At 35.1% G+C, this 57671-nt stretch carries 49 protein-coding genes and 1 pseudogene (1 of these 50 cut by a window edge); 39 read left to right on the forward strand and 11 right to left on the reverse strand.

What is annotated here, in order from left to right:
* A protein-coding gene (locus BN1242_RS06600) for a LacI family DNA-binding transcriptional regulator (RefSeq protein ID WP_062353090.1) crosses the window boundary here: on the reverse strand, nucleotides 1–940 show its 5' portion. 71 nt of this gene lie to the left of the window's left edge; 940 of the gene's 1011 nt are visible here — the first part of the coding sequence; it begins with the start codon at nucleotides 938–940; its stop codon lies beyond the left edge, outside the window.
* 306 nt (nucleotides 941–1246) lie between these two features.
* On the opposite strand from BN1242_RS06600, the gene BN1242_RS06605 reads away from it, so the two are divergent.
* The 14 genes from BN1242_RS06605 to BN1242_RS06670 all read left to right on the forward strand — a co-directional run bounded on the left by BN1242_RS06605 (nucleotide 1247) and on the right by BN1242_RS06670 (nucleotide 17440).
* Nucleotides 1247–2530 carry an ABC transporter substrate-binding protein gene (locus BN1242_RS06605; RefSeq protein WP_062353092.1) on the forward strand — a complete coding sequence of 428 codons (1284 nt, stop codon included), beginning with the start codon at nucleotides 1247–1249 and terminating at the stop codon, nucleotides 2528–2530.
* Nucleotides 2531–2599: 69 nt separating this feature from the next.
* Nucleotides 2600–3484 carry a carbohydrate ABC transporter permease gene (locus BN1242_RS06610; RefSeq protein WP_062353095.1) on the forward strand — a complete coding sequence of 295 codons (885 nt, stop codon included), beginning with the start codon at nucleotides 2600–2602 and terminating at the stop codon, nucleotides 3482–3484.
* Complete coding sequence (locus BN1242_RS06615) at nucleotides 3484–4308, forward strand: carbohydrate ABC transporter permease (protein ID WP_062353098.1); 825 nt, start codon at nucleotides 3484–3486, stop codon at nucleotides 4306–4308. Before BN1242_RS06610 ends, BN1242_RS06615 begins: the two co-directional genes overlap by 1 nt.
* Entirely contained in the window at nucleotides 4309–5988 is a 1680-nt protein-coding gene (locus BN1242_RS06620) for a glycoside hydrolase family 13 protein (RefSeq protein WP_062353102.1), read from the forward strand.
* Between the two features lie 41 nt (nucleotides 5989–6029).
* Nucleotides 6030–8162 carry a Sip1-related alpha-galactosidase gene (locus BN1242_RS06625; RefSeq protein ID WP_062353105.1) on the forward strand — a complete coding sequence of 711 codons (2133 nt, stop codon included), beginning with the start codon at nucleotides 6030–6032 and terminating at the stop codon, nucleotides 8160–8162.
* Between the two features lie 16 nt (nucleotides 8163–8178).
* Nucleotides 8179–9678, forward strand: a complete 1500-nt coding sequence (locus BN1242_RS06630) for a glycoside hydrolase family 32 protein (RefSeq protein WP_062353108.1) — start codon at nucleotides 8179–8181, stop codon at nucleotides 9676–9678.
* A gap of 37 nt (nucleotides 9679–9715) precedes the next feature.
* Complete coding sequence (locus tag BN1242_RS06635; RefSeq protein ID WP_062353111.1) at nucleotides 9716–10672, forward strand: carbohydrate kinase family protein; 957 nt, start codon at nucleotides 9716–9718, stop codon at nucleotides 10670–10672.
* 12 nt (nucleotides 10673–10684) lie between these two features.
* Complete coding sequence (gtfA, locus tag BN1242_RS06640; RefSeq protein WP_062353115.1) at nucleotides 10685–12154, forward strand: sucrose phosphorylase; 1470 nt, start codon at nucleotides 10685–10687, stop codon at nucleotides 12152–12154.
* Between the two features lie 192 nt (nucleotides 12155–12346).
* Nucleotides 12347–12886, forward strand: a complete 540-nt coding sequence (locus BN1242_RS06645) for an RNA polymerase sigma factor (protein WP_062353118.1) — start codon at nucleotides 12347–12349, stop codon at nucleotides 12884–12886.
* On the forward strand, nucleotides 12876–13820 hold the full coding sequence (locus tag BN1242_RS06650; RefSeq protein WP_062353121.1) for a hypothetical protein: 945 nt from the start codon (nucleotides 12876–12878) through the stop codon (nucleotides 13818–13820). Before BN1242_RS06645 ends, BN1242_RS06650 begins: the two co-directional genes overlap by 11 nt.
* A 67-nt stretch (nucleotides 13821–13887) precedes the next feature.
* A complete protein-coding gene (locus BN1242_RS06655; RefSeq protein ID WP_062353124.1) occupies nucleotides 13888–14451 on the forward strand; it encodes an FAD-dependent oxidoreductase in 564 nt (187 codons plus the stop codon).
* Between the two features lie 387 nt (nucleotides 14452–14838).
* On the forward strand, nucleotides 14839–15525 hold the full coding sequence (locus BN1242_RS06660) for a Crp/Fnr family transcriptional regulator (RefSeq protein WP_062353127.1): 687 nt from the start codon (nucleotides 14839–14841) through the stop codon (nucleotides 15523–15525).
* A 501-nt stretch (nucleotides 15526–16026) separates the two neighbouring features.
* Nucleotides 16027–16542 carry a CBO0543 family protein gene (locus tag BN1242_RS06665; protein WP_062353130.1) on the forward strand — a complete coding sequence of 172 codons (516 nt, stop codon included), beginning with the start codon at nucleotides 16027–16029 and terminating at the stop codon, nucleotides 16540–16542.
* A gap of 409 nt (nucleotides 16543–16951) precedes the next feature.
* Nucleotides 16952–17440 (forward strand): GNAT family N-acetyltransferase, encoded by a 489-nt coding sequence (locus tag BN1242_RS06670; protein WP_203226044.1) that lies wholly within the window; start codon nucleotides 16952–16954, stop codon nucleotides 17438–17440.
* 167 nt (nucleotides 17441–17607) lie between these two features.
* Here the strand turns inward: BN1242_RS06670 and adhE are convergent, their stop codons facing one another.
* Nucleotides 17608–20214, reverse strand: coding sequence for a bifunctional acetaldehyde-CoA/alcohol dehydrogenase (adhE, locus tag BN1242_RS06675; RefSeq protein ID WP_062353132.1), 2607 nt, complete (start codon nucleotides 20212–20214; stop codon nucleotides 17608–17610).
* 454 nt (nucleotides 20215–20668) lie between these two features.
* On the opposite strand from adhE, the gene cyoE reads away from it, so the two are divergent.
* Entirely contained in the window at nucleotides 20669–21628 is a 960-nt protein-coding gene (cyoE, locus tag BN1242_RS06680) for a heme o synthase (RefSeq protein WP_420806008.1), read from the forward strand.
* A 204-nt stretch (nucleotides 21629–21832) separates the two neighbouring features.
* On the opposite strand, the gene BN1242_RS06685 is transcribed toward cyoE, so the two are convergent.
* Nucleotides 21833–22690, reverse strand: a complete 858-nt coding sequence (locus BN1242_RS06685) for a TetR/AcrR family transcriptional regulator (protein WP_062353135.1) — start codon at nucleotides 22688–22690, stop codon at nucleotides 21833–21835.
* Between the two features lie 172 nt (nucleotides 22691–22862).
* On the opposite strand from BN1242_RS06685, the gene BN1242_RS06690 reads away from it, so the two are divergent.
* The 10 genes from BN1242_RS06690 to hemG all read left to right on the forward strand — a co-directional run bounded on the left by BN1242_RS06690 (nucleotide 22863) and on the right by hemG (nucleotide 36026).
* Nucleotides 22863–24362, forward strand: a complete 1500-nt coding sequence (locus BN1242_RS06690) for an MDR family MFS transporter (protein ID WP_062353138.1) — start codon at nucleotides 22863–22865, stop codon at nucleotides 24360–24362.
* A gap of 145 nt (nucleotides 24363–24507) precedes the next feature.
* Nucleotides 24508–24735, forward strand: a complete 228-nt coding sequence (locus BN1242_RS06695) for a DUF2187 family protein (RefSeq protein ID WP_420806009.1) — start codon at nucleotides 24508–24510, stop codon at nucleotides 24733–24735.
* Nucleotides 24736–24882: 147 nt separating this feature from the next.
* Entirely contained in the window at nucleotides 24883–25791 is a 909-nt protein-coding gene (locus BN1242_RS06700; RefSeq protein WP_062353154.1) for a Gfo/Idh/MocA family protein, read from the forward strand.
* 56 nt (nucleotides 25792–25847) lie between these two features.
* Entirely contained in the window at nucleotides 25848–26732 is an 885-nt protein-coding gene (locus BN1242_RS06705) for a DMT family transporter (protein ID WP_062353157.1), read from the forward strand.
* 395 nt (nucleotides 26733–27127) lie between these two features.
* Nucleotides 27128–28519, forward strand: a complete 1392-nt coding sequence (locus BN1242_RS06710; RefSeq protein WP_062353160.1) for a cytochrome ubiquinol oxidase subunit I — start codon at nucleotides 27128–27130, stop codon at nucleotides 28517–28519.
* The gene (gene cydB / locus BN1242_RS06715; RefSeq protein ID WP_077216130.1) at nucleotides 28519–29532 is read left to right on the forward strand and encodes a cytochrome d ubiquinol oxidase subunit II; all 1014 of its coding nucleotides are present in this window, start codon (nucleotides 28519–28521) and stop codon (nucleotides 29530–29532) included. Before BN1242_RS06710 ends, cydB begins: the two co-directional genes overlap by 1 nt.
* A gap of 134 nt (nucleotides 29533–29666) precedes the next feature.
* Nucleotides 29667–31424 (forward strand): thiol reductant ABC exporter subunit CydD, encoded by a 1758-nt coding sequence (cydD, locus tag BN1242_RS06720; protein ID WP_062353166.1) that lies wholly within the window; start codon nucleotides 29667–29669, stop codon nucleotides 31422–31424.
* On the forward strand, nucleotides 31411–33138 hold the full coding sequence (gene cydC / locus BN1242_RS06725) for a thiol reductant ABC exporter subunit CydC (RefSeq protein ID WP_062353169.1): 1728 nt from the start codon (nucleotides 31411–31413) through the stop codon (nucleotides 33136–33138). The genes cydD and cydC overlap by 14 nt, the downstream gene beginning before the upstream one ends.
* A 254-nt stretch (nucleotides 33139–33392) precedes the next feature.
* A complete protein-coding gene (locus BN1242_RS06730; RefSeq protein ID WP_062353293.1) occupies nucleotides 33393–34379 on the forward strand; it encodes a diaminopimelate dehydrogenase in 987 nt (328 codons plus the stop codon).
* Nucleotides 34380–34634: 255 nt separating this feature from the next.
* Nucleotides 34635–36026 carry a protoporphyrinogen oxidase gene (gene hemG / locus BN1242_RS06735; RefSeq protein ID WP_062353173.1) on the forward strand — a complete coding sequence of 464 codons (1392 nt, stop codon included), beginning with the start codon at nucleotides 34635–34637 and terminating at the stop codon, nucleotides 36024–36026.
* A gap of 71 nt (nucleotides 36027–36097) precedes the next feature.
* Here the strand turns inward: hemG and BN1242_RS06740 are convergent, their stop codons facing one another.
* Nucleotides 36098–36910 carry a DUF368 domain-containing protein gene (locus BN1242_RS06740; RefSeq protein ID WP_062353296.1) on the reverse strand — a complete coding sequence of 271 codons (813 nt, stop codon included), beginning with the start codon at nucleotides 36908–36910 and terminating at the stop codon, nucleotides 36098–36100.
* Nucleotides 36911–37438: 528 nt separating this feature from the next.
* Here BN1242_RS06740 and BN1242_RS06745 point away from each other — a divergent pair.
* From BN1242_RS06745 to BN1242_RS13925, 3 genes and pseudogenes are all read left to right on the forward strand, one after another.
* Complete coding sequence (locus tag BN1242_RS06745) at nucleotides 37439–41491, forward strand: 5'-nucleotidase C-terminal domain-containing protein (RefSeq protein WP_062353176.1); 4053 nt, start codon at nucleotides 37439–37441, stop codon at nucleotides 41489–41491.
* Between the two features lie 191 nt (nucleotides 41492–41682).
* Nucleotides 41683–42435: pseudogene (locus tag BN1242_RS13920) on the forward strand (MCP four helix bundle domain-containing protein); the annotation flags it as partial.
* Nucleotides 42430–43377: a methyl-accepting chemotaxis protein gene (locus BN1242_RS13925; RefSeq protein WP_420806013.1), complete on the forward strand. Its 948-nt coding sequence runs from the start codon at nucleotides 42430–42432 to the stop codon at nucleotides 43375–43377. The pseudogene BN1242_RS13920 and the gene BN1242_RS13925, both read left to right, overlap by 6 nt.
* 70 nt (nucleotides 43378–43447) lie before the next feature.
* Here BN1242_RS13925 and BN1242_RS06755 read toward each other — a convergent pair whose 3' ends face one another.
* On the reverse strand, nucleotides 43448–44665 hold the full coding sequence (locus BN1242_RS06755) for an MFS transporter (protein WP_062353182.1): 1218 nt from the start codon (nucleotides 44663–44665) through the stop codon (nucleotides 43448–43450).
* 292 nt (nucleotides 44666–44957) lie between these two features.
* Here BN1242_RS06755 and BN1242_RS06760 point away from each other — a divergent pair, with 292 nt between their 5' ends.
* Nucleotides 44958–46283: a hemolysin family protein gene (locus tag BN1242_RS06760; RefSeq protein WP_071435474.1), complete on the forward strand. Its 1326-nt coding sequence runs from the start codon at nucleotides 44958–44960 to the stop codon at nucleotides 46281–46283.
* A gap of 52 nt (nucleotides 46284–46335) precedes the next feature.
* Here the strand turns inward: BN1242_RS06760 and BN1242_RS06765 are convergent, their stop codons facing one another.
* Nucleotides 46336–46515 (reverse strand): YfhD family protein, encoded by a 180-nt coding sequence (locus BN1242_RS06765; RefSeq protein WP_062353184.1) that lies wholly within the window; start codon nucleotides 46513–46515, stop codon nucleotides 46336–46338.
* Nucleotides 46516–46627: 112 nt separating this feature from the next.
* Nucleotides 46628–46744, reverse strand: coding sequence for a YfhE family protein (locus tag BN1242_RS13180; RefSeq protein ID WP_072136174.1), 117 nt, complete (start codon nucleotides 46742–46744; stop codon nucleotides 46628–46630).
* 131 nt (nucleotides 46745–46875) lie between these two features.
* Between BN1242_RS13180 and recX the strand changes: the two genes are divergently transcribed.
* Together recX and BN1242_RS06775 are read left to right on the forward strand one after the other, a co-directional pair.
* A complete protein-coding gene (gene recX / locus BN1242_RS06770; RefSeq protein ID WP_062353187.1) occupies nucleotides 46876–47691 on the forward strand; it encodes a recombination regulator RecX in 816 nt (271 codons plus the stop codon).
* A gap of 23 nt (nucleotides 47692–47714) precedes the next feature.
* Nucleotides 47715–48032 carry a YfhH family protein gene (locus tag BN1242_RS06775; protein WP_062353190.1) on the forward strand — a complete coding sequence of 106 codons (318 nt, stop codon included), beginning with the start codon at nucleotides 47715–47717 and terminating at the stop codon, nucleotides 48030–48032.
* Nucleotides 48033–48126: 94 nt separating this feature from the next.
* On the opposite strand, the gene BN1242_RS06780 is transcribed toward BN1242_RS06775, so the two are convergent.
* Nucleotides 48127–48285, reverse strand: coding sequence for a small, acid-soluble spore protein K (locus BN1242_RS06780; protein WP_062353193.1), 159 nt, complete (start codon nucleotides 48283–48285; stop codon nucleotides 48127–48129).
* Nucleotides 48286–48374: 89 nt separating this feature from the next.
* The gene (locus tag BN1242_RS06785; protein ID WP_062353198.1) at nucleotides 48375–49355 is read right to left on the reverse strand and encodes a metal-dependent hydrolase; all 981 of its coding nucleotides are present in this window, start codon (nucleotides 49353–49355) and stop codon (nucleotides 48375–48377) included.
* Between the two features lie 163 nt (nucleotides 49356–49518).
* Between BN1242_RS06785 and mutY the strand changes: the two genes are divergently transcribed.
* The 4 genes from mutY (at nucleotide 49519) to ntdP (ending at nucleotide 52601) form a co-directional block, all read left to right on the forward strand.
* Nucleotides 49519–50649, forward strand: a complete 1131-nt coding sequence (gene mutY / locus BN1242_RS06790; protein WP_062353200.1) for an A/G-specific adenine glycosylase — start codon at nucleotides 49519–49521, stop codon at nucleotides 50647–50649.
* A complete protein-coding gene (fabL, locus tag BN1242_RS06795) occupies nucleotides 50639–51388 on the forward strand; it encodes an enoyl-[acyl-carrier-protein] reductase FabL (RefSeq protein ID WP_062353202.1) in 750 nt (249 codons plus the stop codon). The genes mutY and fabL overlap by 11 nt, the downstream gene beginning before the upstream one ends.
* Nucleotides 51389–51549: 161 nt before the next feature.
* Entirely contained in the window at nucleotides 51550–51729 is a 180-nt protein-coding gene (locus BN1242_RS06800) for a gamma-type small acid-soluble spore protein (RefSeq protein ID WP_062353207.1), read from the forward strand.
* A gap of 338 nt (nucleotides 51730–52067) precedes the next feature.
* A complete protein-coding gene (gene ntdP / locus BN1242_RS06805; protein ID WP_062353210.1) occupies nucleotides 52068–52601 on the forward strand; it encodes a nucleoside tri-diphosphate phosphatase in 534 nt (177 codons plus the stop codon).
* 174 nt (nucleotides 52602–52775) lie between these two features.
* Here the strand turns inward: ntdP and BN1242_RS06810 are convergent, their stop codons facing one another.
* Both BN1242_RS06810 and BN1242_RS06815 read right to left on the reverse strand, forming a co-directional pair.
* Nucleotides 52776–53834 carry an FUSC family protein gene (locus tag BN1242_RS06810; protein ID WP_062353213.1) on the reverse strand — a complete coding sequence of 353 codons (1059 nt, stop codon included), beginning with the start codon at nucleotides 53832–53834 and terminating at the stop codon, nucleotides 52776–52778.
* A gap of 131 nt (nucleotides 53835–53965) precedes the next feature.
* Complete coding sequence (locus BN1242_RS06815) at nucleotides 53966–54379, reverse strand: ion channel (RefSeq protein WP_062353217.1); 414 nt, start codon at nucleotides 54377–54379, stop codon at nucleotides 53966–53968.
* 183 nt (nucleotides 54380–54562) lie between these two features.
* Between BN1242_RS06815 and bcp the strand changes: the two genes are divergently transcribed.
* From bcp to perR, 4 genes are all read left to right on the forward strand, one after another.
* Nucleotides 54563–55024, forward strand: coding sequence for a thioredoxin-dependent thiol peroxidase (gene bcp / locus BN1242_RS06820; protein ID WP_420806010.1), 462 nt, complete (start codon nucleotides 54563–54565; stop codon nucleotides 55022–55024).
* A gap of 318 nt (nucleotides 55025–55342) precedes the next feature.
* Nucleotides 55343–56293 (forward strand): D-2-hydroxyacid dehydrogenase, encoded by a 951-nt coding sequence (locus BN1242_RS06825; protein ID WP_062353222.1) that lies wholly within the window; start codon nucleotides 55343–55345, stop codon nucleotides 56291–56293.
* Nucleotide 56294: 1 nt separating this feature from the next.
* Nucleotides 56295–56840, forward strand: coding sequence for a cob(I)yrinic acid a,c-diamide adenosyltransferase (locus BN1242_RS06830; protein ID WP_062353226.1), 546 nt, complete (start codon nucleotides 56295–56297; stop codon nucleotides 56838–56840).
* Between the two features lie 318 nt (nucleotides 56841–57158).
* Complete coding sequence (gene perR / locus BN1242_RS06835; protein ID WP_062353229.1) at nucleotides 57159–57596, forward strand: peroxide-responsive transcriptional repressor PerR; 438 nt, start codon at nucleotides 57159–57161, stop codon at nucleotides 57594–57596.
* The last annotated feature ends 75 nt before the right edge of the window (nucleotides 57597–57671 follow it).

The following is a 57671-nucleotide window of genomic DNA, read 5'->3' on the forward strand; positions in this document are numbered from 1 at the left end:
TCGCTTCAGGGTTTCTTTCCTCGATTAAGTCTATAAGTGTGTTCACTAACTCGATCGCGATTCTTTCAATCGGTTGCGCAATAGTTGTTAATTTAGGGGTTTGTAGCATTTGAGTAAAACTATGGTAGTCGTAACCGACAATTTGCAATTGTTCTGGAACTTTTATACCATTTTTTTGCGCGTAAATATACAGTGCATATGCCACTATATCATTACTACAGAAAACCCCATCAATATCATGTAACAATGGTGCGACTTCTTTTTCGATAAAATCATAAAAATAATCAAACGTTAATTTGTTCAGCTCCCCTTCTTTCACTTGATAAGATACTCCGTGCTTCATACTTGTAAGGATAAAGGCATCACCTCTTCGATTAGGCAATGAATCGAATTCTAATGGTCCGGATATATGAAGTAAATTTTTGCATCCCCGACTAATTAAGTGCTTCGTGGCTATTTCCCCTCCGCTAAAATTATCCGAAGATACATAAGGAAGATTGTTTGACAAAATCCGGTCAAAGGAAACGATTGGTAAATTGGCTTTTTTATAGTCTTCCACTTCTAACGTGTGACTGCACATAATAATTCCATCTACACGGTTCTGCCTAAGCAGACTTAAATAGTTTCCTTCCTTTTCTGCATCCCCTAGCGAATTACATAATAATAATTTGTAATCACGTTCATTTGTGAATAGTTCAATATACTTAATTAAGTCGGAAAAAAATGGATGATTTGAGTCAGGAACTATAATTCCAATCAAAAACGATTGGTTTTGTTGCAACGCGCGTGCGATTTGATTCGGTTGATAATCAAGTTCATCCATAGCTTTATATACTTTTTCGCGTGTTTCTTCACTTATATATCCTCTATTGTTAAATACCCGGGATACTGTCGTAACGGAAACACCAGCTCTTTTAGCAACGTCTTTAATACTAGCCATAGCCAATCTCCTTTAATTTTTTGTATATCTTTTTAACTTTAGTTTAATATAACTATTGTAATTAATAAACAACGAAGTTTATGTCAATCGTTACCACAAAACAATTAAAAAAATCATGAGTAAAAGTGAAAAAAATGAATTATTCTTTATTATTATAGCTTGTTTTCATAAAATTAGCCGCTTTAAATATGAATATAAAGCGAATCTATGAAAAATAACAGAAAAAATATATGAAAACGATTGACATATAACTTGCAAAGGTTTACAATTCAATTAAAGCAAGAATAAAAAGAAAGAGGGATATATATGAAAAAATGGATTATTCTATTGTTAAGTATTGTGTTAACGTTTTCCTTAGCGGCTTGTAATCAGTCAGACAATGGAGGATCAGGGTCGAAGGATAAGACAAAAATCTCCGTGTTAATAGGTAAACCAGAGGTAATAGGTCAGTTTGAAGACATGGTAAAAGAATTTAACAGCAAACATGATATTGAAGTAACGGTGATTCCATTAGCAGGACAAAATTCGTATGAAAAAATGACTTCTTTATATGCATCGAATAATGCTCCTACTATTATGATGATGGCTTCTGAATTTGAAGAGTTTCATGATAAATTATTGGACTTATCGGATCAAGAATGGATTGATCATGCGCAACCTGGAACTTTAGAATTTATGGAATTGGATGGAAAGTACTATGGTATGCCAACAACAGTTGAGGCATTTGGATTTATTTATAACAAACAAGTGTTAGATGAAGCGGTTGGTGGTAGCTTTGATCCAGCAACGATTAAAACAAGAAATGATTTAAAAGACTTATTTGACAAAGTAGTAGCGCTTAAAGGGAAAAATGCGATTCATATTTCTCCAATGGATTGGTCATTAGGAGCCCATTTTACGAATATTCCGTTTGCTACCCAATCTAATGACAGAGATGCACGTCATCAGTTTTTACAAGATGCAAAGGATGGAAAGGTTGACTTTGCAGCTAACGAAAAATTCAACGGTTGGTTAGATACATTTGATTTAATGAAAGAATATAACTCTGATAAAGCAGCACCATTAGCTCCACAATACGATGCAGGTCCTTTATCTCTTGCAGCAGGTGATGTAGGCTTATGGTTCATGGGTAACTGGGCATATCCAAACATAAAAGAAATTGATGCAGATGGCGAATACGGTTTCTTACCAGTTCCAATTAGTAATAATCCGGATGACTATGGTAATAGTGAAATTTCTGTAGGTGTTCCATCTTATTGGGTCGTTGATAAATCCCAATCATCAGAGGCACAACAAAAAGCTGCCCTTGAATTTTTAGACTGGATGGTATTCGGGGAAGGACAAGAAGCGTATATTAAAGAACTGAACTTTATTCCAGTATTTGACAATATCGAAACAGAGCCAGGTGATTCTGTATCCCGTTCTGTTATGGATTATATGGAAGCAGGAAAAACATTAGAATGGGTTAACACTTATTATCCTGCAGACGCATGGCCAGCTATGGCAGCACCAATGCAAAAATACTTGGATAATAAAATCGAAAGAGATGAATTGTTTAAAGACTTTGCAAAATATTGGGAAAGTAAATAAGTTTCATTGGTGGGGGTAATCGTCATGATTATCCCCAATCTTAAATTATAAGGTTTTGGAGGCATTAACATGTATAACGAAAAAGGGTTTGTAGAAAAATTTAAAGTCGTTGCAATGTTTGCATTGATACCTCTTTTTGCGTTTTTTGTTGTCATCATCGTACCTTTTATTATTGGTATAATCATGACTTTTACGAATTCTACTGGTTCGACACTATCACTGCAATTTACAGGATTTGATAATTATATAAGTGCATTTAAGGATACTAATTTTTGGCATTCACTAGGATTTACTTTTAAATATACAATATTTTCTATCATTTTAACGAATGTTATAGCATTCGGTTTAGCGTTGTTAGTTACTAGTGGACTAAAAGGACAAAACCTCTTTCGTTTAGGTTTTTTCACACCTAATTTAATTGGTGGTATTATCCTTGGATTTATTTGGCAATTTATTTTTTCCAGAGTTTTTATCCAAATGGGACAATCGCTTAATTTGGAAATATTTTCATCTTCCTGGTTGGCAGATCCTGATAAGGCATTTTGGTCTCTTGTTATAGTTGGAGTATGGCAATCATCTGGTTATATGATGTTAATATACATCTCTGGATTAATGGGGATTGAAAGGTCACTGCTTGAATCAGCTACAGTAGAAGGGGCTTCAGCATGGCAACAATTATTAAAAATTAAAATACCTCTCATGATACCATCTTTTACAATTTCATTATTTTTGACATTACAAAGAAGCTTCATGGTTTATGATACGAACCTTTCGTTAACTCGTGGAGGTCCATATCGAGCAACCGAATTAATTTCAATGCATGTTTATAATGAAGCATTTTTATACCAAAATTTCGGACCTGGTCAAGCTAAAGCGTTAATTCTATTTATTGTTGTAGCTGCGATTGCTATTACTCAAGTCGGGATTATGAAGAAATTGGAGGTAGAGTCATAATGGGTAGAAAGAAAATAAGAAATATGATTCTATTTTTAGTTGGACTCGTTTTATCTGTAATATATTTATTTCCGTTTGCATTAGTTATTATCAACTCATTCAAAGAACGAATTGCTATAGTAAAAGACCCACTTGGATTGCCGGAAAAATGGAGTTTCGAAAACTATATAGATGCATTTGAAACGATGAAGTTTGGTACCGCATTTATGAATTCATTAATTATTACGGTCCTCTCCGTTACTTTAATCATTGTCTTTGGGGCGATGTTAGCGTACTTTTTAGTTCGCTGGAAATGGAAAATGAATAAATTTATTTTAATGCTACTAGTTGCTTCGATGATTATTCCCTTTCAAGCAGTTATGATTCCGTTCGTACAAGTGTACGGAAACTTAAATATGCTCAATAGTAAATGGACCCTTGCCTTTTTCTATTTAGGATTTGGAATTAGTCTTGCAACATTTATGTATCACGGTTTTATCAAAAGTATTCCTGTCGAATTGGAAGAGGCAGCAAAAATAGATGGGGCTTCAAGATTTCAAGTATTTACTCGCATTGTATTTCCAATGTTAGCACCGATTACAACAACAATAGCTATTTTAGATGTGCTATGGATTTGGAATGACTTTTTATTACCGTCATTAGTTCTTATATCTGAAGAACAGCGGACAATACCGTTATCAACCTTCTATTTCTTTGGAAAATATACATCTAACTATGGTTCTGCGATGGCGGCTTTAGTGTTAGCGATTATACCAGTATTAATCTTTTACTTAGCTGCACAAAAACAAATTATTCGTGGTGTTATGGAAGGAAGTATTAAGTAGATGAAAGAAAAGTGGTGGAAAAAATCAGTTGTCTATCAAGTCTATCCGAAAAGTTTTTATGATAGTAACAATGATGGAATTGGTGATTTGCGCGGGGTTATAGAAAAGTTAGATTACTTAGCTGACCTTGGAATTGACTTATTATGGCTTAGCCCAGTATATCAATCGCCAATGGATGATAATGGTTATGATATTTCTGATTACTATCAGATTGCTGAGCAGTTTGGCACGATGGCAGATATGGAAGAACTCATTCGAGAAGCAGATAAGCGTAATATAAAAATTATGATGGACCTTGTGATAAATCACACATCAGATGAACATTCGTGGTTTTTGGAATCAAAAAGTTCACGGAATAATCCGAAACGAGACTGGTACATTTGGCGCAATCCTTCCACAATGGACGGCGAAGTACCTACTAACTGGCGGTCTGTTTTCGGTGGATCCGCATGGGAATATGATGAAGAAACAGGCCAATATTATTTACACACATTCTCAAAGAAACAACCAGATATTAATTGGGAAAACAAACAGGTAAGACGAGAAATTTATCAAATGATTAATTGGTGGCTTGATAAAGGAATTGGCGGGTTTCGAGTAGATGCGATTACATTTATAAAAAAATCATTTGAAAAAAGTACTTTACCAACAAAGTCTAGTGATGGGTTGGCTAATATTCATGCTGCTGCTCTTAATCAGCCAGGTATTGATGAGTTTTTACAAGAATTGAAAGTGGAGACTTTTGCTAAATATGATATTGCGACGGTAGCCGAAGCTCCTGGTGTATCCGATAAGGATTTGCCAAAGTTTGTCGGTGATAATGGTCATTTTAATATGCTTTTTGAATTTAGTCATGTTGATTTAGACTTAGGCCCTGAAGGAAACTGGTATGAGCCAGTTGCATGGACATTAAAAGACTTAAAAGAAGCGATCAATAAAAGCCAGGCGATTTTTAACGAGACAGGGTGGGGTGCGCTCTATATTGAAAATCATGACCACCCGCGCTCAATCAATAAATTTATTCGTAATGAAAATGCAGGAGTCATTGCGCAGAAAATGCTCGCTATATTTTATTTCTTTATGAAGGGTACGCCATTTATTTATCAAGGACAAGAAATAGGGATGACTAATGTCGAATATCCTTCCATTGAAGATTATGATGATTTAGCTTCCATAGATCAATATCGGTCAGCTTTAAAAGCGAAATATTCGGAGCAAGAAGCGCTAAAGGCAGTTTGGCGTCGAAGTAGAGATAATGCAAGAACTCCAATGCAATGGAATGACTCTGAAAATGCAGGATTCTCTCAATGTGCCCCGTGGTTAAAGGTCAATCCTAATTTCTCTGAAATTAATGTGAAACAGAACCAATTAGACCCAGATTCCTTACTTCATTTTTATAAGAAATTAATATCATTGCGAAAGAATAGTCCATATTCGGAAATGATTCTTTATGGCCAATATGAACCAATTCTTGAAAGCCATCCGGACGTTTTTGCTTATAAACGAATCCATGAAAAGAAAGATTTAATGGTGCTATGCAATTTTAGTAATAAAACAGTCGAATTGGAAATGCAAGAAAAGATCAAAGAAGTAATTGTCTCTAATTATAAGGACCATCTCGTAGATAATAGTTTTGCTCTACGCCCATATGAGGCCGTTTTATGTGAAGTTAAGAAATAGTCTGTTCATCAAATATCATTAACAATAAGGAGAAATCTACATTGACTAATGAAAAAATTACAATAAAGCACGGTATAAATGACTTATTTCCTGGAGTAATTATAACTGCATCTTTAGATAATGGTAAAAAGATTCAATTAGAATATACGAAGGAAACAGAAACTTCTGGAACAGATCGACATGGTACGTACAAGAGAAAACATCTTACTTTTGAAAATACAGTTGAGAAAGTAAGGTTAGAGCTCCAAGTAACTGATTATGTAGATATGATTACTGCTACTGTTCATAGCTCCGTTGAACAGGAAGAAGTATTTTTCAAACCGATATCTTTCTCCCCACAAAATGGAATTGAAATAACGATCGAATCTATTAAGGACTTAGATTATTTACTTTGTTATTATCATTTCAATGATTGGTGGACGAGACCGAAGTTTCTTACCGATTTTAGTGAAGTGCCAGAGCGAACACAATCCATGTTATGGTTAAAAAATAATCAATATTACTGTTTTCTGCCACTTGTTTCCGAATCATGCAAAACAGAACTTGTCGGAACAGAGGGTGGAGTAGTTTTACAATTATCGTCTTATATAGGTGGAACTAGCAATATTAATACACCTATATTTGTCCTGAAAAAAGGGGACAATCCATTTATTTTAATGCGAGATACGATATCAGTCATATTACAAGATTTACACCTTCCTCAACCATTACGGGAACACAAACATTATCCAGAAATTTTAGAGTACTTAGGTTGGTGCTCTTGGGATGCGTTTTATCATGATGTGAATGAACCTGGTATAGTGGAAAAGATGGAGGAACTGAAGGATAAAGGTATTCCAGTTAAATGGGTGATGATTGATGATGGTTGGCAAGAAGTGAAAGAGAAACAATTGCAATCATTTCAAGCGGATAAACAAAAATTTCCTAACGGAATAAATAATTTAATCGAGTTAATGAAGAGTAAATATAAGGTGAATTGGGTTGGAGTTTGGCATACATTGTTCGGATATTGGGGCGGGATTGATCCTGAAAGTAAATTAGCAACAGACTACAAGGAGTTCCTTTTCCAAACGAATAACAAAAAATTATTGCCTGCTCCTGATGCTAGTAAAGGGTTTGCCTTTTGGAATTCCTTTCATAATCATTTAAAACAAGAAGGAATCGATTTCGTAAAAGTAGATTGTCAAGGTGCCATCAACAATTTTTATTCTAACCATTTATCACCAGGGAGAGCAGCGAAAGAAGTACATTTAGCTCTAGAAGCATCGACAAGTGCAAACTTTGGAAATACCGTCATAAATTGTATGGGTATGGCAGCCGAAAACATTTGGTATAGGCATACTTCAGCTGTTTCTAGAAATAGTGATGATTTTGTACCGGGAAAAGAGATTAGCTTTAAAGAACATGCCTTACAAAATGTGTATAACAGCTTATACCATAGTCAGCTTTATTGGGGCGATTGGGATATGTTCTGGACAAATCATGAAGAGGCAAAGCAAAATGCAGTTTTAAGAGCGTTAAGTGGTGGTCCGATTTATTTTAGTGACCGCGTAGGTGATACAGCTCCTGAAATGATTAACCCTTTAATATTAAAGTCTGGAAAAATATTGCGGGCCGAACAGCCAGGGTTGCCAACAGAAGATATGCTATTCGTGGATCCAACAAATTCTGGAACTGCATTAAAGGTTTGGAATAAGGTCGGTAATGGGGCCGTTCTAGGTGTCTTTAATATTGATGAATTAGATCGCAAAGTAAACGGAAAGGTAAGTCCTTCCTTGATTCCATTTCTAGATCAAGGATCATTTATTGTATATGAATATTTTAGTGGAATCGTAAAACACATGAATTATGAAGACAGTTTAGATATTCAGTTGGATAAAGAGGAAGTACGATTATATATTATTTTACCAGCTGAAAAGTTTGTTCCAATTGGACTTTTAAATAAATTCCTTTCCCCATTAACTGTTAAAACAGTGGTAGTTCAATCGAATCGGGCGATTATGGAAGTAACAGAAGGCGGACGGTTTGGCTTTATATGTCAAGAAGCTATCAGTAACATAGCAATCAATGGAATCCCTACAGCTAAATATAGAAGAAATGATAATTATTATGACATTATCTTGCCTGAAACAAATTCAATGATCACTGTAGAAATCGAATGGAGAAATAATTAAAAAGAAGGTGAAGTAGTTGACAACTCATAATGAACTAATCCGAAAAGCTACTGCATCTATTAAGCAACATTATGATCGAGTGCAAAATAGTGAATGGGCGTTACAGTACCATGTTGCGCCCCCAGCTTTCTGGATGAATGACCCTAACGGATTTAGCTTTTATAAAGGTGAATTTCATTTATTTTACCAGCATTATCCATATGCTCCAAAATGGGGTCCGATGCATTGGGGCCATGCGAAAAGTAAAGATTTAGTTCATTGGGCTCATTTACCAGTTGCAATTGCTCCTAGTGAAGACTATGACAAAGACGGTTGTTTTTCTGGTAGTGCGATTGAAAAGGATGGGAAATTATATCTTCATTATACAGGCCATACGTGGACAGGTGATAACCCGGATGTTGATTTAAAACAAGTTCAATGTGTAGCTGTAAGTGAGGATGGTATTCATTTCACAAAACTAGCTACAAACCCTGTTATTGAAAATGCTCCTGAAGGTAATATTCACCCAAATCATTTTCGTGACCCAAAGGTTTGGGAAAATAACGGTTTTTATTATAGTATTATCGGTTCTCGTACGAAAGACAATGTTGGACAAGCACTACTTTATCGTTCCGATGATTTATTGCAATGGGAATTTATGAATGTAGCTGTGAAGGGGGAAGGAAATCAAGGGACAATGTGGGAGTGCCCTGATTTATTTCCGTTAAATGGAAAAGACATACTTGTCATCTCTCCACAAGATGTTAAGCAAGAAGGGTATTTGTATCAAAACCATCATCAATCCGGTTATATGGTCGGTAAGTTGAACTATGAAACAGGTATTTTTCAACATAGCGATTTTCACTTGTTAGATTATGGGTTTGACTTTTATGCACCACAAACGATGATAGATGATCAAGGTAGAAGAATTTTAATCGCTTGGATGGCAATGTGGGAGTCAGAAATGCCAGAACAGAAAGATAACTGGGCAGGAGCAATGACGATACCAAGAGAACTGCAACTTAAAGATGGAAAGTTATTTTGTACCCCTGTTAACGAACTTAAAAAGTTAAGAGAAAATGAAATCCATATTCATAATGTTACCATCGAAGGAGAAACTAGTTTTACAGATATTTCTGGAAACTGTTGTGAGCTACAAATCGCTGTTAATCTTCGAGATGCTAATACTTTTGGTTTGAAGTTACGTGTTGATGAAGAAGAGTCAGAAGCGACAATATTGTCTTATGATAAAAGGGAAGGGTTTTTAACACTTGATCGAAATAAATCAGGTAAAGGACCTGGTGGCGTTAGAAAAGCACCCCTATCATTAAAAAATGACGAACTGTCTTTACAAATTTTGATTGATCGGTCGTCAGTAGAGATTTTTGCAAATGGCGGAGAAATTGTAATGACATCAAGAATTTATCCGAAACAATCTTCCAATAATATAATTTTTTATACTGGTGAAAACGAACAAATGAAATTAATGGAATTGCGAAAATGGAATTTAAAAAAATCAATTTCTATTTCCTTCTAATCAATTATGTTTTAGTAACAGCTTGGGAGGCAAGCAAATGTTATATTTCGATGAAAAAATGACTTTACCCGACAAAAATAATGATATTTTAACAGTTGGAGAATTGCTTATTGATATGATATCTGATAGCTATAGCGACAACTTTGATTCATCGGCTTATCATAAATATTTTGGTGGTTCTCCAGCAAATATCGCGATGAATGTTAAAAAGTTAGGAATAACTTCATTAATTGCTTCTGCAGTCGGAAAAGATGGATTAGGTAAATTTCTGATTAATCAACTGCATATGTCAGGAATCGATACTAGTTTTGTCCAAGAGGTGGACTATGCTACTAGCATGGTTTTAGTAACAAAAAGTAAAAGTAGCCCAGTTCCCATTTTTTACCGTGAAGCAGATTATCATTTACAATTTACACCTCATTTGAAAGAAGCAGTAGAGAACGCAAAAATTATCCACTTTTCCTGTTGGCCTATATCAAAAATGCCAGCTCGCTCAACGATAGAAGATATTATTCAAGTAGCGAAGGCCCATCATTCACTAATTTGCTTCGATCCGAACTACCATCCAATGATTTGGGAACGGGATGAAAATGGGATAGACTATATTAAATCAATTATCGGAAAAACAGATATTATTAAACCATCTGAAGACGATGCAGAACGATTATTTGGTAAAGACATTCATGAAAAGCAGATAGAAAAGTTTTTAAAATTAGGTGCCAAACTTGTAATTATGACATTGGGAAAAGACGGTGCAATCGTTTCTAATGGTAAAGAAACAATAAAGCTAAATACGTTAGCGACAGAGGTGGTTGATACGACTGGAGCGGGAGATGCGTTTTGGTCGGGTTTTTATACTGGTATTGTTAAAGGCTACACCATTAAAGAAGCATTGAATATTGGTATGGCCGTTAGTGCTTATAAATTAAAATTTACAGGTGCAGTTGTTGATTTGCCGAAACTTGAAAAAATAAAAGAAATGTACCGTGTTTAGGAGGGGAAAATAATGTCTGTTAAGAACAAAGTTCAACTAATAACGTATCCAGATTCTTTAGGCGGAAATTTAAAAACACTTGACCAAGTGTTAAGAACGCATTTTTTAGATATTTTTCCAGGTGGGGTACATATTTTGCCACCATTCCCATCATCAGGAGACAGAGGATTTGCTCCGTTAACATATTTTGAAATTGCTAAAGAACATGGCACTTGGGAGGATATTAAATCAATCGGTGAAAACTTTGATGTGTTACTTGATTTAATGGTTAATCATATTTCGAGGCAGTCTAGTTATTTTCAAGACTTTCTAAAAAAAGGAAGGAAATCAGAGTATGCTGACTTTTTCCTGACTTTAGATAAAATTTGGGAAGATGGAGAGCCAGTGCAAGAAGATATTGATAAAATGTTTCTGCGGAGACAAGTGCCGTACTCCACATTTACTATCGAAAAAACTGGAGAAATGGAAAAAGTTTGGACAACCTTTGGGAAGACAGATCCATCAGAACAAATCGACCTCGATATCCATTCTGAAAAAGTGAAACAGCTATTTACGGATATTTTCAAAAACTTCCAGGAAAATAATGTGAAAATTGTCCGCTTAGATGCTGTCGGTTATGTTATTAAAAAATTAGGAACGAGTTGTTTCTTTGTAGAACCAGAAATTTATCAATTTTTGGACTGGATGATGGAGTTAGCGAAGTCGGTGAATATTGAACTACTTCCTGAAGTGCATGCTCATTATACGACGCAATACAAATTGGCAGAATACGGTTCATGGATTTACGACTTTATTCTTCCATATCGTGTTTTAGAGGCATTAATTAATAAATCTAGCAATAACTTGTTACAGTATTTGAATAACCGACCACATAAGCAATTCACGATGTTGGATTGTCATGATGGTGTACCAGTAAAACCAGATTTAGATGATTTAATTGATTCCAAAGAAGCAAGAAAATTAGTCGATGTATGTTTAGAAAGAGGAGCAAATTTAAGTCTCATTTTATCGGATGAACATAAAGATCCAGATGGATTTGATGTTCACCAAATAAGAGCAACATATTATTCCTTATTAAATAATAATGATGATGCTTATATAGCAGCAAGGGCCATTCAGTTTTTCACACCGGGAATTCCACAAGTATATTATGTAGGCTTGCTCGCAGGTGAAAACGATGAGGCTCGAGTAAAAGAAACTGGTGAGGGTCGAGAAATTAACCGACATAACTATACTATAGAAGAAATTGAACAGTCTTTACAAAAAGAAGTTGTCCAACGGCTATTGTGGCTTATCCGCTTCCGAAATGAATATGAGGCATTTGAAGGAGAGTTTGCTGTTCTCGATTCAGAAGATCATGAAGTAAAATTACAATGGAAGAAAGATAACCGTTATTGTAAACTACTTATTGATTTACATTCCAATAAGACAGTAATTGAATATGTGGAACAAAACGGTGAAGTGAAAGAGTATATAGCATAATCTATTCGCTTTACATTTAACAAAGTGGTGCAAACAACAGTGAGCACTGCTTTTTTTTTGATTATACTTAAGTTAAATTTCGGAACTACTTTTATTTTCACTTAGCATTTATAATTTTTCATTTTTTTTGCAACAAAACATAACTTTATTCGTCACAAATAGTAAAGAAAACGGTTGAAAGGAGAAGGAGCGATGAAGTCAGGGGATGACCTAATCAATGAAATAGATTGGATATGCGAGAAATACTATCGCGTTGTTTATCAATATTGTTTTTATTTCACTAACAACAGAGATGAAGCAGAAGATTTAACACAGGAAACTTTTATTAAAGTAATCAAAAGCCTGTCAAAATTTAGAAAACAGGCGAATATAAAAACATGGATTCTTTCCATCGCCAAAAATACAGCTATCGATTTTTATCGGAGGAAAAAGATTATCCAGTTTATCCCGGATATCTTGTTGGATAACACAATATCTTCCACGGGACAACCAGAAAAAGAGTTGCAAAAGAAGGAAGAATGGGAAGAAATAGAGGATGCCCTTATTCGGTTAAAACCAAGTTATCGGAATGTTTTAATATTGAGGGGTGTTCAAGAACTATCCATTAGCGAGACAGCGGAAATATTAAACTGTTCGGAAACGAAAGTACGAGTTGACTTTCACCGTGCACTTAAAAAGTTGAATAAACAATTAACTAATGAGGAAAGGAGGTTGTTAGTAAATGGAAAATAAAAATAAGATTCTCTTTCAAATATTACAAAATCATCCTGGCAGTGAGCCAAGTATGGATTTTAAAAATCGTTTGAAAAAAAATATGCATAATAAAGCAGCGAGTTTGAAGCGTAAACAAATTTTTGTTCAATGGTTTCAATTAGTAAGTATAACAATTATACCGTTAACATTACTACTATTTGCGTTTTCAAGTACAGGTAGTGAAATAATAAAAAATAGTTGGAGTAGTATCATAGATGGAGAAAAAGGATTTAATAAAGACCCTAATGATAAACAAAAAAATACTGTACAGGAAGAAAATAATAAAAAAGATGAGGTTAAAGTTAAAGAGGAAAGCATACTAAAACTAGATTTGCCGACGAAAGGGAATATTGAAATGCTCCTTGAAAAAGTAAGTGAAGGTAACTATTCCTGGTCATTTAATGAACGAATGGTGGTATTTACCTACTCCCTTTTGGACGAAAACAACTTTGGAGACCTGTTTTTATGGACCATTGGCGAAAGAGAACCTAGAAAAATTGAAGGAGTAAATGGGTCGCCATACATGGAATACATTTGGTCGCCGGATAATGAATTTGTATTAGTGGTTAATCAAGCAGGTACATCCGTAGTAAAATGGTTTAGTATAGTTTCTGTAGCAAACAATCAACTGCTGGACAGTTTTAATGGGCATGAGCCTGGAATTTGGTCACCAGATTCAAAAATGCTCGCTTTTAATTCGGTAAATGAAATGACAGATCAAACTAATTTTGAATTTACACTAGATATTGTCATTTATAAAATATCGACGGGTGAATTTGTTACTTTACTAGAAGGTACGGATGAATTATATTACGTGCCACAAAGATGGGTAGAAAATAATAAGCTTGAATATTTGAAGGGCTACAACAATATAAATAAAAAATTCGATTATTTGGAAATAGATGTATACTAGCAGTTGTTCTCGAATCATCCATTAGGAGTATAATAGGATTATATTATACGAATTGGAGGGGAACAACATGTATGAAATTGCTATTATTGGTGCTGGTCCAGCTGGTGCAAGTGCTGCTCTATTTACAGCTAAAGCAGGGAAAAAAACAATTGTGTTTGATCACGGTAAAAGTGCTACAAATCGAGCATGGATAGAAAATCATTACGGAGCAATGGATGTATCAGGTCCTGAATTATTAGAAATAGGAAAAAAGCAAGCAAAGCAACACGGTGTGGAGATTGTTGAAAATGAAGTAATTGAAATGGAAAAGGGCGAAACTAGTTTTATCGTTAAAACGGAAACTAGTTCTTATGAAGCAAAGTATATTATTCTCGCAACTGGACTCTTAATTCCACTTGGAGAAAAATTAGGTGTAAAAGTTGTTCCAGGAACGGAACCTAGAATTCGACATGTTTTTGAAGTAGATGAAAGTGGTAAAACAAATATCCCACGTATTTGGGCTTGCGGTACTGCTGCAGGTGTCAGTATGCACACGATAATTACCGCTGGGGACGGAGCTAAAGTCGCTATCAATTTAATAAGTGAAATAAATGGGGAACGGTACGTTGATCATGATATATTGAAAAAATAAAGGAAAGTTTCAATCCATATGAACGATAAAGGAGTATGCACTAACCAATGAGATTAATGGTTGGTGTTTTTTTTGTTAACATGAAAAGGAGAACCACCTTTAAGAGAAAATATCATTAATATGTTATAGTTACTATGGAAGCCATCGCAAACTAACTGGTAAAATGACTGTTATTGAGGAAGATTTATCAACATAATTAACAGTGCAAAGTGCAATAATTGTGGCAGTAGAGATGTAATGTTTGAGATTAATCAAAGAAATATATCACGTAAAGATTGAAGTGGCTCATAAATGAAACTATTCAGAAAATCAATCAAATATAATGCTTCACCGCTATTATTCAATATACATTATGTATGAAGTTAGTGAAAAAATGGAGGTAATACAATGGTTTGCAAGCACCATAGTTGTCAAGTAAATGATTATTGTATTTCAGCAGTACCTATTTTTAACCATTTAGAAGACGAACAAATGGCTGAAATTATGGATACAGTATCATCCGCTTCATTTAAAAAAGGAGAAATAATATATCGGGCTGATGAAGAGGCAGATTCCTTATATATTGTTAATCGGGGTAAAGTAAAAATCTATCGGTTATCGGAATCAGGGAAAGAGTTGCTCGTTAGAATTTTGGATCCAGGCGATTTTACTGGAGAATTAGCTTTATTTAAAAAAGAAACCCACGAAGCTTATGCCGAAGCAATGATTGATACAGAGATATGTATTATTAGACGTTCGGATATTGAAAAGTTTTTGCTGAAATATCCGTCGATTTCTTTACAAATATTATCTGAGTTTGCTAATCGGCTAGAACAAACAGAAAAACAAACAACTCGGTTTGCAACGGAAACAGTGGAAACGAGATTAGCACTATTCCTCGCTGACCTAGTGGAAAATGGGAATAATTTGGAATTTGTTCTGCCAATGGCAAAAAAAGATCTTGCGTCTTATTTAGGAACAACCCCAGAAACATTAAGCAGAAAGCTTTTATATTTAGAGGAGTTAGGGTTAATCAAGCAAAAACCAAAAAAGGTTATTGAAATTATTGATTTGGACGGCCTATTACTAGTATAAATAGTGGGGATAATACGAGTTTGTTCCCGATATACTCAGTATAGTTAGCGTTATTTTAAAAAGAAAATGTCCTCGGAAAAAGAATAAAGGAAATCGTCGAATTAGCTAGCTCATTACTAGAACGAACTGTGTATTTACATGTTTTCTCACGTTATATTTTGGCTATGCTATTGTTTATTGTAGATTTTCAGGCAGTTGTTGATTGTAGTGTAAGGCGGCGACTCCTCGAAAATAATATTTGCTTTTTCCTTCGTGCGATGCGTCGCGACCGAGGCCGTGCCCGCGGGAAACGTCCGCCTGTTCCTGTCGCTGAGATTCGTCATAAATAAATTTGAAACAGAAATCAACACCAATCTTTAACAGAGACACCCATGAAACTGATTATTCACCATGATGAATGAAAATAAGAATATTTTCAGGGTAGCCTATATGTTAAAAGTATATGTCCTTGGATAAATAGGTAAACTAGAAAGTAGAAGAAAAAAACATGAGGACTGTACTATGTACTTATTAATCGTCGTTATAATTTATATTATTTTTGCCTACATTTTCGTTGACTGGAAACGTTGGCGGGAATTTTATCCAACAATTCAATTTTATATTATTTGTAACTTACTGTATAATTTCCTGTTTTACCAACATACATTGTGGAGATATAAGGCAGTGACAGTTTCTTGGTTAAATCATACCTTTATTGATATTACTTTCACATTTTTTATCGTCCCAGTTGTATTAATGATGTATCTTCAACATTTCCCAAGAAATATGTCGAAAAAAATAATATACGTTATTATTTGGGTTATTTATTTTTCTTTTATTGAGTTTATTTTTGAAAAAAGAGGGCTATTTGCATATGAAAATGGCTGGAATGCTTGGTGGTCAGTGATATTTAATATAGTTACCTTTATCGTTATTCGGCTCCATTATAGAAACCCGATTATTGCATTTGTTGTTTCTCTACCAATTGTTGCAGGACTTTTGCTATTTTTCCATCCATCACTATCGGAGTTAAAGTAGGTGTGTGTTATTGCAATTAGTTCTTTTCCTCATTTTGCTTTTTACGACCTATACATTGATGGGCTTCTATTTGTATAACCAAAAGAGGAATAAATAGATACACTAAACATTGCTCTTTATTGGAATCTTTATTATTTGAACAGCCCGTTCAGTTAATGAAATTCCCAGTATAACACCAAAAATGTTGATGAATCAACATTTTCAGGTGTTATTTTTTTGATTTTCCGTCTGTGTTTTTCTTGACGAACTTATCATACGTTTTTTTTATTTGGTTCCTCTAGGAAGGCAAAACTTTCGATTTACCATTGCCCATGATACTTCGATTATACCTGTTGGCCCATTTGTTTCAACTGCTTTATAATAAGTTGAAAAAAGCAATTTTGATTTTAAGAAATGGGAGGAATTGATTTTGAAAGACAACAACAATTTTGTTATTAGATTTGCAGAAGTAAAGGATGTACAACTTATTTTGCAATTTATTCATGAACTAGCAGAATATGAGAAATTACGAAACGAAGTAGTAGCAACAGAGGAATTATTGCGAGAAAACGTATTTAATAAAAAAATGGCAGAAGTAATCATTGGAGAGTATGAAGGAGAACCAGTCGGATTTGCACTGTTCTTTCACAATTTTTCTACTTTTATTGGAAAACCAGGTATATATTTAGAAGATTTATATGTAAGACAGCAATATCGCAATCGAGGTTTTGGCAAAATGCTCCTTTCCCATTTAGCAAAATTAGCAGTAGAAAGAGATTGCGGTCGACTAGAATGGTCAGTGTTGAATTGGAATGAGCCTTCTATTCAATTTTATAAAAACTTAGGAGCAATTCCAATGAATGATTGGACGGTATATCGCGTTCACGATGACTCACTTAAAAATTTAGCAAAATTATAAAAATGTACATTTTTTTATAGACAATCAAAAAACTGCCTTAGGCTCATCATATTGAACCTAAGGCAGCCAATCTATTTTATGTGAAAGGGGGAATTAGTAAAGTAAATCAACTCAAAAACTTTGGATGGTTGCTATTTTCTTATTAAGGCAATTGCTTATTCTAGTTGTTATTTTTTAGGATAAGCATTGCGATAAATTGCTTCTAACTCAGAAACGAGTGGAAGTTTTGGATTGGCAGTTGTACATTGATCTTCGAAAGCAAGGTCAGCAAGTTCAACTACTTTATTTTCAAATTCTTGTTTATCAATTCCGTTTTCTTCCAAACTCATTGGTACATTTAAATCTTTAGCTAAGTCTTCAATTGCTCTAATTAAACTTTCCACGCCTTCTTCAGTTGTTCTAGCTGGTAAGCCTAATATTTTTGCAATTTCAGCATAACGTTCATCTGCAATAAAGTGTTCATATTTAGGGAACGTAGCAAATTTCTTCGGTTTTTGTGCATTGTAACGAATGACATGCGGCATAAGAACTGCATTTGCGCGTCCATGAGCGATATGGAAGGCACCGCCAAGTTTATGGGCTAAACTATGGTTAATTCCTAAAAATGCGTTTGAGAATGCCATACCAGCGATAGTAGAAGCGTTATGCATTTTTTCTCTCGCTAATTCATCATGAGAACCGTTATGGTATGCCCTTGGCAAATATTGGAACACAAGTTGAATTGCTTTAATTGCAAGACCGTCTGTGTAGTCATTAGCCATATTAGAAACGTATGCTTCGATGGCGTGTGTCAATACATCTAGTCCAGTGTCAGCTGTAACAGTTTTTGGCACAGTCATTACATAAGTTGGGTCAATAATTGCTACATCTGGTGTTAATTCATAGTCAGCTAAAGGATACTTAATGTCTAAATCTTTATCTGTAATTACAGAGAAGGAAGTAACTTCAGAACCTGTACCAGAAGTTGTTGGAATAGCGACTAATTTTGCTTTTCCACCAAGTTTAGGGAATTTAAATACCCGTTTACGGATATCCATGAATTTTTGTTTTAAGCCATTAAACTCAATTTCTGGATGTTCATAGAATAGCCACATTCCTTTTGCAGCGTCCATTGCAGAACCTCCACCAAGCGCAATAATGACATCTGGTTTGAAGTTGAACATCATTTCTACACCGTTCATTACTGTTTCTACAGATGGATCTGGTTCTACATCAGAGAATATTTCACAGTGAACATAGTCTGAGCGTTTCCGTAAATAGTATAATACTTTATCAACATAGCCAAGTTTTACCATACCTGGGTCTGTTACGATAAATGCACGTGTGATATCAGGCATTTTAGATAAATATTGTGTTGCATTTTTTTCAAAATAAATTTTAGGTGGAACTTTAAACCATTGCATATTAACCCGTCTTTTCGATAATGTTTTTACGTTCATTAAGTTAATTGTACCAACGTTTCTAGATACAGAGTTACCGCCATATGTTCCGCAGCCAAGTGTTAATGATGGGATGTAAGCATTATAAATATCACCGATAGCCCCTTGAGAGGATGGTTGATTCGTAATGATACGTCCAGCTTTCATTTTTCTACCAAATTCATAAATTACTTCTTCGTTTGTAGAATGGATTACCGCAGAGTGTCCTAAACCACCAAAGCGGAGCATTTCATCACAACGTTGTAACCCTTCTTCTGTGCTATTCACTTTAAAGCAAGCAAGTACTGGACTTAATTTCTCACGAGAAAGTGGTTCTTCTGGTCCAACTGTTTTCGTTTCAGCGATTAAGATTTTCGTATCTGCTGGTACCTTAACTCCTGCCATTTCAGCAATTTCTGCTGCTGGTTTACCAACGATTGCAGGATTAACAGCACATGTATTTTCATTAATCACAAGTTTTTCCACTTTTTTCTTTTCTTCAGCATTTAAGAAGTAACAATTATTAGCTATTAATTTTTGTTTCACTTCTTTATAAATTTCTTTATCAATGATTACAGCTTGTTCAGAAGCACAAATCATTCCGTTATCAAATGTTTTAGATAAAATTAAGTCATTTACTGCTCGGTCGATATTAGCAGTTTTTTCAATATAGCAAGGAACGTTACCTGGGCCAACACCTAGGGCAGGTTTTCCTGAGCTATAGGCAGATTTAACCATTCCAGATCCACCAGTTGCAAGTATTAAAGATACACCATCATGTTTCATTAAATGTTGCGTTGCCTCTAATGATGGGTTTTCAATCCATTGAATACAGTTAGCTGGTGCACCAGCTTTTACGGCAGCTTCTAGTAAAACTTTTGCTGCTTCACTACTAGATTTTTGTGCAGATGGGTGGAAAGCGAAAATAATAGGGTTTCTAGTTTTAATAGAAATTAAAGATTTGAACATTGTTGTTGAAGTTGGGTTAGTAACAGGTGTAACCCCTGCAATGACACCAACTGGTTCTGCAATTTCTACAATACCTTCTTCGTCATTATCATTAATAATTCCAACAGTTTGATCATATTTTATCGAGTGATAAATATACTCAGTAGCAAACAAGTTTTTAATTATTTTATCTTCATATACACCACGATTTGTTTCTTCATAGGCAAGTTTTGCAAGTCTCATATGTTCGTTTAAACCAGCAAGCGCCATTTCTCTTGTGATGTTATTAATTTGCTCTTGGTCAAGTTTCATAATTTCTTTCAATGCGACTTGAGCTTTAGCAACTAATTGATCCACTTCTTGAACTGCATTTGATTTTTTGACTTGTTCTTTTTCAGTAACAGCCATTTTAATCACTCCTCAAACGATAATATTAGAGAAAAAATTGAAAAGATAAAGCTAAAAAAGGAAAAAATGTTACTAGGGGAAATTTGTCCCACTAGGACTTTTTGTGTCCCGCTTACTGATAATTTGTGAAGGTTTTATCAATTAACCTTCTAACTGTAGTATATAATAAGATTCGCGATAGAAAATTCAGAAACCTTGTCAAGTTTGTGAAATGTTGAGCATAATATTCGTCATATCATTTTTTCAGTTGTTACTTCTAATATGTATCCTATTTTTATTGGGTTACCACACCTTTTTGTTTACCAGTTCCTTGATTATACTAATTACAAATATAATGTTAAGTACTGGAAGTGGCGTAAAGAAAAGGGAAACAATGCGACATAATAGCAGAAAAAACACTTTCATGTTAAGATAATTGTAGTTATTTACGGATTTTTTAAAGGAGCGATTAGTTATGAAAGAAAAACTTGCTCTTTCTATGGAACAAGTTGCGAAGGGCGTCAGTACTTCACCTTACCAAAGTAAAATGGAAAATGTAAAAGCTTTTTTAATAGATATGAAATTTCTTGTAAAAGGAAAGGTATTAGTTGCGAATGTGCTGCCAGTTTTTACTGGTTTTTGGTTGGCGCTATTTTTTTCAGGTAATACCTTTAGCGATAATGTACTATTATTTTTCTTAACAATGATTGGCAGCACTTTAGTAATTTCAGGTGCTTTAATGCTAAACAATTGGTATGAAGTCGATCTAGATCAAAAGATGGAACGGACACAAAAACGACCGACTGTAACTGGGAGCTTTTCATTAACGTTTGTATTATGGCTTGGAATTATCACAACCATTATCGGGATTACCGTTATGTTATTTACTACTCTTGAAGCTACTATTTATTCTTTTCTTGGCTGGTTCGTATATGTCGTACTTTATACGTTTTGGTCAAAAAGAAAATATACTGTTAATACGATAATTGGTAGTGTTTCAGGTGCATTTACTCCATTAATTGGATGGGCAGCAATAGATTCTGCTTTTCATATCGTTCCTATTGTTTTGTTTTTAATATTGTTTATTTGGCAAGTTCCCCATACTCTAGCAATTGCCATTAACCGGTTGGAAGATTACCGTGCGGCTGGAGTACCGATGCTACCAGTGAAAATGGGTATTCCGATAACAAAACGTGTAAATTTCGTCTATGTTTTATGTTTACTCCCTTTACCATTTTTATTGCTGACATCTTTAGGACTTATCTTTGTTGTTGTCGCTACTATATTAAATATCGTTTATCTTATTTTAGCTGGTAAAGGATTATTTACAAATGATCATATAAAATGGGCGAAAGTAAATTTTGTTTTTTCTCTCAATTATTTGATTCTCTTATCCTTCACAATGATTATTTTAACATCACCAATTTTCGGATAATTGAAGACCTGTTCTCTCTACAGCTAGATGCTTAATAAATGAGAACAGGTTTTTTTATACTTACTTATCATAGGTGGTAGTTTCACATTCTCCTATTGTGAGTATAATTTTTATTACAGCAGTCTCCTCGTTCTATAAGTAGGGAAATGTATTTAAAAATGATAAAGTCGTGCGCAACCTAAGCATAGTGCATTTGGCAGGGATTTATATTTTTTCAATAACTTCTGTTAGTTTTTCCACAAAATGGATATTAACTTCCTTTTCCTCCCGCAACGAAGATACGGCACTAGCAATTAAGTATTTTCTCGGCTTTTTGGAATAAGAAATCTCGTCATGGATAAAATCCAGTAATTCATTAACTTTATTGGAAACTGGCACGGATTCTTTTATTTCAGCAATAATACGCATAATTTGCTGTTGATAATTCGGTATATGCAAAGCTCCATCGATTGAGAATAGTTGGAACATTTCTGGCTGAATTAATTGTACACCGTTTGTGGAAATCTCCCCAATTATTAGTTTTATTCTTTCCACACTATATTTGACGACACGGTGATAATTTGGCTGATAAGTCAAATTGTAGTATTTTACTAAATGTTGCAAAATCCCAATGAACATAATGGCGCAATCTAAAAGATAAGGTTTTTTATCTTTTCCAAATAAGTCGATAAATCGTTTATATAACCAATAAAGATTCGTAATTTGTCGTTTTTTAATAAATTCTTTCAGCTCATTGTCATTGGAAAAATGAACTTCCTCAAATAAGGCATTAATTTTATTTTCCTCATTTATTTTCAGCTGTAACTCCAGTTGATTAATAAATATGTCGATGTTACTTGGGTCTCCCTCACTAAGAAGCGCATTTCTTTTTTCTTCCATTTCACTAAAAAGTGTTTTAAAAAGTTCGATTAATAATTCGGTTTTTGAAGAAAAATAGTTATAAAAAGTTCCTTTAGAGATTCCGCTATAGTCAAGGATATCTTGTATAGATGTCGCTTGGAAGCCTTTTTCAATAAATAATTGGTGTGCCATTTTGATTACGTGTTTTTTTCTGTTTATCATCAATAATCACCTAAATTATACTATTAGTATAAAATATTTTTTTGTTAATTATATATATAACATGAGTCGTACGCTTACAAAAGTTTTTTCATTGATTAAATTGTACTATTAGTATATTATAATTGTTATGCAAAAAAAAGATTTAAACGAATGTTTGTAGAGGGGGAATACGATGGGACAAGTAAAACATCAGCGTCCACCGTATGGTATTATTGCTGTTTTAATGATTGGTGCTTTTATTGCCTTTTTAAATAATACATTACTAAATGTTGCCTTACCGTCCATGATGGCTGATTTAAATGTGGGACCAGCTACTATTCAATGGTTAACAACTGGATTTATGCTAGTAAATGGTATATTAATTCCAACAACTGCCTATTTAATTCAAAAATATTCGGTAAGGCGCCTATTCCTTGTGGCGATGGGCTTATTTACCATTGGCACAATTGTAGCTGGAACTGCAACCATTTTTCCAATCTTACTGATAGCAAGAATGGTGCAAGCATCTGGTTCAGCGATTATGATGCCAGTATTAAATAATGTGATGCTCATAAGTTTTCCAATTGAAAAGCGCGGGGCTGCGATGGGAGTTTTTGGCCTAATTTTAATGTTTGCTCCAGCGATAGGACCAACACTATCTGGATGGATTGTCGAACATTATAATTGGCGGGCATTATTCCATTTTGTAACACCAATAGCTGCAACAGTATTTATTATTGGCTTTTTCTTATTGAAAGATAAAAAAGATAGAGTCGAGATGAAGTTAGACTCGTTTTCTCTGTTACTGTCTAGTGTCGGTTTTGGTGGTTTGCTATTCGGCTTTAGTAATGCAGGGGAAAACGGCTGGACTAGTGTAATGGTTACTATCCCGCTTGTATTAGGAATTATTAGTATAGTTGTTTTAATACTCCGTCAACTACGTCTTTTCGAGCCTATGTTAAATTTCCGTGTTTATAAATATCCGATGTTTGCTTTAAGTTCTGCTATTACTATGATTACCAATATGGCAATGTTTTCAGGGATGTTATTATTGCCGATTTACGTACAGTCATTGAGGGGAATATCTCCAATGGACTCGGGGTTAATGCTTCTTCCTGGTGCATTAGCAAATGCTTTTATGTCCCCAATTAATGGAAGATTATTTGACAAATATGGTGGTCGAATACTTGCTATTATCGGGTTATCTATCCTTGTTGTTACCACTTATTTCTTTAGCGAATTAACTTTCGAAACATCCTACACATCGTTAATGATATTACATGCCATTCGGATGTTCGGTATTTCCATGGTGTTCATGCCTGTTTCTACAAATGGGTTAAATCAATTACCGAGAAAAATGTATCCTCATGGTGTTGCTGTAAATAATACATTGAACCAAGTTGCTGGTGCTATAGGTACAGCAGTTATGGTAACCATTATGTCAAGCCGCCAAGAAGTATATACAGATCGAATGATTGCAGCCGCGGGTGGAACAGTAACAAAAATTGCTGAGCAGCAAATAAAAGCGAAAGCAATGCTAGAAGGAATCAATGATGCCTTTTATATCGCAACAATTTTTGCAACCATCTCATTAGTACTTTCCTTTTTCATCAAACGCAGTACACCTGCGGATGAGCAACTTAGTCAAGAACAAGATGCCGAGAAAGTACGTGGAAAATTAGCCGCAGAATAAAACGATCACTACTTTATCCTACTCCCTATTCCGTCTATCGCAACGCTCTTGAAAAATTATTCTTTTAATTCATCATTAGATGGTCATAATAAAAACGGCAAAAGAATGTTTCAAAAAGTTGTAAACGAAAAAGGAGCGTTGGATGATGGAAAAAATAATCGATTCCACTGATGAAAATAAAGTGAAAGGTAAAGTGGTGAAAGCGAATATTGGGGATAAAATTCAAATAAAACGTGGTCTTCACAAAGGAAAAAAAGGTAACGTGATTCAGATTCTTGAAAACTCCGTTATCGTTGAATTAGGCATGAATGCAAAGACAGGGGAGCCTATAAAAACGGTAGTAAATCATAAAAATTATAAAATCGGGAAATAAGTGAATAATGAATAGCACTGCATAGAATAAAAGGTCATCTCCCACCAATGATGGCCTTTTTTCTTTTATTAGCTACTAGTAAAGATATGATAAAATAAAGATAAGCTAGCATTTTTTTCACCAAGAAAAATTTGGAGGTTGAAGTCGATGTTAAAGGTAGGAGTTATCGGGCTTGGTGATATTGCTCAAAAAGCATATTTGCCTGTATATAATGGGATGAAAGATGTCGAGTTTCATTTTTATACAAGAAATCAACATAAATTACGATTACTCGGCAAACAATTTCGCTATGAAAAACTATACGCAAGTTTGGAGTCGTTAATGGAAAGCGGAATAGCGGCAGCATTTGTTCACAGCTCAACAGATTCTCATGAGGAAATTGTAGGAAAGTTATTAGAACATAATATTCATGTGTTTGTCGATAAACCAATTACAGATAATTATGAGTCGACTAAGCGTCTAGTAAAAATGGCTAACGAAAAGGACTTAATTTTAATGACAGGGTTTAACCGTCGCTATGCTCCAACAATCATGCGCTTGAAAGAAATGGACAGACCTAACTTAATTTTAGTTCAAAAAAATCGCCATAACCAACCAGGAAAGCCGCGTACGTTTGTCTATGATGATTTTATTCATGTCGTTGATACGATGCGTTACTTATTTCCTTATCCAATTGAAGATATCGTCGTAAATGGCAGGAAAATGAAGGATGAACTTTACCATTTAGTCGTACAATTTATCTCACCTGAAGCAACTGCTATCGGTATTATGAATCGGGATAACGGTTCACGAGAAGAAATTGCTGAAGTGATGGGGCCGTATGAAAAGCGAACTGTCTATAATGTTTCTGATTTAGTCATTTCTAAGGGCGGAGAGACGGTAAAGATACATAAAAATGATTGGGAACCAACTTTATTAACTCGTGGTTTTGTGAACATGGTTGTGGACTTTATTCATGCTGTTCATGTGCATTCCACTCCTAAAATAACAGCTAATGATGCTTTAGTTACCCATAAAATATGCGAGGAAATAATGGGAAAGTTAGAGAAATTATAAGGAAGACTGTAACATATAAGAAATTGGGAAAGAAGTTTGTTATTTCGGAGGTTCGAATGTCAAGAATTAAAGGAGAAATTGGCTTATTATTAACTGCAATCATTTGGGGAAGCGGCTTTGTGGCAAGTGCCATTTCACTAGATAGTTATTCCCCATATCAAATTATGGCCGGCCGTTTTACTATTGGGGCGATAGTTTTAAGTGTTATTTTTGCAAAGAAGTTCCAGCGATTAACGAAAGCTACTATTTTTAAAGGAATGATTTTAGGGTTTATTTTATTTATCGCCTTTGCATTCCAAACAGTCGGTTTGCAATATACTACTCCGTCAAAAAATGCTTTCTTAACGGCAGTGAATGTTGTAATTGTTCCTTTTTTAGGTTTTTGCATTTATAAAAAGAGAGTTGACTTATTTGAGACAGCTGGAGCCGTATTAGCTATTATCGGTGTAGGTTTGTTGTCTTTGCAATTTTCTGGTGTGATAAATATTGGCGATTTTCTTTCACTACTATGTGCTCTTGGCTTTGCTTTTCATATTGTATTTACCGCTAAATATGTTCAAAAGGCTGATCCTTTTTTATTAACTATCATTCAAATGATTACAGCGGCATTTATAGGTTGGGTGGTCTTAGTCTTCCGTGGTGAAACAAACATGGTAATAGAAACGAAAGTACTCTGGCCGATCGTTTATTTAGGAATTTTCTCTACATCTATTGCTTTCTTATTACAAACAGTTGCCCAAAAATATACTTCGGAAACGAAAGCTGCAATTATTCTTTCAACTGAATCGTTTTGGGGTATGACATTTTCAGTATTATTATTAAATGAATTATTAACGACAAGAATGATAGTTGGTGCTGCATTAATTTTAATAGCAGTAATTTTATCCGAAACAAAACTAAACTTCTTAAAAAATAAGCGAGTAGAAGAGACCATTCAATAGCGGCAAATACAATGAAAATATATATCATCTTATTGAAAAATGTATCCTAAATGAATTAGGGTACTCTTTTTTTACAAAAACTGGAACATTAGTAACCTTTTTACCTAATAGTGATTAAAACAATTCCATTTTCTCACGATTATTTGTTAAATAATTCACAATAAATTAACAGACAACAGTTGAATTATGGCTACTAGTCTGTACCGATGCACTAGTTTCCTCAATTTGTCAATTTTACTGCACCAATTATTTATATTCTAATTAAATTGTCAAAAATATTTCTAATTATTTTTTGAAATTTGTAACAGCTATTCCGTAAAATGAGCAATTTATTATTTACAATAAGGGTGTAGGTATGTATTTGCGCGGAACAAAGATTAGGAGGGAGTATTGTTATGAGTGAACTTTTATTGGCGCGCATACAATTTGCGTCTACTACCGTGTTCCATTTTATTTTCGTACCACTTTCCATTGGATTAGCATTCATCATTGCTATCATGCAAACGCTTTATTTAGTGAAAAACGCAGAAATTTATAAGAAAATGGCAAAGTTTTGGGGAAAGTTGTTTCTTATTAACTTTGCGGTCGGAGTTGTTACTGGGATTATCCAGGAGTTTCAATTTGGGATGAACTGGTCCAGTTATTCCCGCTTCGTTGGCGACGTGTTCGGAGCACCGCTTGCAATTGAGGCTTTACTTGCATTTTTCATGGAGTCTACATTTATTGGTTTATGGATTTTCGGTTGGGATAAGTTACCGAAGAAATTACATTTAGCGTGTATTTGGCTCGTTTCTATCGGAACAACCTTATCGGCCCTTTGGATTATGGCGGCAAACTCCTTTATGCAAAATCCAGTTGGTTTCGTCTTGCAAAATGGCCGAGCAGAAATGAATGATTTCCTTGCTGTATTAACAAATCCCAAATTGTTAGTTGCATACCCACATGTTATTTTCGGAAGTTTGGCGACAGCCGCATTTTTAGTAATTGGTGTTTCTGCCTGGAATTTAGTGAAGAAAAGGGATACAGACTTTTTCAGGCGTTCAATGACAATTTCTTTAGTTGTAGGTTTGATCGCTTCTTTAGGATTATCTTTCTCGGGTCACTCGCAAGCAAAATATTTAATGTCTGCTCAACCGATGAAAATGGCTGCTGCAGAAGGAATTTGGGAAGATACAGGGGACCCAGCGCCTTGGACGCTTTTTGCCAATATTGATGTAGAAAATAAAGAAAGCACAGCAAGAGTGGAAATTCCATACTTATTAAGCTTTTTATCCTATGGTAAGTTTTCTGGCAGTGTGGAAGGAATGAATACATTACAGGATAAATTTGTACAACAATTTGGGGAAGGAAATTATATTCCACCAGTAAAAACAACATTTTGGAGTTTCCGGATTATGGTTGTCACTGGCGGGGTACTAGTTTTATTTAGTTTAATTGGTTTATTTAAAATATGGAGGAAGAAGTTGGAACAAAGCACGAAATTTTTAAAATGGTTAGTTCCTCTTATCTTTATTCCTTATTTCGGAAATACCTTTGGTTGGCTGATGTCAGAAATTGGCCGTCAACCATGGGTTGTTAATGGGTTAATGTTAACGGCTGATGGGGTATCACCAAGTGTATCGGCAGGACAAATTTTATTTTCACTAATTGCCTTTTCACTGATTTATACGCTATTAGCGATTGCGATGGTGTATTTATTTATTCGTGTAATTAAACAAGGTCCAAATGAAAAACCGTTAGAAGATGTTTCTGCAACAGATCCTTTTAGTACTGGGAGGGTTGTATGATGGAATTAAGTGAATTATGGTTTTTGCTCATTGGCGTATTGTTTGTCGGATTTGTATTTTTGGAAGGCTTTGATTTTGGTGTCGGCATGGGTACTCGTTTTTTGGCGAGAAATGAACTAGAGCGTCGTGTACTAATTAATACAATTGGACCTTTTTGGGATGCGAATGAGGTTTGGCTGTTAACTGCAGGGGGAGCAATGTTTGCTGCATTTCCCCATTGGTATGCCACTCTTTTTAGCGGCTATTACTTGCCATTTGTAATTTTATTACTCGCATTAATTGCAAGAGGAGTGTCTTTTGAGTTTCGCAGTAAGCATACAGCGGAGAAGTGGAGAAAAACTTGGGACTGGGCCATCTTCTTTGGTAGTATTTTACCACCATTTTTACTCGGTGTGTTATTTTCCAGTTTAATTTATGGTCTTCCAATTGATGGGAATATGGAAATGAATGCAGGGTTTTTTGATATTGTCAATGTTTATACAGTTGCAGGTGGAATAGCTTTCGTTTTACTTGCCTACTTACATGGGTTAATGTTTTTAACATTGAAAACAGAGGGAGAAATTCGAGAACGTGCACGACTCGGGGCGATTAAATTATATATTGTAACAGGAGCAGTTGTCGTTCTTTTTACCGTATTAACCGCTTTATATACGGACATTTTCACTAATCGTGGTGTGATACTTATCCCGATGTATGCCGCAGCAATTGTATTATATTTGTTGTTGCTTCCTTTATTACGTAATAAAAAGGAAGGGTTAAGTTTCACGGTGACAGGGCTCATTTTAGTGTTAGTAACATCATCGTTTTTTGTTGCGCTATTCCCGAACGTTATGATTAGCTCATTAGACCCAGCAAATAATATTACCGTCTATCAAGCGGCATCTGGTGATTATTCATTGAAGGTAATGACCATTGTGGCAGTCACTTTAGTACCGATTGTGTTGGCTTACACAATCTGGAGCTATTATATTTTCCGTAAGCGGGTGTCACATCAAGAACATTTGGAATATTAATGTTGCTGAAAAATGAATGTATGACAACTAAGTATTTCGGTGATGAAGGACATATTTTTTGGGATTCCAATGTAGATGTCCTTCATCATTAATTTATGGAAATGAAAAAGCATGGTTAAAGGGAGAACCGAATGATGGATAAACAACTTTTTCAATACAAAGGCAGTATTCCCCTAATGTTAATATTAGCAATGATGACAATTGCACAAGGAGTAGTGATTATTTTTCAAGCTATTTATTTAGCTGACGCAATTGTATCGATGTACGAAAAACAACCATGGAATACAACCCTCCACTCTTTCACACTGTTTTTACTCATGCATCTTGGACGCCATTTGCTGCAGTGGATTAAATCGAAACTCGCCTACTATTTTGCAGATCGGACTGCCCAACATATGCAATCCCTCCTTATTGAGAAATTATTTGAACTAGGTCCAAGGGCAATTGGAAAGCACGGTTCTGGTAACTTAATTACCCTTTGCTTAGAAGGAATCCCGAGTTTTCGAACTTATTTAGAATTGTTTATTCCTCGGTTTATCGCTATGCTCTGTATTCCTATTGCCATCTTAATATACGTATTTACATTGGATTTAGCATCAGCCATTGTTTTATCAGTCGTCCTCCCAATTATGATTGCTTTTTTAATTTTGCTTGGACTTACTGCAAAGAAACAAATTCATTCGCAAATGGGGACGTATTTGCTTCTATCCAGACATTTTGTTGATTCACTGCGTGGATTAGTGACGTTGAAGTTTTTAGGAAGAAGTAAAGGACATCGGGAATCGATTCAAACGGTTAGCAATAAATTTCGGATTGCGACAATGCGAACACTTAGAGTTGCTTTTATGTCCAGTTTTTCATTAGACTTTTTTTCTACTCTGTCTGTTGCTGTTGTTGCAGTTGAACTTGGCCTTCGATTAATTGAGGGAGATATGTTATTAGCTCCAGCATTAACGATTTTAATTTTAGCGCCAGAGTACTTTTTTCCGATTCGCGACTTTGGAAATGATTACCACGCGACAATGGACGGAAAAGAAGCCGGGAAACAAATTAACCGGATATTGCAGCAAGATATAATGGAAACTAACACATCGATAAAAATAGATACATGGAATGAATCTAGTGAACTAGTTGTTAAAAACTTAATAAAAAAGTCACCGACGGATGAGCGCTTTCTGTTAGAGGCTATTAATTTTTCCGTTTCTGGATATAAAAAAATAGGAATAGTCGGCACAACTGGAGCGGGTAAGTCAACCCTTATTGATATTTTGTCCGGTTTTACCCAACCAACTGACGGAGAGATTATCATTAATCATAAAAATGTTACAAATTTTTCCGTCGAAAATTGGCAACAACAAGTTACATACTTGCCGCAGCATCCGTATATTTTCTCTGGTACGGTTGCAGATAATATTCGATTTTATGATCCGGAAGCATCGCTAGAAAAAACTCGTGAAGTAGCCGCTAAAGTCGGTTTATTGGAACTAATCGACAGTTTCCCAAATGGGTTGAATGAAAAAATTGGTCAAGGGGGACGGACGTTGAGTGGTGGGGAAGAACAACGGATTGCTTTAGCGAGAGGACTTTTACAAAATCGCCCAGTAATCATTCTAGATGAGCCGACAGCCCATCTTGATATTGAAACAGAGCATGAGATTAAACAAGTTATGTTGCCACTATTTAATAATAAACTAGTTTTTTTTGCAACTCATCGCCTCCACTGGATGAAAAGCATGGATATTATTTTTGTTATTGATAAGGGAAGGCTAGTAGAGATTGGTACTCATGAAGAGCTTTTTCATAAAAAGGGTGCCTATTATCGGTTAGTTGAGGCACATCGCGGAACAAGTAAGGGTGTCCCAGTAGGAGGTTTTTCTAATGGAGCTGTTTAAAGAATATATAAAACCTTATTTAAAACAGTATAAAGGGCTCATGCTTACCACTGTTTTATTAGGAATTATTACTGTATTAGCTTCATCCTTATTAACTTTTACGGCAGGTTATTTAATTACTCGTGCCTCAGAAATGCCGTTAACGATTCTTTTAATTTATGTTCCGATTGTAGGAGTTCGGGCTTTCGGGATTACTAGACCAGTAGCAAAGTATTTAGAAAGATTAGCAGGGCATAATACCGTCCTAAAAATTTTATCGGAAATGCGGGTGAAACTGTACGATATGTTAGAACCGCAAACATTGTTTATCCGTTCTCGCTTTCAAACAGGTGATTTGTTAGGAACATTGGCCGATGATATTGAGCATTTGCAAGACGCTTATATTCGGACAATTTTTCCAATCGTAACGGCTTTGTTCTTATTATTATATTCAGTGATCGTTCTAGCTGTATTTGATTGGTTATTCGCTCTTTGGATTGGACTTTGCTTAAGTGTGCTCGTTTTTGTCTATCCATTACTCTCCCTATATTTTTTGAAGAAGCGTCAAAAGGAACTAAAGGCAGAGAAAAATCAATTATATAAAAAATTAACAGATGCAGTATTCGGGATCAGTGACTGGATAGTAAGTGGAAATAAAACACGGTTTATCGCTGAATTTTTAACTAGTACGAAAAGCACTTATATGTTGGAAAGAAAAATGGCTAACTGGAATCATTCCCGGCAGTTCCAGTTGCAAGTTTGGACAGGTGTGATATTGATTTTCGTCGGATTATGGGCTGGAAAAGCAGCATTAGCTGGAGAAATATTACCAACTTATATTGCATCTTTCACCCTTGTAACAATTCCAATTATTGAAGGATTAATGCCGACATCTCAAGCTGTGGAGCGCATACCAGCGTACGAAGAATCATTAGCAAGAATTAATTATATAAATAAGCAAGGAATACAAAACAGTCGTCAGGAAGTAGAAATACCATTACCAAGTACCGTAGATCTTGTGTTTAATCATGTTACTTTCCGTTACGGTGAACAGGAGAATGCGTTGCAATCGATAAATTTATCGGCTCCTTTTAGGAAAAAAATAGCAATACTAGGGAAAAGTGGTTCAGGCAAGTCCACCTTATTACAATTATCGCTCGGAGAACTTTCACCGCAAATTGGTGAAGTCCTTGTAAATGGAATAAAAGCCATAGATTACGGAGATAAAATCCACGAAGTTATTAGTGTATTGAATCAAAAACCGTATTTATTTGCTACTACCGTTGAGAATAATATTCGCCTTGGAAAAGCAAATGCAACCCGAGAAGAAATTGAATCAGTGATAAAACAAGTGAAGTTAGATAAATATATTTACTCTCTACCAAAGGGAATAAATACGCAAATGGAAGAAACAGGTCAACGCTTTTCCGGTGGAGAAAGGCAGCGAATTGCTCTTGCCCGGATTTTGTTAAAAAATACACCAATCGTCATATTGGATGAGCCCACAGTTGGGTTAGACCCGAAAACAGAACTTGATTTATTGGAAACAATCTATGACGTATTAAAAGACAAAACAGTAATTTTAATTACACACCATCTTATCGGTTTAGAAAAAATGGATGAAATTATCTTTTTAGATAATGGTTGTATTGCAATGCGGGGTTCCCATGAGCAGTTATTACAGACAAATCAGCGATATAAGCAATTGTATCAATTGGACCGAGGCGATGAATGATAAGTATGTCTCAGGAAAAGTTATACAGCAATTCCGCCCTCTAGTTACATTATTGTAGAGTCATAGTAAAACCTATACTTTACCCAACCTTTAATGAAAAAAGGAGTTGCAACAACCTAATACTTAAAAAATTCCTGTTTGACAAAATAGTTATATTTTGATAGTTTTTTAATTAAACTTTTAACTAAAGGGATGTTTTATTTAGTCTTAAAGTTCGAATTGTATAGCAGTTATTGTTGTATTGGAGGGAAACGATTATGAGTAAAGTAAATGTCGGCATCGTCGGTTTGGGGAATCTTGGTAAAGGTGTCGTTAAAGCAATAAATAAGTGCCCGGATATGAATTTGTCAGCTATATTTACTAGAAGAAATCCTGGTGAAGTGAAAGTCGATAATGATACGGTGAAAATTGTACATATTTCAGAAGTAGAAAAATATGTGAAAGAAATTGATGTCATGATATTATGTGGCGGTTCTGCCACTGACTTGCCTCAGCAAGGACCAGAACTGGCTAGTCTCTTTAATACAGTTGACAGTTTTGATACTCATGCAAAAATTCCGGAATACTTCGAGCAGATGGATCATGTTGCTAGTGCAAAAGGTAAATTAAGTATTATTTCAGTCGGGTGGGATCCAGGACTATTCTCGATTAATCGTTTAATGGGGGAAGCTATTTTGCCTGATGGGGAAACATATACATTTTGGGGAAAAGGGGTTAGCCAAGGCCATTCCGATGCAATTCGTCGCGTTGAAGGAGTAAAAGCTGGAGTTCAATACACTGTACCTATAGAGGCAAGTGTTAACCGGGTTCGCAGTGGCGAAAATCCGACGTTGTCGACGAAAGAAAAGCATGAGCGCATCTGTTATGTTGTACCAGAGCCTGGCTATGATCGAGATAAAATCACTGAAAAAATTAAAACGATGCCGAACTATTTCTCTGACTATCACACAAAGGTATATTTTATTACTGAAGAAGAGCTAAGACGGGACCATTCTAAATTACCCCACGGTGGATTCGTTATTCGTAGTGGGAAAACTGGTGAAAAAAATAAACAAATTATTGAGTATTCGCTTCAACTCGAGAGTAATCCGGAATTCACTGCCAGTGTACTTGTTGCTTATGCGAGAGCAGCATTTCGGCTCCATCAAGAAGGACATACTGGAGCAAAAACAGTATTTGATATTGCCCCAGCCTATTTATCACCAAAAACAGCAGCGCAATTACGTAAAGAATTGTTATAAATAACTCGTACGGTAGATTTAAAATAATAGATACGAGCATGCGGTTTAACGTAGAAAGATTTAATATCAATTACAACCATTTATTCATTGATAAAGTTGAATAAATATATAAAAGATGAAAGGTGGCACAAATGTTGTCACCTTTTTTAAAATGTAAATGAAAACATTGTATTCACTTGAGCATATGAAAGGGATATTTCCGTAAATAACGGTAAAATAGGAATTAGAAAAAATGATTTGGTTAGGGGTGACGAAATGGAGACAGTACTCATTATTGGTGGGGGAATTACTGGGTTAATGGCTGCTTATGAATTACAAAAATGGCAACAGCAACACCCTGGGAAATTTCGGATTCGATTAGTGGAAGCTTCTTCAGAGCTTGGCGGTAAGATCGCAACAAAGCATCAAAGCGACTTTATCATCGAAACTGGAGCGGATTCAATAGTAACACGGAAAGCGGCACATTTAGCTGTGTTTGAAGAGTTAGGGTTAACGGGAAAATTTGTCTTTAATGAGACTGGAAAATCATATATTTATCGAAACGGACAATTAAAATTAATTCCATCTGACACGGTTTTTGGAATACCTGCAGGCGTTGAGTCACTTGCAAAGTCACAATTAATTTCAGCAGAAGGAAAGGTTGCTGCTTTAAAAGATTTATATACGAAAAACGATACATTCACTGGAGATCATTCAATTGGGGAATTTCTCGAGTATTTCCTTGGGGAAGAACTTGTTGCAGAGCAAATTAAGCCGGTATTATCTGGTGTATATTCCAGCAACTTATCGGACTTATCTATTAATACTACACTTCCTTTTTTACTAGACTATAAAAATAAATATGGAAGTATAATAAATGGGTTAGAAGTACATAAGGAGCAGTTTCAAGCGGATGGAAAAAATAAATTCTTTTCTTTTCCTGGTGGTTTGAAAACGCTCATTGAGTCGTTAGAAAAAAATTTAACAGAAGTTGAAATTAGCAAAAACTGTAAAGTAGAACAAATTAACAAGAAGACGAATGGATACAAAGTATTTTTTCATAACGGTGAAATTTGTGAAGCTAAAAACGTTGTTATAGCCATTCCAAGTTCGCAAGCAGCCAAATTATTTGAAGAAAGGGCAATTGCAGAAGAACTGGCTAGTTTTAAAAACAAATCTATGGTTAGCGTATATATCGGTTTTCAATTAGCGAGCAGTGAATTACCTATGGAAGGGACTGGCTTTATAACGGCGGACAATCGATCAGGAGTGATTTGTAATGCTTGCACATGGACTAGCCGGAAGTGGAAACATACTTCATTGAACGGCAACTTATTAGTGAGGCTATTTTACAAAAGTAGCAATCCACATTTTCAAGAATTAATTGCCATGAATGAGGATGAACTATTAGCAACAGCACTAACGGATATTACTCAGAGTATTGGTCTTAATGCAAAACCAATGACATACGAATTTACAAAATGGACAAACAATATGCCTGCATACGAAATGGATCATAAAATAAAGGTAACACATTTAGAGAAGAAATTTGAGCAGGAATATCCAGGACTATTTTTGGCAGGCTGCTCCTATTATGGGGTTGGGATCCCCGATTGCATCGACAATGGGATTGCTATTGCTGAAAAGATTAAATCTTTTTATCAATAAAGTAGTAAGAGAAAAAAAGATAGGTAAATAAAAAGCATTCAGCCCTGAAAACAGGATTGAATGCTTTTTTACTAATCTTTATTGACTTTCCCAAGATAATAAGAGACAAATAAGCCAACGATAAAGGAGATGATACTAATAATCAGCATATTATTCTCTGGAAAACCAGGATAAATAATAAAAATGGAACCAATAATTAAACCGATGATGGCAGCATATGTTGCATGCTGGAAATGCTTTAGAGCGTATTGAATCGCTTTACTACTAACAATAAATCCTACCGCAACACCTGCTCCAACGATAGCAATAATCGTAATATTTAAGTTAGATAAAGCATTGATGACTACATCATATACACCAAGTAGTAATAAGATAAAAGAGCCGCTAATTCCAGGTAACAGCATCGCCATACTCCCTAACCATCCTGAGAAAAACAAACCTGCAATTTCTAACGCGGATAAGGATTCACCTAAATTTAACACTTTGTCTGAGCGCATGAATGCCATTATTACTAAAACAATAATTGCGATGGCGAGTATAAGATAGTGATTTACTTTGAAGTTTCTTTTTATATTCGCTTGCTTCATAATAAAAGGAATTACACCTAACACAAGCCCGAGGAAAAAGAATCGGGTTGGCTCATGATAATATTCTAATAAATACTTAATTAGTCGGCTTAATAGAAGAATCGCACTTCCCATTCCAAGTGCAAGTGGAATTAAAAAGCCAAGATGTTTTTTCCATTCACGACTAAAAAAACCGCTGATCGCTGCAAGGAGGCGATCATAAATCCCAAGAATAAAGGCGATCGTACCACCACTAACACCAGGGATTAAATCACTAATTCCCATCAAAAATCCCCGATACAAATTTTTCCATTCCATATGTAATTTTCTTCCTTCCACACTTTTTAAAATTTCACCTAATTTGTTATTATACACGATTTTACGCAAAATAACTTCATCATCAGAGAAAATTTAGGAAAATAATATAGTTATTATAGGAATGTAATAATTAATATTTATATTACAAGAATGTGAAAAAGTTAAAGATATAGAACAAATTAGGACTTTAGACCTATTTTTTAACATTAAATAGGTCTAAAGTCTCAATATTTTTTCAGAAAAATATGTTATATAATAGATTGTAGGCATTTTTCCTAATTTCGGAAAAAAACGGTCTGATTCCAAAAAACATTATTTAAAAATAATTTTCACGATTGACTTTTTTATAATAGCAAAAGTTTCGTTTGGAATCATCATGCCTAAACTACATAGCGATGGGGGGAGTGTCTATAAAACTAGCTTTATCGGATTTACTTAAAGGTTTTAGTAGGAAATTTGGAGAGCATAAGTTTTATAGGTAGTAGAGCACGGTGCAAGACAAATAATCACCAATTTGGGGGGAAACTAATGAGGATCCTGAAAAAGAGATTGTTAGTTTTAGTAACGATTTTTGCATTGCTTTTAAACTATAGTTTACCATTTGCAAGTGTGTCCCATGCAGCAGAAAACAATGAAACGAATGCCATTTCAGTTGTAGAAGCGATTGAGAATAATAGCGGAACTGCCACGGTGACGGGGTATATAGTAGGAATTACAAAAAGTGGTCCAAATTACCAACATACTCCACCTTTTACTGAGGTTACAAACTTGGCAATAGCTGACAGTCCTAATGAAACAGATAAAACGAAGATATTGCCAGTTCAGTTACCAAGTGGCGCAATTAGAGATAACTTTAATTTAAAAGAAAATCCAGGATTACTAGGTACGAAAGTGTTTATCACAGGTAGCTTAGAAAAATACTTTGGTGTTTCAGGCTTAAAAAGTCCAAGCAGCATGTGGTTGGATGGAGAAGCATCACCGGAGGAACCAAAACCTGAACCACCTGCTGGTGAAACTATACCTATCCATGAAATTCAAGGTGATGGGCACGTCTCTCCATATAAAGATAAACAAGTAGTAACAGAAGGTGTTGTAACGTTTGTACAGGATAAAAGTAACTTTTTTATCCAATCGTTAGAACCAGATGATAACCCAAATACTTCTGAAGGTATTTTAGTTTATAAAGGTGGACACGGGGTTAAAGTTGGAGATAAAGTTACAGTAAGCGGGGAAGTTAAAGAATGGGTTATTACTGGTAGTAAAGTAGATGTTGATTTAGCGGTAACAGAAATTAATGCAGGTAGAGGTACTGTATATGTAAATGGAACTGCAGAACTTCCTGAACCAGTCGTTCTTGATCCTCCTACTAAAGTAATTGATAATGATGGATTTGCAAAGTTTGATCCTGAAGAAGATGCGATAGATTATTACGAAACTTTGGAGGGTATGTTAGTCGCAGTTGAAAATCCTTTAGTAGTTGGTCCACAAAGATATGGAGAAATACCAGTTTTAACAAAAATTGTGGAAGATAAAACATATACAACTAGGGGCGGAGTTTTATTAACGAAAGAAACTGCTAACCCTGAAAGAATTCTCATTGATGTTTTTAATAATGACTTTGTTGCAAAAGTCGGGGACAAGTTTGATGGCGTAATAACTGGCGTGCTTTCATTTGATTTCAGCAATTGGAAAGTTTTTACAGAAGAAGTTAAACTTCCAAAATTAATTAAAAGTGATGTTAATCGTCCGAACACGACATTAGTAGGGGATGATGAATCCTTAACAGTAGCAACTTATAATATTGAAAATTATTATCAAGGACTAACGGAAAAAACAGAAAAAATTGCTAAGTCTATTGTTGATAATCTAAAATCACCTGATATCATCGGACTTGTGGAAATGCAAGATAATAATGGACCTACAAAAGACGGTGTTACAGAGGCTGATGAAAACTATGAAGCCTTAATTGCAGCGATTAAAGCAGCCGGTGGACCAGAATATGACTGGGCTGATGTTGCACCAAATGATAAGGAAGACGGCGGTCAACCAGGCGGAAATATTCGTGTAGGTTTCCTATATAATCCAGACCGTGTTGATTTAGTAGAAGCGCCAAGAGGCAAAGCAACAGAGGCAACAAAATTCGAAGACGGTTCCCTTACTCTGAATCCAGGAAGAGTCAACCCAACTGATCCTGCCTTTAACAGTAGTCGTAAACCTGTTGCTGCGCAATTTAAATTTAATGACGAAGATGTTATTGTAATTAACAATCACTTTAACTCTAAAGGTGGAGATACTCCATTATTTGGAAAAATCCAACCACCTAATTTAGTAAGTGAAGCACAGCGGATGGAAATCGCAAAGGTAGTTAATAGTTTCATCAAGGACATTTTAGCGGAAGATCCTGATGCGAATGTAATCGTAACTGGTGATTTAAATGACTTCCAATTCTCCAAACCAATAGAAGTATTAAAGGGAGACATTTTATCTAACTTAATTGATCGAGTACCTTTAGAAAAACGTTACACATATAATTTTGAAGGTAATGCTCAAGTACTTGATCATATTTTAGCAACCAACCGTTTAGCAAATACTGCAGAGGTTGACATTGTTCAACTTAACTCTGATTACATGGAAGAACATGGTAGAGCTTCTGACCATGACCCAGTAGTGGCAAAATTTAATTTCGATGTCGATTTTAATTTAACGATTATGCACACAAATGATTCTCATGCTAAAGTAGAAAATTTCCCAATGCTAAGTACAGCAGTTAACCAAATTCGTGCAGAAAATCCAAATAATTTGCTACTTCATGCTGGAGACGTATTTTCAGGTTCTCTTTATTTTACCGTTCATGAAGGGCTAGCTGATTTGCACTTTATGAATGCAATCGGATATGATGCGATGACATTTGGTAACCATGAGTTTGATAAAGACTCTCAAGTACTTCATAATTTTGTTACTCGAGCTAATTTTCCATTCGTAAGTTCGAATATAGACTTCAGTAAGGATGTTAGTCTAAATTCACATATTGCTGATGAGATTGGCCAACCTGGTGAGGGAGGATTTATATATCCTGCAATTGTGAAAGAAATAAATGGTGAGCAAGTAGGTATATTCGGTCTAACTACTGAAGATACACCAAGCATTGCCAGCCCAAGTAAAGATATTGTATTTGAAAATGCAGTGGAAAAATCAACGGAAACAATAGAATTACTTGAAAGTATGGGTGTAAATAAGATTATTGCTCTGTCACACTTAGGATATAACGTAGATGTGGAACTTGCTAATGCCGTAGATGGAATAGACATTATTGTTGGCGGACACTCTCATACAGCTTTACCAGAAGGGGAAATGATTGATAAAGCTGAGCCAACTGTCATTGTCCAAACTGACGGAGATTTAAAAACATTAGGTGAACTAAATGTCAATTTTAATGATAATGGTGTAGTTACAGAATATGAAGCTAATTTATTGCCTTTAAGTAGTTTTGAGCGAGATGAAACACTTTTAGCTGATGTGGCTAAGTTTAATGAACCTCTAGAAGAGCTAAAAAAAGAGGTAATAGGTTATACAGAGGTTCCTTTAGATGGGGAAAGAGCAGATGTTCGGACAAAAGAAACAAACCTAGGGAATTTAATTTCTGATGGTATGGTATGGAAATTACAACAGTTTAATCCTGAAGTAACAATTGCTTTACAAAATGGTGGCGGAATTCGTGCATCCATTGATCAAGGTGATATAACTTTAGGGGAAGTATTGACTGTTCTTCCATTTAATAATGCATTAGTTTCGATTAAATTAACAGGGGAAGAATTATTACAAGCACTTGAACATAGTGTCAGTATCTATCCTGACCAAAATGGAGGGTTCTTGCATGTATCAGGCTTGAAGTTCAAGTTTGACGCAAGCAAACCTGCTTATGAAAGAGTATGGTCTGTCGAAGTAAAACAACAAGACGGCAGCTATGTACCTCTTGATTTAGAAGCATACTATACAGTAGCTACTAATAGCTTTACAGCTAAAGGTGGGGACGGCTATGACTCTTTAAAACAAGCATATGAAGATGGTCGGATGACGAACCTTGATGTTCCAGACTTTGAAGTTCTTACAGAGTATTTGCAAGAAATTGGCAATGTTAATTTAGGTGTTGAAGGTCGTATTGTGGAAGGGAAGGAAATAGATCAACCGACCGATCCGAGCGATCCAAGCGATCCAAGTGATCCAGCCGATCCAAGCGATCCAAGTGATCCGACAGATCCAGCAGATCCATCAGATCCGAGCGATCCGAGCGATCCGAGCGATCCAAGTGATCCAGCCGATCCAAGCGATCCAAGTGATCCAAGCGATCCAGCCGATCCATCAGATCCAACAGATCCAAGTGATCCATCAGATCCGAGCGATCCAAGTGATCCAGCAGATCCAAGTGATCCGACTGATCCACAACAACCAGGTGATGGTGATAAGCTACCAGAAACATCGGTCAATTCGATGAACATGATGTTATTCGGCAGCATTTTAGTCATCATTGGAGGAGTTGGCTACTTCTTTAGTCGCAGAAAAAGAAAATTAAACATCCATTAGGAATAAAGTAGGAGAAAAGAGGTCCAGAATATGGACCTCTTTTTTTGTATAAGATTAATTATTTTAAAATAATTTCCACTACATAGTGGACAAAGTTTTCCATCTATTTTAATATATTATCATAGCGAAAATATTAGGAAAAAGGGACTATTCCTAGTTCTTTAGGTGGGGTGAGAAAAATGTTCCGGAATATGAAAGTATCGAGAAAGTTGTTTGTTATTATTTTTATCATGTCAATTTTTGTAGCTATTAATGGTACTTTTGGGGTATTTATGATGAATAAAATGGCAGCCAATTCCGAATTAATGTATAAGGAAAGGCTATTGTCTACTCAATCCGTCGGTGAAATGGTAGTGAATAATAGTAGGCTCCATGGTTATTCATTAGAAATGATGCTAATCATTAATCCGACACGAAAACAAAGCTTAGAAAAGAAAATAAATGAAACAATCACAAGTAATGAAAAAGCGATGACAAACTATGAAAAAATACAATTTACTGAGGAAGAGGCGACCAAATATAATCAATACAAAACTATGAATGCCGACTTTCTAAAAGAAGTACAACATGTTGTTAGTTTAGCGATCGAAAATAAAAACGAGGAAGCGTATCAATACTACAGTAATAAGCTAGAGAGCTCTCGTTATCAGATTGATAGTTTGCTTGATGAATTGAAATTAATTAATGATCAAGCGGCACAACAGTTTAATGAACAAAATAATCAAGCAGCCCAAATTGCAAAATTACTTATGCCAATCGTCACAATCACTTCTATTCTATTGGCAATCATTATAAGCTTATTTATTTCTCGAATGATTACGAAACCAATAAAACAATTAATGCAGTTATTTAAAAAAGCAGAACAAGGCGATTTTACTTTAATAGGAAATTATCAATCCAAAGATGAGGTAGGGGAACTTACTACATATTTTAATAAAATGATTACAAGCTTAAGAACAATTTTCCAAAGGGTGAAAGAAGCATCGGAGCAGTTGGCAGCTTCATCAGAACAATTAAGTGCAAGCAGTCAAGAATCGCAAGCTGCCAGTGAACAAATAGCTAATACAATCGAGGAGCTCGCTTCAGGCTCTGAAAACCAAGTACAAACAGTTGCTAATAGTAACGAATCTATTACAAGTATGGTAAAACAAACGGAAACTATTGCCGTAAATTCCAACATAGTAAAAACAGGAGTAATTGGGGCAAAAGAGGATGCGGCAAATGGTAGGGACAAATTGCAAAAAGTCGCTGCCCAAATGCATGAAATTCAACATCAAGTGGAAACATTAGCAAAATCAGTTCATCTGTTAAACAAACATTCCAGTGAAATCGGCCAATTTAATAATGTAATTTCAGATATTGCTGAGCAGACGAACTTACTTGCCCTAAATGCTGCTATTGAAGCAGCTAGAGCAGGAGAACATGGCCGCGGATTTGCTGTCGTTGCTGATGAAGTAAGAAAGTTAGCCGAGCAATCTGCTAATTCAGCTCGAAATATTACCGAGCAAATTCAAATTATCCAAAATGAAAATCAACATACATTGCAGTCGATGAAGGTAACGATGAAAGAAGTAGACACTGGTATTGAAGTGGTGGAACAGGCAAATACCGCTTTCCACCAAATTGAAACAGCAATCAATGAAATTGTTCAACAAATAAATCACGTGGAAGACTCTGTGCAACAATTAGAGACGGAAACATCCAATGTACACCAGTCCATGTTGCAAGTAAGTAAGGTAGCTGATATTGCTGCTACAGGTACACAAACTGTCACTGCTGCTACGGAAGAACAGCTAGCAACGATGGAGGAAATAGCTTCCTCCTCACACGATTTGGCAAAAATGGCAGAAGACTTACAACAAATCATTACAAGGTTTAAACTATAAAAGGAATGGGTGTCTTTGAACTAGTTCAGTTATCAGACACCCATTCCTTTACTATTTATTACATTGCTTATTAAAAAGAAACAGCTTTCGCCTTATTATTTGTTACTTCATTATTCTTTCTGTAGCGTGTGAAAAATATTGCTGTAATGATTAACGACAGTAACCCAAATACTACTACCATCCACTGTAAGCCAATTAAATCTAACATGAAACCGGCACTTAATAAAACGACTTGGAAACCAATCCGATCTAACATATTTCTAAATGAGAAGAATCTCCCATGAAACTCTTTTAATACTTTTGTCTGAAAAATAGTTGCTGCAGTCGGGAAGAAGCATCCGAGTGAAAATCCAAAAATAGCGAAAGAAGCTATCATAATATATTTTAATTCGACAAAAAACAATGACAATTGAGCAAAACCAATAATAAAGGAAAACAGAAATAATATCGAATAAGGAGACCATTTTTGATTAACCTTTTTCACGATAAATGCACCAAGCATAAAAGCTAAACCTTCTGCGGCATAAATAACCCCTTTAATAGAGGAACTATCATATATTTCACTTATATTAATGACCATCAAATTAAATCCACCAAGAAATAATAGCGGGACTAGCGTTAATATTAACGTCATTAAAACAATAGGTGTGCTTTTTATTACAGGCAATACTTCTTTGAAACTCTTCTTATTATCTCCTTTACTCTTTCGTAAATTATTTTCTACTACTTTTTCTTCCATTTTCAATAAAAAAGTGAGAAAAAATAATACTAAGTACGCAAGAAAAGAAATAAAATATAACATAAAAATTGTAAGCACTGTTAATAGCGCCCCAGCTAGAGCAGTACCGATAATTCTCGAAATGGTTGCAACATTCATATGAACACCATTCATTTGCAACAGTTCGTTATCTTGCACAATGAGTGGGATAGCTGACTGCAAGGCAGGAAAATAAAAAGCTGCTGAAATTTGAATCGTAATCATGAATGCTACCATCCACCAAACTGAACCTGAACTAATAGCAACAAACATAAATAGGACACTGACCGTACGTAAAAAACCAGAATACAGCATAACCGTTTTTTTTCTATAGAGGTCTGTAATTTTGCCGGCAAGTGGTCCAATTAATATTCCAGCTAACAAACCAGTTGCTAAAATCAATGATTTTAAAAAATCGGATGGTACTTTTTCTTGCATAAATTCTAAATTTCCGATAATACCAGTCCATAGACCGACACCGGCAATAAATTCCCCGATTAAAATAATCCAAACATTTCGATTCCCCCACATAATGATCCCCAATCCCTAATGAATTTTTAAAGAATGTATTTTATTTTTTGTATGCACATTTTTTAGTGAAGTACGATGAAAATGACCAATAAAGGTGATTGTTGCGCATAATAAAAGCAACGTGTTCTTTATGGAAATATTTCTAATAGCGAAACTTACTAATAATATAAATTGAATACATGGAAATGTCACTTTTTTTGACACATTAAAAGATACAAGATTAAATGATATTTTTTAGATTTATGGTATATTTATTATTGTAAAAAGACTAATTTATGGAGAGTGAATTTTTTTGGAAGAAGTGCCGATATCTTTGATTATTTTATTAATGGGTTTATTTATTTTATCTGCGTTTTTCTCTTCAGCCGAAACAGCGTTTTCTAGTGTTAACAAAATTCGTTTAAGAAATTATGCAGATGAGAACAAACCTGGAAGCAAGAAGGCTCTTTACGTTGTTGAAAACTTTGATAGTGCTTTATCAACAATTTTAGTTGGCAATAATATCGTTAATATTGCCGCATCGAGTATATCCGCTGCAGTGATGACTGAACTATTTGGTGCAAGCACTGGACTAGTTATTAGTACGTTTGGAATGACGATCATCATCCTCGTTTTTGGTGAAATTTTGCCAAAATCGCTTGCGAAAGAAAATGCGGATTCATACTCGCTAAAGATTTCAAGTGTTTTATTTTTATTAATGAAGTTATTGACCCCTATTAATTTTTTATTTATGAAGTTGAAAGAAGGGGTATCCAAAATAGTTTCGAAAAATAAAGACGCTGTTCCTCTCGTGACAGAAGAAGAAATTAAAGTGTTAGTAGACATAAGTGAGGAAGAAGGCGTAATTAATAAAAATGAAAAGGAGTTGCTCCACCGCTCTTTAGATTTTAATGAAATTTTAGTCGGTGAAGTACTTACCCACCGTTTAGATATGGTTGCAATTGAAGTGAACATGCCAATTGAAGAAATCACAGAAATTCTATTAACGGAAAGATATTCGCGTATTCCTGTATATGAAGATAATATCGATAATATTATTGGTTTTTTATCGGAACGAGAGTTTTTTGCAGAATTAATTAAGGATAAAGAAGTTTCTATACGAGATATTATTCGTGATCCGATGTTTGTCGTGAAATCCATGAAAATTTCTACACTGCTACCTGAATTGCAACGAACGAAAAGTCATATGGCAATCGTCCTAGACGAGTTCGGTGGTACAGCAGGGCTCATTACGATGGAAGATATTTTGGAAGAGCTTGTCGGTGAGATTTGGGATGAACATGATGAAAAAACAAGCATCATGACAAAGATTGATGAAAATATTTATGAATTCAGCGCGCAATTTCATTTAGATGATTTTGCGAAAATATTACAGGTAAAAGAACCAGAATCGACTTACTACAATATTGGCGGTTGGTTATTTGAAAAAATGGCGCGAATTCCAGAAAAAGGGGAAGTAATTACGTATGAGAATTTAAAAATTACTATTCTTGACGTTACGAACCATCGTTTGCATAAAATTCGTGTAGAAAAATTACCAGTTAAAGTAAAGCAAAAAACGAAAGAAGAGAAAAGTTGGCGCATTCGAAAGAAAAAGGAGAATGATCAGCCGGAATAATAGTTTTAAGAGATAGGAAAGAGGGACAAAGAACCGTCCCTCTTTTGATTCGTTATTTTTTATTTTTCATTTGTCTTGCTTTTGCTCTTTTATCTGCAGCATTCGAACGAGCAATTGCTTCGCGATCTTGAAGATCAGCTAACTCTTCGGAATACTCTACATCAAGACCGTCTGATTTTTGGTTTTTAGGTACTTGTGGTAAATCCCTGAATCTTTTCTTTTGTTGACCCATTATCAATTACCCCCTTTATTTTGTTAGCAATTTGCTAACATTATTAGAATGAATTATTTCGCCACAGTTATGCGATGAAAAAACTGCATCTTTTTTTCAAGGGGTTTAGTTCTTATTTTAAATAACCTCCAGCCTTATCTGCACGGCGAAACTCCCGACCGTAATTCACTTCTTGTGCACTTGATAAAAATCGTTTTGATTTATTATTTGTACGTTTCTTTTCCACCATAAATAACACCCACCATTCTTTTTACTATTATTTTTTCCAAATTATGTGGATTGATACGTTAAAATTTAAAAATGGTTCATTTTTCACTATAATAAAATTAGGCAAAATTAAATTAGTATGGAGTGAAAGCTGTGCCCGTTATTGCCAGAATTGCTGTCCAAAAAAGGAATCAACATCGTTTTAACGTTTATATTAACGGTCCTCAAGGCGAGGAATATGCCTTCAGTATTAGTGAAGATCAGTTAGTAAAACATGCTTTAAAAAAAGGTCAAGAAATTGACCATGAACGGCTTGCATCTATTTTATACGAAGAGGATGTGGAAAAGAGCTATCATCAGGCGTTAAATTATTTATCCTATCGGATGCGATCTGTACTCGAAGTCCGTCAATATTTGTCCGAAAAAGAGGTTCCAGAAGATATTATTGACAAAATAATAAAACGGCTGCAGACAAATAATTACCTCAATGACAAAGAATTTGCAGAGGCCTTTGTTAAAACAAAAATCAAAACGAGTGATCACGGTCCCAATTCCATCAAACGGTCCCTTGCCGAAAAAGGAATTCGTTCGGAGATTATTGAGGATAGTAGTCTCCTTTATGATGAAGATACCGCTTATCAAAACGCAATGAGGTTAGCGAAAAAATATGCGGAGAAAAAGAAACATGCATCCAAAAAAGAATTACAACAACTAATCCATGTCTATCTTTCCCGAAAAGGGTATAAAATAGCGACTATCCATCAAGTAGTTACGGAATTATTTACTACCATTGTAGACCGGGATAATGAAGCAATTACGGTGCAAGGAGATAAGGCATGGCGAAAATATGGGGCATTACAAAGCAAAGAACAAGAAATAAAAGTAAAACAGTTTTTATTCCGTAAAGGATTTTCATTTGAAGTAATTGAAGAATATATAAGAAATAAGCGGGATTCAGCGAAAGATTAAATATGGATATGGTGGTGTAGTAAATGACGGAAGTACGTTATAGTTCCATGTCAGAATACGAATTAAAACAAGAAATCGCAAATTTACGAGAGAAAGCTCGGAAGGCTGAACAACTCGGAATGGTGAATGAATATGCCGTCCTTGAAAGAAAAGCAGTAATGGCACAAGCATACCTTTTGAACGCAAATGATTATCGGCCAGGTGAAATATATCGAATAACTGGTGAGCCTGGTAATTTTTTCAAAATTGATTATTTAAAAGGAGTGTTTGCTTGGGGTTACCGGTTGAATGGTGACGGTAAAGAAGAAGGCATTCCAATTTCGTTATTAGATCCAAAATAAGAAATAGGGGCAGTCCGACACTAGTCCTTTAGAACAATTAAACAGGTACTAGTTGTCATTTGGACAGCCCCGTTTTTTTATCAATACAAGTTATTTAACTCTTCCGTTCAGTCGAAGCTTTCATCCGTTCTTGGGGACGGGTGTTAATGGTACCATCTGCTCTCCGTGAGGCAAATTCTGCCCTTGCACGAGGCATACCTTCAAGCTTACTATCTTCAAGGTTTGGGAAATTTCTTTCTTTGTTTCGGACCATTTTACTTCCCTCCAAGTAGAAAATTTAGAGCAATTATAGTGTATGCTCATTGCTTATTTTTAAAATGGAAAATAAACTAGATAGGTCCTTTAGTTTGGAATAACCTCCAATTTTTTCCTTAACTTTTCTTTATTATAAATCCACCCGGTATAAGAGGAAATAATCTTTAAATTATTATCTAATTGAACAATCGCAACGAATGGATAGTGCCCATTGCTGCGATAACGTAAATCGATAAAGCGAACTTCTGTGTAATTGTTGTATTCCTCTACCTCCCAACGATAAACAGGCGAAAAGGAGAGGAACGCTGAAATATTTTTATCCTTTCTTGCCGCGTCCATCACTGGATTGTCGGGAAGAGGTACTCGTTTGTATTCCTCAAAAAAAACGATGTCCCGCCGATAAGCCCTAGCAACGTAAAATTTATCTTTAGCAGTAACTGCTACACGCCATTGGAAAAATTTCATCGTCGGACTCAAAATAACTTGTTCCACATTAGGAATTCGTCTTTTTATCATATTGCATATCGTTTTTCTTAATAAAAATCGATAAATGTAATAACCAATGATAATCAAGTAAATCGGTACGAAAATGGAACGGGGATCTAACCCAAAAGCCCATAATAATAAGCCAATTAAATGTAATCCGAAAATAACTGGATCAAATGTATTTATCCAGCCTAAAGCTACCCATTGATGGGAAAAAGGACGGAGCGCTTGTGTCCCATATGCATTAAAAATATCAACAAACACGTGGAGAAACACAGCAATAAACGTCCATAGCCATAGATGAAACAAATTAGCATCTGGGAAAAATGGGTAAATAAATGCTATGATGAGTAGAGGCCAGAGAAATACAGCTGGTATTGAATGTGTTATCCCGCGGTGATTGCGTATATATGCAGCATTATTTTTCAGTTTTAAAACGGTGTCGATATCAGGTATTTGCGAACCGATGATTGTTGCAATTAAGACGCTTTCTCTAGTTGCAGGACTGTTAAATACAACAGGGTCAATCGTGGCTAATCCGCCTAGCGCAAGTCCCATAACAATATGAGTACCAGTATCCATGAGTAGGACCTCCGATTGGAAAAAATATAAATGGAATTGATTGAAAAAAACTCCTAAAAAGCAATTTGACAAGATGTAATCGTTGCTTTTATTTACAAATCGATTTAAATTACTATATAATATACCCTTTTTCTTTTAGTTTAACATCTTTGGAGGAAAAATAGTGCTTGAAAGAATTACAACTTTGTTGAAAGATTTTAATGTACAAGCTTTTCAAAATAATTTGATTGAGTGGTATGAAAAAGAACATCGGGACCTTCCGTGGCGAAAAACGGATGATCCATATAAAATTTGGGTCTCAGAAATTATGTTACAACAAACGAAAGTGGATACAGTTATCCCTTATTACGAGAAGTTTTTAATAAAATATCCAACAGTAGAAAGTTTAGCGAATGCAGATGAACAAGAACTTCTAAAAGTATGGGAAGGACTAGGCTATTATTCCCGAGCACGCAATTTGCAAACGGCAGTCCGTGAAGTTCAAGAAAAATACGATGGAATTGTTCCGAACACCTATGAACAGTTCAGTAAATTAAAAGGCGTCGGTCCATATACGGCAGGTGCGGTACTTAGTATCGCATATGGCATTCCTGAGCCCGCAGTTGATGGTAATGTGATGCGCGTTTTGTCTAGAGTTTTTTTGATTGAGGATGATATTGCAAAAACGAAAACGAGAAAACTGTTTGAATCGTTAACTAAGGAATTAATTTCAGAACAGGACCCTTCCAGCTTTAATCAAGGGATGATGGAGTTAGGTGCAATCATTTGTACACCAACGAAACCATCCTGTCTCCTTTGTCCTGTACGTGAATCTTGCCAAGCATATAAGACTGGGAATGAAAGGAACTTGCCGAACAAAACGAAACCGAAAAAGATAAAAACGGTTCAGTTAATTGCAGCCATTTTGCTCGATGAAAAGAATCGTGCATTGATTCGAAAACGTCCTAGTGACGGGTTGCTCGCTAACTTATGGGAATTTCCTAATGAAGTTCAGCAAGCTGGTCCAAATAATATGTTAACAATATTTGAAGAAGAAATTTATGCGAAACATCAAGTGAAAGTACGATTAGATAAACCACTTTTTTCTATTGAACATGTGTTTTCCCATTTGAAATGGGAAATTGCCGTGTTTGTAGGTAAATTTTCAGGAGAAATTGGTAATGACAAAAGTATGCAAGTTATATCCTTTGACGAAATAGAAACATATCCATTTCCAGTTTCCCATCAAAAAATTTGGCAGCAATATAAAGCAAAGTTCATAAATGAAGAGAAAGGTGATATAAATGACAAATAAAGTTGCATTAGTTACAGGGTCGAGTAGAGGTATAGGAAGGGCTGCCGCTATTAGATTAGCTAAAGCTGGATATGACATAGTTATTAATTATGCGAGAAGTAAATCAAAAGCAATGGAAACTGCCCAAGAAATCGAAAAATTAGGCAGGAAAACTTTAGTCGTCAAGGCAAATGTCGGTGATGTCGAAAAAGTAAAAAATATGTTTGGTGAAATTGCCGAAGTATTTGGTCGCTTAGACGTATTTGTTAATAATGCAGCATCTGGGGTGTTACGTCCAGTAATGGAGTTGGAAGAAAATCATTGGAATTGGACGATGAATATAAACAGTAAAGCATTGTTATTCTGTGCCCAAGAAGCTGCGAAATTAATGGAAAAAAACGATGGCGGGAAAATAGTCAGTGTTAGTTCCATTGGTTCCATTCGCTATTTAGAAAATTATACGTTAGTCGGTGTTTCTAAAGCAGCATTAGAAGCATTAACGAGATATTTAGCTGTCGAACTAGCACAAAAAAATATCGTAGTAAATGCCGTCTCTGGTGGAGCAATTGATACAGAAGCACTACAACATTTCCCAAACCGTGAACAACTATTGGAAGACGCCAGGAAAAACACTCCAGCCGGGAGAATGGTGCAAATTGAAGATATGGTAAATACAATCATGTTTTTAATATCGGAAGAGGCTTCCATGATACGAGGACAAACGATTATTGTTGATGGTGGTCGATCATTATTAGTTTAACTAACATTGATTAGTATCTATGTATTCATCGATTTTGCTTGAAAATGTCTACTGTCAGGAAGGTTGTTTGAGTGAAAGTGTAATTTTCCTAGTATTTCCAAAAAAATAGTGGATAGTTTCCCTTTTACCTGGTTACATTAAGACCAGTGGAGGTGATAACTATGGCTAAACGTAACAGAACAAGTACTGGAACTAACATTGAAAATGTTAGACAACAAAACGCTCAATCTAGCCAAGGTAACGCTGGCCAATTTGGTACTGAATTTGCAAGTGAAACAGATGCACAAGAAGTAAGACGTCAAAATCAACAAGCTGAACAAAACAAAGGTAAAAATTCATAATAACAGTACAAATACTTACAAAAGGGCACTTCAAAATGGAAGTGCCTTTTTCAATGGAAAGAAAAAGGTTCTGCATAATTCAAAAAAGACTATTTCCATTAGTATGGCGGAATAGATGCCATCCACGTAATTTTCCGTATTAACCTACCATTTACTTATTATCTGTATCCAAACCACCCCAAATTTTATAGAAAAATGTAAAATAAACTCCCTCTTCTTTAAAAATTGATATAGAAGCGGTATAATAAAAAGATATAAAAAAGAAGAAATTCGGAAATATTGCATATATACATGAAAAATAATGGACTTATGAAAGGAAATAGAAAGAAGGGATGTTGATGGGTATTCCCTTAGAAGGAGAAATCATCCAAATTCAAAGTTATAAACATAATGGTCATATACATCGTGTATGGGAAGAAACGGTAGTCTTGAAAGGAACAAAATCAGTCGTCATCGGCGGGAACGATCGTACCCTCGTCACCGAGTCTGACGGACGTACATGGGTTACACGGGAACCGGCCATTTGTTATTTTGACTCACAACAGTGGTTTAATATTATTGGTATGCTGCGCTATGACGGTATTCATTATTATTGCAATATTAGTTCCCCTTTTGTTTATGATGATGAAGCACTTAAATACATTGACTATGATTTAGATATTAAAGTATTCCCAGATATGACATATATCATTTTAGACGAAGATGAATATGAAGAACATCGAATGGCGATGGGTTACCCAGAAGTAATTGATAAAATTTTAAAAGCAAACATGAATAAACTTATTCGCTGGATTCGGCAAAAAAAAGGTCCATTTGCTCCAGATTTTATTGATTCTTGGTATGAACGATATTTGACTTATCGGAAGTTTTAACAATAGAATCGTTTCTTACTGTTATTGGACAAGTCATTTCAGACATCCGATGCAAAGAAAAGTCCTTCATACAGAGTTAGAGGATAACTGTTGCAAGTTTATCTTTTCTAATTCTGATGAAGGACCGCTTTTTTAAAAAATATTCACTCTCCAGAAGCAAAACCATTTCTCCGCCTACTCTACCATTTCCATTTCATTTTTATGAAAAGCTTGATAGCTATTTAATAATATTTCCAAATGTTCCAATTGCTCATTATAATCCATCATCATAGATATGATTTGTAGCATATGAGTAATAGCCATTTTATCCATTTCGAGCGTTTGAAAATGAGTAAACATTACTAATAACTCTTCAAAGTTTGCCTCATATTCGCTCATTTTCTCTTCGTGGATTTGTCTCGCTTTGCCGGAGTAACGCATTAATATATGTTCATGATTACTTGTCAAATTATCTAATTTTTCCTGGATTTGCTTCCATGTCATTTCTGGCAAATCTTGAAGATCGTTTTCATAATGATGAATTTTTTTCAATAAGTCTAGAGATTTCCTTGTTAAAGTAATCATCTGCCGATAAATAACTAGTTTCCGCTGTTTTTGATAACGATTTTTCCTAAGTACTGTCCGTTCCTCTTTAAAAAATAAATAAATTTGATCAAGATGAATTAATTTATCCTTTAAGGAGCTTATATCCTTTTTCAATAGTAAATGTTCTGCAGCTTGACGATTACTTAATCGAATCCATTTTAATATATCGCCCGTTATGTCTGATATTGAGGAAAATAATTTTGTCTCATATTTTGGCGGCAAGAAAATTAAATTAATCAAAAACGCTGAAAAAATACCGAGAAAAATAGTTAAAAATCTTATTACTGCAAAAGAAATAAAATTTTCATCAGGTGCAACCATAATTACAATTAAAGTCACTAATGATAGTGATATAGTGTTTTCGATTTTTAATTGCAAATTAATAATGATAACGATAATTGCCGCAAGCCCGATAAAAATATAATGATTCCCGAATAATAGGACAAAGAGGACGGCAATCATGGCGCCGATGATATTTCCTTGAACTTGTTCAATAATAGTCAAATACGAACGATAAATTGAAGGCTGAATGGCAAAAACAGCTGCAATCCCTGCAAAGACAGGAGATGGAAGTTGAAAGACCTCTGCAACAAATAATGCTAATACAACAGCCATTCCCGTTTTTAATATACGGGCACCCAGTTTCATATGTTTATTTTCCTTTCCAAACTATATTTACTTTCATCATAATGGATAAATGCATTTTTTGCTATTAACGAACTGTAAATTAAGCGAGCTAGACTAAACTCATTTTCCAAGCCGCAAAAAAATTACCATCATTAAATCTTTTCCTTTTTAACATCAATAACTGTACGCACGACAAATGCAGCAGGAATGGTATAACCAATCAATCCTTCGATAACCGCGACTCCTCTTGCTAATCCAAGTGGGGAGATATCCCCATACCCGATTGAAAATAAAGTTATCCCGCTAAAATAAAAACAAACCTTTAATTTATGAAAAAAACTACCACTTAACAGTTCTCCATTTTCATAAAACTGTCCGAACCCTGAATCGATGATAATGAAATAAATCATACCAAAACCGATAAAAATCGTCGAGTACACTATTAATAAATAAAAAAAGCTTTCCCATGAAATGTATTTATCCTGTAACGCCTCTGGTAAAAATAGCGTTCGGATACTTAACATGATACAAAGAATTGTAACAAAAAAAATAACTATGCCAAACATAAACCACCTCTACTAAAGGATGATTTTTAATCATATGCTTATCCATATATACGCTTGTCCGGTTATAATCATTCCGGAAAATATGATGAACGCGAATTATTTGTTTTTTGTTCAACAATTCGTTACTGTTAAAATTAGAATAAATCATTAAAGATTGAAAACGTATGAAGGAGGTTTTAAATAATGGTAAAAGTTGGAGAAAAAGTGGAAAACTTCAAGGTGACAGCGAGTAATGGGGAAGAAGTTCAATTATCTGATTTTCACGGTAAGTATGTTGTGCTTTACTTTTACCCGAAAGACATGACACCAGGATGTACAACGGAAGCATGCAGTTTTCGGGATCAACATACGAACTTTGCTGACTTAGATGCGGTCATTCTTGGCGTGAGCGGGGATCCTTTAGATAAGCATAAAAAATTCGTTGAAAAACATGGCTTGCCCTTTTTATTATTAGTTGATGACGATCAACAATTGGCAAAATACTATGATGTCTTAAAACCGAAGAAAATGTTCGGCAAAGAATTTATCGGCATAGAACGTTCTACTTTTCTTATAGATAAAGAAGGAAAATTAGTAAAAGAGTGGCGAAAAGTAAAAGTAAACGGTCACGTGGAAGAAGTACTCAACTTTATTAAAACAATGTAGGATAAGTAAAAACAAATTAATAAGTCATGCGCCTTATTTTATTGAATACAGGCACATGTCCATGCATATCCTATATATGTGCATAGTGTATATTAGGGCATACCTCCTCAAAATCTTCACTCTTTTTTCAAGGTCATTTCCAAGGGAATCTAGGGAATGACCTTTTTTTTAGGCATTGAAAGTGTTAAATGATAAAATATAACTAACCTATATGAAGGATGAAACTAGATAAGTTTTTCGAAAAGATGGTAGTCGTCGCCGTCCCACCGATAACGTGTAACAAGGGCGAAGGGAATTAAAATGATAGGGGGAAGAAAATTGCATATCGTAGCGACCTTTAATCGAGATGAAAAATTACAAAATCAAATACAACAACAATTTCCTAATTTGCAATTCCACTTTTTTAAAAATATCGATGCCGCTGAAAAGGCGGTTGATAGTGCAGAGATTATTTTAACATTTGGAGATGATATTACCGAAGAAGTCGTTCAGCGGGCGAAAAATCTGAAATGGATTATGGTGTTTTCTGCAGGATTAGAAAAGATGCCGTTTCAAGCACTGAAAGAACGAGAAATTATCGTCACGAATGTTCGCGGCATACATAAAATCCCGATGGCTGAATTTACGATCGGTTACATGTTACAACATGCGAAAAATCAAGCTACTTTTATCGAACAACAGAAAAATAAACAATGGAACCGCAGAGTATCAATGCATGAATTATTCGGTAAGACATTATTAATTGTTGGTGCTGGTGCCATTGGCAGTCAAATTGCAAAACTCGCTAAAGCTTTTTCCATGCAAACCATTGGAATTACTCGGAGTGGTAATTTGCTGGAAAATTTTGATGCTGTCTTTTCTCTAGCCGATTTAAATGAACAACTAGAAAAGGCGGATTACGTTGTCAATGTGTTGCCTAGCACTCCGAAAACGAAAAATGTATTCGCTAAAGAACAGTTTTCAAAAATGAAAAACGATGCAGTGTTTATTAATATTGGTCGGGGAGATGCTGTTGTGGAAGCGGATCTGTTAGAAGCTTTAGAAGCCGGACAAATTGGTCATGCGTATTTAGATGTATTCCAGCAAGAACCATTACCGAATGAACATCCATTTTGGACTTGCAAAAACTTGACAATCACACCACATATATCTAGCGTCACAGAAATGTATTTACCACGTTCATTTGAAATATTTCAGCATAATTTAACCACTTATTTAACGAACGGTTCTGACTTTATTAATTTAGTTGATTTGGATCGGGGGTATTAATTTGAAAATATATACAAAAACAGGAGATAAAGGAACAACTTCACTAATTTACGGATCACGGGTTGCAAAAAATGATTTACGAGTTGAAGCATACGGAACATGCGATGAGGCAAATTCAGTTATTGGTGTATCGATTAGTTTAATGAACAGAGAGCAATTTGAAAAGAAAAGCGAAATTATTGCTGCCCTAACAAATATACAAACGACTTTATTCCATGTCGGTGCAGAACTCGCTACGCCAGAAGGGAAAACGGTAAAGTGGTCATTGACTGATGAGCATGTAACTGCATTGGAAAAGATAATTGATACGTGGGATGAACAACTCCCCCAACTCACTAATTTTATTTTGCCAGGGGGCCATCCGGCTGGCGCATGCCTCCATACAGCGAGAACGATTGTCCGACGTGCAGAAAGAAGTACGGTAGGAATCGAAAATGTTAATCCACTCGTATTAAAATATTTAAATCGGTTATCTGATTTTTTATTTGTTGCTGCAAGATTCATAAATCATTTATTAAATATGGAAGAAGAAAACTTGCAAATTTAACCCGAGAAACGCTTTGAGTAAAACTTCACAATATTGATAGAAATATTGTACAACTAGCATTGACGATGTTGTAAAAATATAGATAAAATAAACCGTGATATTAAACAAATGACAACATAAACTATATGTAAAGTGGATGATTTTTATACTTTACTGAAAGTAATTACGGTCAAAAAGTGAATAATTGGTGAAATTAAGCCAATAATTATGTTTTGTCTAGGTTGTTTAATTGACAAAACATCATACCCACATGTAAACTAATTATAAAGATTATTAAATGATAATAATATTCCTTTTAAGAAAAGAGGTGCATGGCGAGTGTCTACAAGCCATCTTAAAGAAGCTTTAGATACATTGAAACAAACAGGTGTCCGTATTACTCCACAACGTCATGCGATACTTGAATATTTGATAAATTCAATGACCCACCCAACTGCAGATGAAATATATAAGGCATTAGAAGGCAAATTTCCAAATATGAGTGTCGCAACAGTATATAATAATTTACGTGTCTTTCGTGAAGTCGGCCTAGTAAAAGAATTAACGTACGGAGATTCCTCTAGCCGTTTTGATTTTACTACTTCCGATCACTATCATGCAATCTGTGAAAGTTGTGGGAAAATCGTTGACTTCCATTATCCAGGCCTTGATGAAATTGAACAATTTGCGTCACATGTAACAGGATATAAAGTCAGTCATCACCGTTTGGAAATTTATGGAACTTGCTCAGAATGTTCAAAGAAAGAAGCACATTGAATACTTTAAATAAAAGCTGTCCGAAGCTTAGCTAGGACAGCATTTTATTTTTTACCGACTATAGAAACTTATTCT

This window comes from Bacillus kwashiorkori, from assembly GCF_001375515.1.
GTDB lineage: Bacteria > Bacillota > Bacilli > Bacillales > Caldibacillaceae > Bacillus_BK > Bacillus_BK kwashiorkori.

What these genes read in the sequence shown, in the direction of transcription:
- BN1242_RS06800 (WP_062353207.1), top strand. Translation starts at nt 51,550, where the DNA reads ATGGCTAAACGTAACAGAACAAGTACTGGAACTAACATTGAAAATGTT.
- BN1242_RS06650 (WP_062353121.1), top strand. Translation starts at nt 12,876, where the DNA reads ATGGAAAATAAAAATAAGATTCTCTTTCAAATATTACAAAATCATCCT.
- cydB (WP_077216130.1), top strand. Translation starts at nt 28,519, where the DNA reads ATGGAATTAAGTGAATTATGGTTTTTGCTCATTGGCGTATTGTTTGTC.
- BN1242_RS06710 (WP_062353160.1), top strand. Translation starts at nt 27,128, where the DNA reads ATGAGTGAACTTTTATTGGCGCGCATACAATTTGCGTCTACTACCGTG.
- hemG (WP_062353173.1), top strand. Translation starts at nt 34,635, where the DNA reads ATGGAGACAGTACTCATTATTGGTGGGGGAATTACTGGGTTAATGGCT.
- BN1242_RS06695 (WP_420806009.1), top strand. Translation starts at nt 24,508, where the DNA reads ATGGAAAAAATAATCGATTCCACTGATGAAAATAAAGTGAAAGGTAAA.
- BN1242_RS06635 (WP_062353111.1), top strand. Translation starts at nt 9,716, where the DNA reads ATGTTATATTTCGATGAAAAAATGACTTTACCCGACAAAAATAATGAT.
- BN1242_RS06780 (WP_062353193.1), bottom strand. Translation starts at nt 48,285, where the DNA reads ATGGTCCGAAACAAAGAAAGAAATTTCCCAAACCTTGAAGATAGTAAG.
- BN1242_RS06610 (WP_062353095.1), top strand. Translation starts at nt 2,600, where the DNA reads ATGTATAACGAAAAAGGGTTTGTAGAAAAATTTAAAGTCGTTGCAATG.
- BN1242_RS06765 (WP_062353184.1), bottom strand. Translation starts at nt 46,515, where the DNA reads ATGGGTCAACAAAAGAAAAGATTCAGGGATTTACCACAAGTACCTAAA.
- BN1242_RS13925 (WP_420806013.1), top strand. Translation starts at nt 42,430, where the DNA reads ATGATTACAAGCTTAAGAACAATTTTCCAAAGGGTGAAAGAAGCATCG.
- BN1242_RS06645 (WP_062353118.1), top strand. Translation starts at nt 12,347, where the DNA reads ATGAAGTCAGGGGATGACCTAATCAATGAAATAGATTGGATATGCGAG.
- BN1242_RS06775 (WP_062353190.1), top strand. Translation starts at nt 47,715, where the DNA reads ATGACGGAAGTACGTTATAGTTCCATGTCAGAATACGAATTAAAACAA.
- BN1242_RS06810 (WP_062353213.1), bottom strand. Translation starts at nt 53,834, where the DNA reads ATGAAACTGGGTGCCCGTATATTAAAAACGGGAATGGCTGTTGTATTA.
- ntdP (WP_062353210.1), top strand. Translation starts at nt 52,068, where the DNA reads ATGGGTATTCCCTTAGAAGGAGAAATCATCCAAATTCAAAGTTATAAA.
- BN1242_RS06655 (WP_062353124.1), top strand. Translation starts at nt 13,888, where the DNA reads ATGTATGAAATTGCTATTATTGGTGCTGGTCCAGCTGGTGCAAGTGCT.
- BN1242_RS06620 (WP_062353102.1), top strand. Translation starts at nt 4,309, where the DNA reads ATGAAAGAAAAGTGGTGGAAAAAATCAGTTGTCTATCAAGTCTATCCG.
- fabL (WP_062353202.1), top strand. Translation starts at nt 50,639, where the DNA reads ATGACAAATAAAGTTGCATTAGTTACAGGGTCGAGTAGAGGTATAGGA.
- BN1242_RS06745 (WP_062353176.1), top strand. Translation starts at nt 37,439, where the DNA reads ATGAGGATCCTGAAAAAGAGATTGTTAGTTTTAGTAACGATTTTTGCA.
- bcp (WP_420806010.1), top strand. Translation starts at nt 54,563, where the DNA reads ATGGTAAAAGTTGGAGAAAAAGTGGAAAACTTCAAGGTGACAGCGAGT.
- gtfA (WP_062353115.1), top strand. Translation starts at nt 10,685, where the DNA reads ATGTCTGTTAAGAACAAAGTTCAACTAATAACGTATCCAGATTCTTTA.
- BN1242_RS06605 (WP_062353092.1), top strand. Translation starts at nt 1,247, where the DNA reads ATGAAAAAATGGATTATTCTATTGTTAAGTATTGTGTTAACGTTTTCC.
- cydC (WP_062353169.1), top strand. Translation starts at nt 31,411, where the DNA reads ATGGAGCTGTTTAAAGAATATATAAAACCTTATTTAAAACAGTATAAA.
- cydD (WP_062353166.1), top strand. Translation starts at nt 29,667, where the DNA reads ATGGATAAACAACTTTTTCAATACAAAGGCAGTATTCCCCTAATGTTA.
- BN1242_RS06665 (WP_062353130.1), top strand. Translation starts at nt 16,027, where the DNA reads ATGTACTTATTAATCGTCGTTATAATTTATATTATTTTTGCCTACATT.
- BN1242_RS06660 (WP_062353127.1), top strand. Translation starts at nt 14,839, where the DNA reads ATGGTTTGCAAGCACCATAGTTGTCAAGTAAATGATTATTGTATTTCA.
- BN1242_RS06815 (WP_062353217.1), bottom strand. Translation starts at nt 54,379, where the DNA reads ATGTTTGGCATAGTTATTTTTTTTGTTACAATTCTTTGTATCATGTTA.
- BN1242_RS06705 (WP_062353157.1), top strand. Translation starts at nt 25,848, where the DNA reads ATGTCAAGAATTAAAGGAGAAATTGGCTTATTATTAACTGCAATCATT.
- BN1242_RS06740 (WP_062353296.1), bottom strand. Translation starts at nt 36,910, where the DNA reads ATGGAATGGAAAAATTTGTATCGGGGATTTTTGATGGGAATTAGTGAT.
- cyoE (WP_420806008.1), top strand. Translation starts at nt 20,669, where the DNA reads ATGAAAGAAAAACTTGCTCTTTCTATGGAACAAGTTGCGAAGGGCGTC.
- BN1242_RS06785 (WP_062353198.1), bottom strand. Translation starts at nt 49,355, where the DNA reads ATGGATACTGGTACTCATATTGTTATGGGACTTGCGCTAGGCGGATTA.
- BN1242_RS06615 (WP_062353098.1), top strand. Translation starts at nt 3,484, where the DNA reads ATGGGTAGAAAGAAAATAAGAAATATGATTCTATTTTTAGTTGGACTC.
- BN1242_RS06755 (WP_062353182.1), bottom strand. Translation starts at nt 44,665, where the DNA reads ATGTGGGGGAATCGAAATGTTTGGATTATTTTAATCGGGGAATTTATT.
- BN1242_RS06700 (WP_062353154.1), top strand. Translation starts at nt 24,883, where the DNA reads ATGTTAAAGGTAGGAGTTATCGGGCTTGGTGATATTGCTCAAAAAGCA.
- adhE (WP_062353132.1), bottom strand. Translation starts at nt 20,214, where the DNA reads ATGGCTGTTACTGAAAAAGAACAAGTCAAAAAATCAAATGCAGTTCAA.
- BN1242_RS13180 (WP_072136174.1), bottom strand. Translation starts at nt 46,744, where the DNA reads ATGGTGGAAAAGAAACGTACAAATAATAAATCAAAACGATTTTTATCA.
- BN1242_RS06690 (WP_062353138.1), top strand. Translation starts at nt 22,863, where the DNA reads ATGGGACAAGTAAAACATCAGCGTCCACCGTATGGTATTATTGCTGTT.
- BN1242_RS06685 (WP_062353135.1), bottom strand. Translation starts at nt 22,690, where the DNA reads ATGATAAACAGAAAAAAACACGTAATCAAAATGGCACACCAATTATTT.